The sequence below is a fragment of the Aeromonas sp. Lyrl_2 genome (assembly GCF_051948815.1).
Classification (GTDB): domain Bacteria; phylum Pseudomonadota; class Gammaproteobacteria; order Enterobacterales; family Aeromonadaceae; genus Aeromonas; species Aeromonas veronii.
In genome coordinates, this window is the sequence record NZ_JAYJLJ010000016.1 from 1 (window position 1) to 56,256 (window position 56,256).

At 58.7% G+C, this 56,256-nt stretch carries 56 protein-coding genes (1 of these 56 only partly in view); 18 read left to right on the forward strand and 38 right to left on the reverse strand.

Features of this window, described 5'->3' with window-relative positions; translation table 11 throughout:
• Positions 1-135: 135 nt before the first annotated feature.
• From VF684_RS14400 to VF684_RS14425, 6 genes are read right to left on the reverse strand one after another with little or no spacing between them, the layout of a single operon-like run.
• On the reverse strand, positions 136-1,314 hold the full coding sequence (locus tag VF684_RS14400) for a hypothetical protein (protein WP_139440404.1): 1,179 nt from the start codon (positions 1,312-1,314) through the stop codon (positions 136-138).
• Between the two features lie 2 nt (positions 1,315-1,316).
• Positions 1,317-1,979 (reverse strand): energy transducer TonB, encoded by a 663-nt coding sequence (locus tag VF684_RS14405; protein WP_139440403.1) that lies wholly within the window; start codon positions 1,977-1,979, stop codon positions 1,317-1,319.
• Positions 1,976-2,377 (reverse strand): ExbD/TolR family protein, encoded by a 402-nt coding sequence (locus VF684_RS14410; RefSeq protein ID WP_005339369.1) that lies wholly within the window; start codon positions 2,375-2,377, stop codon positions 1,976-1,978. Before VF684_RS14410 ends, VF684_RS14405 begins: the two co-directional genes overlap by 4 nt.
• Positions 2,374-2,904 carry a MotA/TolQ/ExbB proton channel family protein gene (locus VF684_RS14415; RefSeq protein ID WP_005339367.1) on the reverse strand — a complete coding sequence of 177 codons (531 nt, stop codon included), beginning with the start codon at positions 2,902-2,904 and terminating at the stop codon, positions 2,374-2,376. Before VF684_RS14415 ends, VF684_RS14410 begins: the two co-directional genes overlap by 4 nt.
• Positions 2,901-4,205, reverse strand: coding sequence for a MotA/TolQ/ExbB proton channel family protein (locus VF684_RS14420; RefSeq protein ID WP_139440402.1), 1,305 nt, complete (start codon positions 4,203-4,205; stop codon positions 2,901-2,903). Before VF684_RS14420 ends, VF684_RS14415 begins: the two co-directional genes overlap by 4 nt.
• Complete coding sequence (locus VF684_RS14425) at positions 4,202-4,963, reverse strand: DUF3450 domain-containing protein (RefSeq protein ID WP_162516110.1); 762 nt, start codon at positions 4,961-4,963, stop codon at positions 4,202-4,204. The genes VF684_RS14420 and VF684_RS14425 overlap by 4 nt, the downstream gene beginning before the upstream one ends.
• 210 nt (positions 4,964-5,173) lie before the next feature.
• On the opposite strand from VF684_RS14425, the gene VF684_RS14430 reads away from it, so the two are divergent.
• Positions 5,174-5,950, forward strand: coding sequence for a helix-turn-helix transcriptional regulator (locus VF684_RS14430; protein WP_005357256.1), 777 nt, complete (start codon positions 5,174-5,176; stop codon positions 5,948-5,950).
• Between the two features lie 59 nt (positions 5,951-6,009).
• On the opposite strand, the gene glmS is transcribed toward VF684_RS14430, so the two are convergent.
• Both glmS and VF684_RS14440 read right to left on the reverse strand, forming a co-directional pair.
• Positions 6,010-7,842 (reverse strand): glutamine--fructose-6-phosphate transaminase (isomerizing), encoded by a 1,833-nt coding sequence (gene glmS / locus VF684_RS14435; protein WP_139440401.1) that lies wholly within the window; start codon positions 7,840-7,842, stop codon positions 6,010-6,012.
• A gap of 56 nt (positions 7,843-7,898) precedes the next feature.
• Positions 7,899-8,672, reverse strand: coding sequence for a DeoR/GlpR family DNA-binding transcription regulator (locus tag VF684_RS14440; RefSeq protein WP_005339356.1), 774 nt, complete (start codon positions 8,670-8,672; stop codon positions 7,899-7,901).
• 122 nt (positions 8,673-8,794) lie between these two features.
• Here VF684_RS14440 and blrA point away from each other — a divergent pair, with 122 nt between their 5' ends.
• The 5 genes from blrA to creD all read left to right on the forward strand — a co-directional run bounded on the left by blrA (position 8,795) and on the right by creD (position 13,819).
• On the forward strand, positions 8,795-9,469 hold the full coding sequence (blrA, locus tag VF684_RS14445; protein WP_013724228.1) for a beta-lactam response regulator transcription factor BlrA: 675 nt from the start codon (positions 8,795-8,797) through the stop codon (positions 9,467-9,469).
• On the forward strand, positions 9,466-10,887 hold the full coding sequence (blrB, locus tag VF684_RS14450; protein ID WP_139440400.1) for a beta-lactam sensor histidine kinase BlrB: 1,422 nt from the start codon (positions 9,466-9,468) through the stop codon (positions 10,885-10,887). The genes blrA and blrB overlap by 4 nt, the downstream gene beginning before the upstream one ends.
• An 80-nt stretch (positions 10,888-10,967) precedes the next feature.
• Entirely contained in the window at positions 10,968-11,762 is a 795-nt protein-coding gene (blaOXA, locus tag VF684_RS14455; protein ID WP_139440399.1) for an OXA-12 family class D beta-lactamase, read from the forward strand.
• 83 nt (positions 11,763-11,845) lie between these two features.
• Positions 11,846-12,325 (forward strand): DUF1566 domain-containing protein, encoded by a 480-nt coding sequence (locus VF684_RS14460; RefSeq protein WP_440174318.1) that lies wholly within the window; start codon positions 11,846-11,848, stop codon positions 12,323-12,325.
• Positions 12,326-12,442: 117 nt separating this feature from the next.
• Positions 12,443-13,819 carry a cell envelope integrity protein CreD gene (creD, locus tag VF684_RS14465; protein ID WP_139440397.1) on the forward strand — a complete coding sequence of 459 codons (1,377 nt, stop codon included), beginning with the start codon at positions 12,443-12,445 and terminating at the stop codon, positions 13,817-13,819.
• Between the two features lie 52 nt (positions 13,820-13,871).
• Here creD and glmU read toward each other — a convergent pair whose 3' ends face one another.
• The 15 genes from glmU to mioC form a co-directional block, all read right to left on the reverse strand.
• Positions 13,872-15,233 carry a bifunctional UDP-N-acetylglucosamine diphosphorylase/glucosamine-1-phosphate N-acetyltransferase GlmU gene (glmU, locus tag VF684_RS14470; RefSeq protein WP_106844466.1) on the reverse strand — a complete coding sequence of 454 codons (1,362 nt, stop codon included), beginning with the start codon at positions 15,231-15,233 and terminating at the stop codon, positions 13,872-13,874.
• A 95-nt stretch (positions 15,234-15,328) separates the two neighbouring features.
• A complete protein-coding gene (locus VF684_RS14475; RefSeq protein WP_005339345.1) occupies positions 15,329-15,757 on the reverse strand; it encodes a F0F1 ATP synthase subunit epsilon in 429 nt (142 codons plus the stop codon).
• Positions 15,758-15,775: 18 nt separating this feature from the next.
• Entirely contained in the window at positions 15,776-17,164 is a 1,389-nt protein-coding gene (atpD, locus tag VF684_RS14480) for a F0F1 ATP synthase subunit beta (protein ID WP_005339344.1), read from the reverse strand.
• A gap of 33 nt (positions 17,165-17,197) precedes the next feature.
• Positions 17,198-18,064 (reverse strand): F0F1 ATP synthase subunit gamma, encoded by an 867-nt coding sequence (gene atpG, locus VF684_RS14485; RefSeq protein WP_005339343.1) that lies wholly within the window; start codon positions 18,062-18,064, stop codon positions 17,198-17,200.
• 43 nt (positions 18,065-18,107) lie between these two features.
• Positions 18,108-19,649 carry a F0F1 ATP synthase subunit alpha gene (gene atpA, locus VF684_RS14490; RefSeq protein WP_005339342.1) on the reverse strand — a complete coding sequence of 514 codons (1,542 nt, stop codon included), beginning with the start codon at positions 19,647-19,649 and terminating at the stop codon, positions 18,108-18,110.
• 15 nt (positions 19,650-19,664) lie between these two features.
• The gene (gene atpH / locus VF684_RS14495) at positions 19,665-20,198 is read right to left on the reverse strand and encodes a F0F1 ATP synthase subunit delta (RefSeq protein WP_005339341.1); all 534 of its coding nucleotides are present in this window, start codon (positions 20,196-20,198) and stop codon (positions 19,665-19,667) included.
• Positions 20,199-20,211: 13 nt separating this feature from the next.
• The gene (gene atpF / locus VF684_RS14500; RefSeq protein ID WP_005339336.1) at positions 20,212-20,682 is read right to left on the reverse strand and encodes a F0F1 ATP synthase subunit B; all 471 of its coding nucleotides are present in this window, start codon (positions 20,680-20,682) and stop codon (positions 20,212-20,214) included.
• Positions 20,683-20,736: 54 nt separating this feature from the next.
• Complete coding sequence (gene atpE / locus VF684_RS14505; RefSeq protein ID WP_005307205.1) at positions 20,737-20,979, reverse strand: F0F1 ATP synthase subunit C; 243 nt, start codon at positions 20,977-20,979, stop codon at positions 20,737-20,739.
• Positions 20,980-21,037: 58 nt separating this feature from the next.
• Positions 21,038-21,820, reverse strand: a complete 783-nt coding sequence (gene atpB / locus VF684_RS14510) for a F0F1 ATP synthase subunit A (RefSeq protein ID WP_005339335.1) — start codon at positions 21,818-21,820, stop codon at positions 21,038-21,040.
• A gap of 8 nt (positions 21,821-21,828) precedes the next feature.
• A complete protein-coding gene (locus tag VF684_RS14515; RefSeq protein ID WP_162516111.1) occupies positions 21,829-22,239 on the reverse strand; it encodes an ATP synthase subunit I in 411 nt (136 codons plus the stop codon).
• Positions 22,240-22,429: 190 nt separating this feature from the next.
• Positions 22,430-23,338, reverse strand: a complete 909-nt coding sequence (locus VF684_RS14520; RefSeq protein ID WP_201998717.1) for a ParB/RepB/Spo0J family partition protein — start codon at positions 23,336-23,338, stop codon at positions 22,430-22,432.
• The gene (locus VF684_RS14525; protein WP_201915015.1) at positions 23,335-24,138 is read right to left on the reverse strand and encodes a ParA family protein; all 804 of its coding nucleotides are present in this window, start codon (positions 24,136-24,138) and stop codon (positions 23,335-23,337) included. The genes VF684_RS14520 and VF684_RS14525 overlap by 4 nt, the downstream gene beginning before the upstream one ends.
• Before the next feature lie 26 nt (positions 24,139-24,164).
• Complete coding sequence (gene rsmG / locus VF684_RS14530; protein ID WP_440174319.1) at positions 24,165-24,791, reverse strand: 16S rRNA (guanine(527)-N(7))-methyltransferase RsmG; 627 nt, start codon at positions 24,789-24,791, stop codon at positions 24,165-24,167.
• Between the two features lie 21 nt (positions 24,792-24,812).
• Complete coding sequence (gene mnmG / locus VF684_RS14535; protein WP_042063321.1) at positions 24,813-26,702, reverse strand: tRNA uridine-5-carboxymethylaminomethyl(34) synthesis enzyme MnmG; 1,890 nt, start codon at positions 26,700-26,702, stop codon at positions 24,813-24,815.
• Between the two features lie 507 nt (positions 26,703-27,209).
• Positions 27,210-27,659 carry an FMN-binding protein MioC gene (gene mioC, locus VF684_RS14540; protein WP_201915017.1) on the reverse strand — a complete coding sequence of 150 codons (450 nt, stop codon included), beginning with the start codon at positions 27,657-27,659 and terminating at the stop codon, positions 27,210-27,212.
• Between the two features lie 396 nt (positions 27,660-28,055).
• On the opposite strand from mioC, the gene VF684_RS14545 reads away from it, so the two are divergent.
• From VF684_RS14545 to fhuB, 5 genes are all read left to right on the forward strand, one after another.
• Positions 28,056-30,152, forward strand: a complete 2,097-nt coding sequence (locus VF684_RS14545; RefSeq protein ID WP_139440393.1) for a TonB-dependent siderophore receptor — start codon at positions 28,056-28,058, stop codon at positions 30,150-30,152.
• 79 nt (positions 30,153-30,231) lie between these two features.
• A complete protein-coding gene (locus VF684_RS14550; RefSeq protein ID WP_440174320.1) occupies positions 30,232-31,878 on the forward strand; it encodes a multidrug ABC transporter permease/ATP-binding protein in 1,647 nt (548 codons plus the stop codon).
• Positions 31,879-31,924: 46 nt separating this feature from the next.
• Positions 31,925-32,689, forward strand: coding sequence for an ATP-binding cassette domain-containing protein (locus tag VF684_RS14555; protein ID WP_139440391.1), 765 nt, complete (start codon positions 31,925-31,927; stop codon positions 32,687-32,689).
• A gap of 34 nt (positions 32,690-32,723) precedes the next feature.
• Positions 32,724-33,608, forward strand: coding sequence for an ABC transporter substrate-binding protein (locus VF684_RS14560; protein ID WP_139440409.1), 885 nt, complete (start codon positions 32,724-32,726; stop codon positions 33,606-33,608).
• Positions 33,605-35,587 (forward strand): Fe(3+)-hydroxamate ABC transporter permease FhuB, encoded by a 1,983-nt coding sequence (fhuB, locus tag VF684_RS14565; RefSeq protein ID WP_139440390.1) that lies wholly within the window; start codon positions 33,605-33,607, stop codon positions 35,585-35,587. Before VF684_RS14560 ends, fhuB begins: the two co-directional genes overlap by 4 nt.
• A 73-nt stretch (positions 35,588-35,660) precedes the next feature.
• Here fhuB and mnmE read toward each other — a convergent pair whose 3' ends face one another.
• From mnmE to VF684_RS14605, 8 genes are all read right to left on the reverse strand, one after another.
• Positions 35,661-37,022 carry a tRNA uridine-5-carboxymethylaminomethyl(34) synthesis GTPase MnmE gene (gene mnmE / locus VF684_RS14570; protein ID WP_019445516.1) on the reverse strand — a complete coding sequence of 454 codons (1,362 nt, stop codon included), beginning with the start codon at positions 37,020-37,022 and terminating at the stop codon, positions 35,661-35,663.
• A gap of 99 nt (positions 37,023-37,121) precedes the next feature.
• Positions 37,122-38,768 (reverse strand): membrane protein insertase YidC, encoded by a 1,647-nt coding sequence (gene yidC / locus VF684_RS14575; RefSeq protein ID WP_201998719.1) that lies wholly within the window; start codon positions 38,766-38,768, stop codon positions 37,122-37,124.
• Positions 38,769-38,773: 5 nt separating this feature from the next.
• Complete coding sequence (gene yidD / locus VF684_RS14580) at positions 38,774-39,022, reverse strand: membrane protein insertion efficiency factor YidD (RefSeq protein WP_010672280.1); 249 nt, start codon at positions 39,020-39,022, stop codon at positions 38,774-38,776.
• Positions 38,989-39,348 (reverse strand): ribonuclease P protein component, encoded by a 360-nt coding sequence (gene rnpA, locus VF684_RS14585; protein WP_005339313.1) that lies wholly within the window; start codon positions 39,346-39,348, stop codon positions 38,989-38,991. The genes yidD and rnpA overlap by 34 nt, the downstream gene beginning before the upstream one ends.
• Positions 39,348-39,482, reverse strand: coding sequence for a 50S ribosomal protein L34 (rpmH, locus tag VF684_RS14590; protein WP_005307156.1), 135 nt, complete (start codon positions 39,480-39,482; stop codon positions 39,348-39,350). The genes rnpA and rpmH overlap by 1 nt, the downstream gene beginning before the upstream one ends.
• A gap of 270 nt (positions 39,483-39,752) precedes the next feature.
• Complete coding sequence (locus VF684_RS14595) at positions 39,753-40,487, reverse strand: amino acid ABC transporter ATP-binding protein (protein WP_040068428.1); 735 nt, start codon at positions 40,485-40,487, stop codon at positions 39,753-39,755.
• Positions 40,488-40,499: 12 nt separating this feature from the next.
• Positions 40,500-41,168: an amino acid ABC transporter permease gene (locus tag VF684_RS14600; protein WP_019445518.1), complete on the reverse strand. Its 669-nt coding sequence runs from the start codon at positions 41,166-41,168 to the stop codon at positions 40,500-40,502.
• The gene (locus VF684_RS14605) at positions 41,169-41,927 is read right to left on the reverse strand and encodes an amino acid ABC transporter substrate-binding protein (protein ID WP_019445519.1); all 759 of its coding nucleotides are present in this window, start codon (positions 41,925-41,927) and stop codon (positions 41,169-41,171) included.
• A 311-nt stretch (positions 41,928-42,238) separates the two neighbouring features.
• On the opposite strand from VF684_RS14605, the gene dnaA reads away from it, so the two are divergent.
• The 4 genes from dnaA (at position 42,239) to gyrB (ending at position 48,310) form a co-directional block, all read left to right on the forward strand.
• Positions 42,239-43,609, forward strand: coding sequence for a chromosomal replication initiator protein DnaA (gene dnaA / locus VF684_RS14610; RefSeq protein ID WP_005339307.1), 1,371 nt, complete (start codon positions 42,239-42,241; stop codon positions 43,607-43,609).
• 83 nt (positions 43,610-43,692) lie between these two features.
• Positions 43,693-44,796 (forward strand): DNA polymerase III subunit beta, encoded by a 1,104-nt coding sequence (dnaN, locus tag VF684_RS14615; RefSeq protein WP_005339306.1) that lies wholly within the window; start codon positions 43,693-43,695, stop codon positions 44,794-44,796.
• Positions 44,797-44,798: 2 nt separating this feature from the next.
• On the forward strand, positions 44,799-45,902 hold the full coding sequence (recF, locus tag VF684_RS14620; protein ID WP_005339305.1) for a DNA replication/repair protein RecF: 1,104 nt from the start codon (positions 44,799-44,801) through the stop codon (positions 45,900-45,902).
• Entirely contained in the window at positions 45,899-48,310 is a 2,412-nt protein-coding gene (gene gyrB, locus VF684_RS14625) for a DNA topoisomerase (ATP-hydrolyzing) subunit B (protein WP_005357188.1), read from the forward strand. The genes recF and gyrB overlap by 4 nt, the downstream gene beginning before the upstream one ends.
• A gap of 67 nt (positions 48,311-48,377) precedes the next feature.
• On the opposite strand, the gene VF684_RS14630 is transcribed toward gyrB, so the two are convergent.
• The 5 genes from VF684_RS14630 to VF684_RS14650 all read right to left on the reverse strand — a co-directional run bounded on the left by VF684_RS14630 (position 48,378) and on the right by VF684_RS14650 (position 52,801).
• A complete protein-coding gene (locus VF684_RS14630) occupies positions 48,378-49,142 on the reverse strand; it encodes a GNAT family N-acetyltransferase (protein ID WP_440174321.1) in 765 nt (254 codons plus the stop codon).
• Between the two features lie 204 nt (positions 49,143-49,346).
• Positions 49,347-50,120, reverse strand: a complete 774-nt coding sequence (locus VF684_RS14635; protein ID WP_043820704.1) for an alpha/beta fold hydrolase — start codon at positions 50,118-50,120, stop codon at positions 49,347-49,349.
• A gap of 89 nt (positions 50,121-50,209) precedes the next feature.
• The gene (locus VF684_RS14640) at positions 50,210-50,914 is read right to left on the reverse strand and encodes a helix-turn-helix transcriptional regulator (RefSeq protein ID WP_149151851.1); all 705 of its coding nucleotides are present in this window, start codon (positions 50,912-50,914) and stop codon (positions 50,210-50,212) included.
• A 65-nt stretch (positions 50,915-50,979) separates the two neighbouring features.
• The gene (locus tag VF684_RS14645) at positions 50,980-51,939 is read right to left on the reverse strand and encodes a helix-turn-helix domain-containing protein (RefSeq protein ID WP_201998721.1); all 960 of its coding nucleotides are present in this window, start codon (positions 51,937-51,939) and stop codon (positions 50,980-50,982) included.
• A gap of 91 nt (positions 51,940-52,030) precedes the next feature.
• Positions 52,031-52,801, reverse strand: a complete 771-nt coding sequence (locus tag VF684_RS14650; RefSeq protein WP_128834586.1) for an MBL fold metallo-hydrolase — start codon at positions 52,799-52,801, stop codon at positions 52,031-52,033.
• A gap of 280 nt (positions 52,802-53,081) precedes the next feature.
• Between VF684_RS14650 and VF684_RS14655 the strand changes: the two genes are divergently transcribed.
• Positions 53,082-53,495 (forward strand): Hsp20 family protein, encoded by a 414-nt coding sequence (locus VF684_RS14655; RefSeq protein ID WP_005339298.1) that lies wholly within the window; start codon positions 53,082-53,084, stop codon positions 53,493-53,495.
• 92 nt (positions 53,496-53,587) lie between these two features.
• Positions 53,588-54,028 carry an Hsp20 family protein gene (locus VF684_RS14660; protein ID WP_021230448.1) on the forward strand — a complete coding sequence of 147 codons (441 nt, stop codon included), beginning with the start codon at positions 53,588-53,590 and terminating at the stop codon, positions 54,026-54,028.
• Positions 54,029-54,100: 72 nt separating this feature from the next.
• On the opposite strand, the gene VF684_RS14665 is transcribed toward VF684_RS14660, so the two are convergent.
• The gene (locus tag VF684_RS14665; RefSeq protein ID WP_440174322.1) at positions 54,101-55,351 is read right to left on the reverse strand and encodes a valine--pyruvate transaminase; all 1,251 of its coding nucleotides are present in this window, start codon (positions 55,349-55,351) and stop codon (positions 54,101-54,103) included.
• Between the two features lie 293 nt (positions 55,352-55,644).
• Here VF684_RS14665 and VF684_RS14670 point away from each other — a divergent pair, with 293 nt between their 5' ends.
• Positions 55,645-55,878, forward strand: coding sequence for a hypothetical protein (locus tag VF684_RS14670; protein ID WP_005355777.1), 234 nt, complete (start codon positions 55,645-55,647; stop codon positions 55,876-55,878).
• Here VF684_RS14670 and VF684_RS14675 read toward each other — a convergent pair.
• Positions 55,808-56,256 carry the 3' portion of an AraC family transcriptional regulator gene (locus VF684_RS14675; protein ID WP_149151854.1) on the reverse strand. It continues 376 nt past the right edge of the window, so the window shows 449 of its 825 coding nt (coding positions 377-825); its start codon lies beyond the right edge, outside the window; it ends in the stop codon at positions 55,808-55,810. The two genes, VF684_RS14670 and VF684_RS14675, sit on opposite strands and share 71 nt — an antisense overlap.

The window sequence follows — 56,256 nt, forward strand, 5'->3', positions numbered from 1 at the left end:
GTTGGCGTGTTCCGCCGTGCTGGTAGGGGCGCATTATAGGGAGCCGCGCCGGGATGACAAGGGCTTTTTGCAAAAATGCATTCATTTGCTGAAAAAGTGAACTGAACGCCCCAAAACAGCCCCTTGGCACCTCTTTTACGCCGCTTTTTTGCTCAACTCTTCGCTTTGTGCCCGGATATAGTTGACCCAGCTGGTTGCCTTCTGCTGCCAGTTATCCTGTTGCTGCAGCTCACGGGCCAGTTCCAGCGCCTGGGCATACTGCTCCTTATTAAGGTGTGCCTGCACCAGCAGCGCTTTGGCACGATTGCCTTGCTCGCCTTTTACCGACTTGATGGCGGCGAGCTGGGTCATGGCAGCATCCGTCTTGCCCTGTTGCAGCAGCAGTTCGGCGGCGCGCATGGCGGCTTTGGGCTGACCGTGCTGGTTGGCGAGCAACTGCCAGCTATCGACCGCTTGTGACCACTCCCGGGCACCTTCCCACAATTGGGCCAGCAGTTGGTGGTTTTCAGCACTTTGCTTCATCTGTCCCTTGGCCATGGCCGCTTCCAGCAGACGGGCACCACGATAAGGCAGCCCTTGCCAGGCATAGAGGCGGATCAGCTGATTGCGGGCAGACGCATCATCCATCAGTTTTCTGTCGATAGCTGTTTGCAGCAGCGCCAACGCCTGATCCCCACGTTTGGCGGAGAGGTTGAGCGATACCGCCTGCTGCCACCATTTGCTCTCTTTGGGTTCGTGGCTGATCAACTCGGCCGCCTGATCGGCAGCCATGCCATAACGTTGCTGAGCGGTGAGAGCAGAGAGACGAATAATGGCGGCCTGCTTCTGCCAACCCTTCTTCAACAACTGTTCGCTCTGACTGGCGGCGTCACCGTACTGCTTGTTGTGGTAATAGAGGCCAGCCAGACGCAGGCGCAGTGCATCGTCTTGCTTCAGCGCCAGCGCCGCCTTGTAGCTGGCGATGGCACCAGACCAGTTGGATTGCTGGGCCTGAATATCGCCGCGCAGTCGCAGCAGCTGGAGCTGTTGCTGCTCGGGCCACTCTTTATAGGCAAGGGCCTGTTCGACGTAGCGGCTCGCCTGGGCGGTCTGTTGCAGGTTGGCCGCCAGCGAGGCTTGCAGCTGCGCCAGCCAGGCACGCTCGGCATCGCTATTTGGCTTGAGGCCGGACGCCTTGCTCTGGGCTTGTTGCCACTGACCGGACTGATAGAGCTTCATCACGGGTTCAAGCTGACGGGAGAAGTGAGGGCTGACCTCCATCGCCAGACAGGCTTGGCCGACCAGGGCAAGCAGACAGATCCAGATCCGCAACATAGTTATGACTCCAGTTTGAATTTGAGCGTGATGACTTGCACCAGCTTGTCGGTAGCGCCCGGTCTCGGCTGATAGCGCCACTTGTTGATCGCCTGAATGGCCGCCCGCTCGAACTGACGCTTGGGCTTGGCCTCGACCACTTCCACATCCTGCACGCCACCTTCAGCATTCACGCTAAAGCGCAGGGTGACGAATCCTTCGATCCCTGACTGCTGGGCACGATAGGGGTAGACCGGCTCGCTCCGTTGCAGCGGCATCAGCATGTCACCGGCACCGATACCCGCCCCCTGCTGCTGGCCGTGATAGTTGCCACTCAATACCGGTGCGGTACTGGTCGCCACTCCGGGGGCATAGACCTGCACCGCGCTGAGGCTGGAAACCAGATCCAGACTCGGCTCAACGGCCGACAACGGGGCAGCTGCGGGCATCGGCAGCGGTGTCGAGGCCAATGCCGCGGGAGGCTCTGGCAGAGGTTCAGGCTCCTGCGGTACCGGACGCTCACGCACCTGCACCTCGGTCACCTCGTTCTGCATATTGATGACGATGGGCTTCTGTTCGCTCGCCACCTTCTCGCCCCGGGGCGGTTCAACCAGCGTGGCCATAAACAGCAGGATGCCCAGACTGAGGGCGATCCCCAGCCCCAGGCTCATCAACTTGTATTTCATTTCGGCGCCACCGCCACGGCGATATTGGCGATACCCGCCGCCTTGGCCTCATCCATCACCCGCACCACCTTGCCGTGGGGCACCCTCTCGTCGGCCTGGATCACCAGGCTGGCATCAGGTTGCTCCGCCAGTAGACGGGCGATGGTGGCCTGTACCCGCTCCACATCGATCTGCTTGCGGTCGAGGAAGATCTGACCCTGAGCCCCGATCGCCAGCATGATGCTGGAGGATTTCTGCGCCTTGGCCTGACTGGCCTGGGGCCGGTGCACCTCGAGCCCGGCTTCGCGCACGAAGGAGGTGGTGACAATAAAGAAGATCAGCATGATGAACACGATATCCAGCATGGGGGTCATGTCGATCTGCACTTCGTCACGCTGGCGTTTGGATTGCCGTCTCATTGCATTACCTTCTCTTCTCGCAGGCCGTCCCGGGTCTTGGCCAGCGCACGCTTGGCTTGACTCTCGAGCCGACTGAGTAACAACACGCCGGAGAGCGCCACCACCATGCCTGCCATGGTGGGGATGGTGGCGCGGGAGATCCCGCCAGCCATGCTCTCCGGGTTAAAACGGTTGGCCGCGGCCAACGCATCGAATACGCCGATCATGCCGGTCACAGTGCCCAGCAACCCCAGCATGGGGCAGAGCACCACCAGGGTGCGGATGAAGATCAGATGACGGTTCAGTTCCAGCTCCGCCTGCGCCAGCCAGCGGCTGCGGATCGCCCGGGCGTGCCAGCTGTGGCGCTCGCTGCGGGCCTGCCAGCGGCCGAGCAGCTGTTGCTGCAAGGGGCCAAAACCCAGATTGAGGTAGAGCAGCCGCTCGATCATCAAAATCCACATCAGCACCAGCAGGGCCAGAATGACCCAGAGCACAGGGCCGCCACGGCCCATGAAACTCTGCAGCTGTTGCCAGATGTCGAGCATCATGCTGCTCGCTCCATCCCGCCGTTATTGCTCTCGGCGCGCTCGGCCAGAATGCCGGCTACCTGCTGCTCCAGCACATTGGAGAGCTCGGTGAAGCGCGATTGCAGCAGGCTGTGGGCCAGGATCAGCGGAATGGCCGCAACCAGACCCTGTACCGTGGTAACCAGCGCCATGGAGATGCCACCCGCCATGATCTTGGGATCGCCGGTGCCAAACTGGGTGATGGCCTGGAAGGTACCGATCATCCCGGTCACGGTACCGAGCAGGCCCAACATGGGGGCTATGGCCGCGATCACCTTGACCATTCCGATGCCGCGCTCCATACGAGGAGTCTCCTGCAGGATCGCCTCATCAAGACGCAGTTCGAGGGTCTCCATGCTCAGCTCGGGGTGTTTGTCTGCCACCGTCAGCACCCGGCCAAGGGCGTTATCAGCGTGATACTCGCCGCTCTTGAGCTGGCGACGAACCCGACCCAGCTCACGAGAGAGACTCCACAGCCGTACCGCAGCAATTCCCAGACCGATAGCGGCCAGCAGCACGATAATGGCGCCGACCTGACCACCTTGCTGTACCTGCTGCCAGAAGGTGGGTGCCTGTGCCAGCATCGCCAGCAGAGTGCCATGAGAAGGATCCAGCGGCAGCGCTTCCCCTTCCTGACCCTGATAAGCCGCAACGGCAGAGAGCACGCTACCGGGCAGACCCAGTACCGGGCTCAAGCCTTCGGCGGTCGGTTGCAGGAAGCCTTCGCTCCCCAGCAGGGCAAAACTGCCAACCCGGGTCAGCGACTGCTCGCTGGCAGCCCCCTGGGCATCGAGCACCTTGCCGTTGAACTGAGCAATCCGGCCAGATTCGCGGATCTCCTGCAGCAGCGTGGCGGGCAGCAGGGCGAGGGCGGCGCGATCCGGCACCTGTTTATCCTGTGCCATGGCTTTCAGCGGGGCGAGACGTTCCGGGTACTGGCCCTCGACGGCGGATTCGCTCAGCAGCTTGACCGCATCGCTGGCGCCCTGACGGGTGACCGCGAAGATCTCGTTCATATCACCGGAGGCTTGCTCCCACTGGGCGTTAAGCTCGACCAGCTGCTTCTCGTTGCTGGCGAACTTGCCGGCCAGCTCCTTGCTCAGGCGCTGGGCCTCAGCCAGTCTGGCGCGGGCAGTGCCGAGCTCCTTGGTAACGGTCGCCAGATCTTGCTGAGCCTGCTGTTCACGAGCCTGTTCCTGCTGCTGCCACTCATCAGCGACAGCGGCATTGGCACCGCAGGAGAGGGCAATAAGGAGGGGGAACCACTTCATGGTGACTCTCATGATTGGGCCTCCTGACTGCGGCTGACAGAGAGGGGGACATTGAGCAACTGGGGAACTTTCTTGTCGGCGGCCACATCCATCGCCTCGGCGATAGGGGAGAGCCACTGGCTGTCGAGGGCTTGCCACTGCTTCGCCTCGGCAGACCAGCGCCATGCCTGACTGCGATCGGCCGTCATCGCCAGCAGGGAGACCCGACCCAGCGCCAGCACATCGACCCGACGCGGAGCACCATCCAGCTCCAGCTCGGCGGAATAGCTGTCCATCCGGCTGCCGTACTCGGCTTCAATCTGATAGGCCTGCAGCAGCTGACGGAATTTCTCTGCCTCGCTAACGTCTGCGCGGGCCAGGGTCGCTTTCAACTGTTCAACCCGCGCCAGCCGATCTTCCTTGCGCAGCGGGATGTCGTTTTGCACCAGCTGTTCCAGATCTGCCTGCATCTGCAACATCAGCGGGATCAAGCCCTGACGGGTCTCTTGCACCGCTTCCAGCTGCTGGCTCAATTTACCCAGCTCATTTTGCTGATCGGCCACCAGAGATTGCATGTAACGGTTGTAGGCTTCGAGGTCACGCAGTTGCAGCTGGGCGTTTTGCAGCTCCAGTCGTGCGGCAACAGCGGCATCGGCGGCTTTTTCCACCCGCTGCTGGGAGGCTTTCCCGGCAGCTATGCTGTTCTTGAGGGCGGGAGCAACCAGCTCATCCCCGACGGCAGCAAAGTGGACTGACAGTGGCAGCAGGGCCACACCCCATAATTTGTTCATTGAAATACATCTTACTAATGATAACTATTATCATTATCTCAAATGCAGGGCGGACTGGCAACGAGAGGATTTTCTTGGCCTTTATGCACAAAAACAGGATAATTTTTAAGCACGCACGGAATAAGTGGCGCCAATAGCCACCGCACAAATATAAATAACGATAAAAAATCTTTTCGATCAGTGTGATAGAGATCGAAAAAGGAGAAAGTAATGCTCAACGATGCGATCTGGGAACATATCGACAAGTTCACCAAGGCAACAAAAACCAGCGATATCCAGCAACTGCTGGAGCGCTTCAGTCATCAAATGGGCTTTGATTACTTTCGGCTGCTGATTATTTTCCCCATCAGCATGCAAAAATCCCACGTGGCACTGTTCAACAACTGTCCGACCACCTGGTTTGACGCCTACAGCGAAAACCAGTATCTGACCCAGGATCCGGTGGTCTATCTGGGGCTGAAACAGACCCAGCCGATCTTCTGGAACAAGCTCGACTGCGACTCGCCCTGGCTGCCCAGCGCCAGCCGCGATGTGATGAACCTGGCGGCTGATTTCGGGGTACGCAATGGCGTCTCCTTTCCGCTGCACACCCCGCAGGGGGAGCACGGCATCCTCTCATTCATCACCAAGGAGAAATCCAACTCCGATCTGATGTTTGAAAATGTTCCGCTGCTGTCATTCTGCGCCAGCTACATCTTCAACTCCGCACTGCAACTGATCAAAAGCAGACCGGATATGATGAAATACCTGACCGAACTGTCGGATCGGGAGAAGGAGTGCCTGTTCTGGGCCAGCGAGGGCAAGACCTCCTGGGAGATCGCCACCATCCTCGGCATCAGTGAGCGGACGGTCAACTTCCACCTGACCCAGGTGACCAACAAGACCGACTCGAAGAATCGCAGTCAGGCCATCGCCAAAGGGATCACCAGCGGCATCATAGTGCCCTCCCTCGACGAGGTCACCATCACCAACCTGCGGCTGTCGTAACCCCTCAGCCGAAACAAAAAGAGCCGCAATTGCGGCTCTTTTTCATTTGAGAGAGTGACTTACTCAACGGTCACTGATTTTGCCAGGTTGCGCGGCTGGTCGACGTCGGTGCCCTTGATCAGGGCAACGTGATAGGAGAGCAGCTGCAGCGGCACGGTATAGACGATGGGGGCGATCACCTCTTCCACATGGTTGAGGTTCATGACCCGCATGGTCTCGTCGCTCTTGAAGCCGGTATCGGCATCGGCGAACACGTAGAGGATACCGCCACGGGCGCGCACCTCTTCCACGTTGGACTTGAGCTTCTCCAGCAGATCGTTGTTCGGCGCCACCACAATGATGGGCATCTCGGCATCGATCAGCGCCAGCGGGCCGTGCTTCAGTTCGCCAGCGGCGTAAGCTTCGGCGTGGATGTAGGAGATCTCTTTGAGCTTGAGCGCCCCCTCCATGGCGATGGGGTACTGGCTGCCACGGCCGAGGAACAGGCTATGCTGCTTGTCGGCAAACTCTTCGGCCAGGGTTTCGATATCCTTGGCCAGCGCCAGACTCTCTTTAATACGCAGCGGCAGGGCTTGCAGCGCCTTGACCAGTTCGGCTTCGGCGGCGGCGCTCAGGTGGCCACGACAGTGACCGACCGAGGCCACCAGCATCAACAGGCCAGCCAGCTGGGTGGTGAACGCCTTGGTGGAGGCTACGCCGATCTCGGCACCGGCACGGGTCATAAAGGCCAGATCCGATTCACGCACCAGCGAGGAGCCCGGCACGTTGCAAATAGCCAGCGAGCTCATGTAGCCGGATTCCTTGGCCAGACGCAGCGCCGCCAGGGTATCGGCGGTCTCGCCACTCTGGGAGAGGGTCACCAGCAGGCTGTTGGGACGCACTACCGATTTGCGATAGCGGAACTCGGAGGCGATCTCCACATCGCAGGAGACGCCAGCGATCTCTTCGAACCAGTAGCGAGCCACCATGCCGGAGTGATAGGAGGTGCCGCAGGCGACGATCTGCACGTGCTCGACCTTGTCAAAGATGGAGCGAGCGCCGTTGCCGAACGATTCGACCACCACGTGATCGCTGCCCAGACGCCCTTCCAGGGTGTTGGTGATCGCTTTGGGTTGCTCGTGGATCTCTTTGAGCATGTAGTGACGGTATTCACCCTTGTCACCGGCATCGTGGGAGAGTTCGGACTCCTGCTCTTCGCGCACCACGGCGTTGCCGTTGTTATCGAAGATATGCACGTCACGGCGGGTCACTTCGGCCACATCACCCTCTTCCAGGAAGATGAAACGACGGGTCACCGGCAGCAGCGCCATCTGGTCGGAGGCGATAAAGTTCTCGCCGATACCGCGGCCGATCACCAGCGGTGAACCGGAGCGGGCCACCACCACGCGGCTGTCGTCGCGGCTGTCCATCACCACGGTACCGTAGGCACCGCGCAGCTGCTTCACCGCAGTCTGCATGGCGGCCAACAGGCTGCCAGCGCTCTTCAGCTCATGATGGACCAGATGGGCAATCACCTCGGTATCGGTGTCTGAGCTGAACACATAACCCAGCGCCTTCAACTCTTCCCGCAGTTCTTCGTGGTTCTCGATGATGCCGTTGTGCACCACCACGATATGCTCGGAAACGTGGGGGTGGGCGTTGCGTTCGGAGGGCTCGCCGTGAGTGGCCCAGCGGGTATGGGCGATGCCGGTACCGCCGTGGACGGACTGCTCGTCGAGCGCCTTGGCCAGCTCGGCCACCTTGCCCAGACGGCGAACCCGCTGCAACGGCTGGTTGGCGCTGAACACGGCCACACCGGCTGAGTCATAACCGCGGTACTCCAGACGGCGCAGGCCCTCTACCAGAATTTCAGCCACATCACGTTGGGCAACAGCCCCGACGATGCCACACATACACTTCTCCTTGAGATGCAAATCGTAAAGTCAGTTGGATGGTTCAGAGCTCGATGTCAGCAAGTGACCGGGGCGCAGATAAGCGTCACCCCCTGGGCTTGAATCTGTTCTCTGGCCTCGCTGGCCAGCCCCTCGTCGGTCACCAGGGTATGGATGCTCGACCAGGGAAGTTCGAGATTGGGGATCTTGCGGCCGATCTTTTCCGATTCGACCATGACAATAACCTCCCGCGACACCTCGGCCATGACGCGCGACAACCCCACCAGCTCGTTGAAGGTGGTGGTGCCACGCTCCGGGTCGATACCGTCGGCACCGATAAATAGCTGGTCGAAGTCGTAGGATCGCAACACCTGTTCCGCCACCTGCCCCTGGAAGGATTCGGAGTGAGGGTCCCAAGTGCCACCGGTCATCAGCAGGGTAGGCTCATTTTCCAGCTCGCGCAGGGCACCGGCCACATTGAGGGAGTTGGTCATCACGATGAGGCCGCGCTTGTTGCCCAGCATGGGGATCATGGCGCTGGTGGTGCTGCCACTGTCGATGATGACGCGGTTGTGATCACGCAGCCGCTCGGCCGCCGCACGGGCAATCGCCAACTTTCGGTTCGAAACTTGTTCAGGATTGGCCTCGACCACCATCTCGCTCGGCAAAGGGACAGCGCCACCGTAACGGCGCAGCAGCAGACCACCGGTCTCCAACACGGCCAGATCTTTACGGATGGTCACTTCGGAGGTAGAAAAGTGTTTGGCGAGGGCGTCGACACTCACTTCACCCTGCTCTTGTACCAGGGTCACTATGGTGTGGCGGCGTTGTTGAGTATTACGTTTGGTCATTTTTAAGTTTCGATTCGAAAGAACATCGAAATATTAGCCCCTTTTTCGGAAAAATAAAACAGCAAATAGGATCCGATTTGGTTCGATGCCAGAATGGGGTGCCAATTTGCGACGAGGATGCCATGCAAAAGAGAGTCATCTGGCTGGTGGAGGATGAGGCCAGCATCGCCGACACCCTGATTTACGCCCTGCAGACCGACGGGTTCGAGGTGGAGTGGTTCATGCTGGGCCAACAGTTGCTGACACGACTGGAACAGACGCGACCCGACTTCCTGATCCTCGATGTGGGGCTGCCCGACATCAGCGGCTTCGAACTCTGCAAGCAGGTGAGGGCGCTGACCGATATTCCCCTGATGTTCCTCACCGCCCGCAGCGAGGAGATAGACCGGCTGATCGGGCTGGAGATCGGTGCCGACGACTATGTGGCCAAACCCTTCTCGCCACGGGAAGTGTGTGCCCGGGTGCGGGTCATCCTGCGCCGCAGCCAGCCCGTCGCCCCCCAGCCCAGCGCCCTGCTGGTACTGGATGAGGAGCGGGCCCGCATTCACTTTCGCGGCCAGCCGCTGGCCCTCACCCGCTACGAATATCTGCTGCTCAAGACCCTGATGCTGGCGCCGGGGCGGGTCTACTCCCGCCAGCAGCTGATGGATCTGGTGTGGCAGGATGCGGAGGAGAGTCTGGATCGCACCGTCGATACCCACATCAAGACCATCCGCGCCAAGCTGCGCGAACATGATCCAGAAGCCAACCTGATCCTCACCCATCGCGGGCTGGGCTACAGCCTGGAGCTGGCATGAGGCTCGGACTGCAACTGCTGTGCGGCCTGCTGCTGATCTTCGCGCTGGCCGCCTGGTTCGTGCTGGAAATCTTCGTCGAGGAGATCAAACCCGGGGTGCGCAGCGCCACCGAGGATACTCTGGTAGACATGACCCAGCTGCTGGCACCGCTCGCGCTCGATGATCTGAAAGAGGGCAATATGATGAACGGGCGGTTGGCCAGCGCCTTCGCCCGCCTCAACCAGAATCCCATCAATGCGATGATCGACGGCCACCTCAAGCAGCAGGCGGAATACCGCATCTATGTCACTGACCAGAAGGGTATGGTGATTTACGACTCCGACGGCACGGATCTGGGCAAGGATTATTCCCGCTGGAACGATGTCTACCGCACCCTGCGCGGCCAATATGGCGCCCGCAGCACCCGCACCGATCCCGACGATGCCGCCAGCTCGACCATGTATGTGGCGGCGCCGCTGCGGGAAGGGGCCGAGATCATCGGCTCCCTCACCGTCGCCAAACCCAATCGCACCCTGATGCCCGCCATCGAGCGCGGGGAACAGGAGCTGCTGCGGGCCGGCGGCCAGATGCTGCTCATCTCGCTGCTGATCGGCAGCCTGCTGGTGTGGTGGCTCAACCGCGCCATCGGCAAGCTGGTGCACTATGCCGACTCGGTCAGCAAGGGGGAGGCGGCACCGCTGCCACGGCTGCACACCGTCGAGCTGGATCGGCTCGGCCGCTCACTGGAGACCATGCGCCACCAGCTCGATGGCAAAAGCTACATCGAAGCCTATGTGCACAGCCTGACCCACGAGCTGAAGAGCCCGCTGGCCGCCATTCGCGGGGCAGGGGAAATTTTGGCCGAAACGCCGCCCCCCGAAGTTGCCAAACGGTTTATCGGCAACATCAATCTGGAAACCGCGCGCATGCAGCAGCTGATCGAGCGAATGCTGCAACTGGCGCGGCTGGAGTCGGGGCAGGGGCTGGATCGCCAGTCGGTGGAACCGGCAAAACTGGGCAAGCGCACCCTCGACGCCCGCCAGATCATCGCCCTGCGCCGTCAGGTGGTGCTGGTAGCCGAGCTGGCCAGCGCGCCGAAACAGAAGTGGGATCCGCTGCTGGTGGAGCAGGCCATCGGCAACCTGTTGGATAACGCCATCGACTTCTCTCCCGCCAACGGGCAGGTCACCCTGAGCGGCAGCCAGCAGGAGGAGGGCTACTGTTTTCGGGTCACCGACAGCGGCCCCGGCATTCCCGACTACGCCCTGCCGCGCATCTTCGAGCGCTTCTACTCCCTGCCGCGCCCGGACAAGGGCAAGAGCAGCGGTCTGGGGCTCAGCTTCGCCCATGAGGTGGCCCACCAGCATGGCGGTCGTCTGACCCTGAGCAACCGGCCAAAGGGAGGCGCGTTGGCGGAACTCTGGCTGCCATTCACCTAGTCCCCCCGCAACTTCACATTCCCCACACAAAGCGGCATTAGACTGCCGCTTTCTCTCATCCATTTGCTCAAGGAAATGCTATGTCCCGCCTGCTTCTCTCCAGCCTGCTGGCTGCCAGTCTGCTCGCAGCCCTGCCTGCCTCCGCCGCCAGCGGCTGCTTTCTCTATGCTGACGGCAACGGCCAGACCCTCTCCAGCGAAGGGGACTGCTCCAGCCAGCTACCGCCCGCGTCCACCTTCAAGATCCCGCTGGCGCTGATGGGTTACGACAGCGGCTATCTGGTGGATGAAGAGCATCCGGCACTGCCTTACAAACCGAGCTATGATGGCTGGCTGCCCGCCTGGCGCGAAACCACTACCCCGCGCCGCTGGGAAACCTACTCGGTGGTCTGGTTCTCCCAGCAGCTCACCGAATGGCTGGGGATGGAGCGCTTCCAGCAATATGTCGACCGCTTCGACTACGGCAATCGGGATCTCTCAGGCAATCCGGGCAAGCATGACGGCCTGACCCAGGCCTGGCTCAGCTCCAGCCTCGCCATCAGTCCGGAGGAGCAGGCCCGCTTCCTCGGCAAGATGCTGAGCGGCAAGCTTCCTGTCTCGGCGCAGACCCTGCAGTACACCGCCAATATCCTCAAGGTGAGCGAGATCGACGGCTGGCAGATCCACGGCAAAACCGGCATGGGCTACCCGAAGAAGCTGGATGGCAGCCTCAACCGCGATCAGCAGATCGGCTGGTTCGTCGGCTGGGCCAGCAAACCGGGCAAACAGCTGATCTTCGTCCATACCGTGGTGCAAAAGCCCGGCAAGCAGTTCGCCTCCCTCAAGGCGAAAGAAGAGGTGCTGGCCGCCCTGCCTGCACAACTTAAAAAGCAATGATCTCGCTTCCCCCCAGATAAACCCCGATAACCACGGTCAGCCCACCAGCGACGGGCTGACCGCCATTCGTAAACGAGACAAACATGAAATTATTTCTATTGCTGCTCTGGCTTCCGGCCAGCATGGCGCTGGCTGCCTGTGATCTCTCCGACCGCCTGACGCGGCAGGGAGAAGTCATCCATGATCGGCTAAACCACCTCGAATGGCAGGCGTGCAGCCTCGGCAGCCAGTGGCAGGAGGGGAAAGGGTGCGTGGGCACACCGGCCCTGCTGACGCTGCTTGAAGCCAAAGATGAAGCTGCCCGCCTTGGCGAGGGGTGGCGACTCCCCACCATCGAGGAGCTCTTCACCCTGCTCGACGAAGATTGCCGGACGCCGATGACAGACCCGCGTTTCTTCTCCGATATCCATGACAACGGGGAAAATGCAGCCCCCTACTGGACCTCCAGCGCCATTGAGGAGATGCCTGAACTGGTCTACTACATCGACTTTATGCACGGGCTGATCGACGGCCACACCGATCGTTTTGCACAAGCCGCCCGACTGGTGCGCTCCCGCCCCTGAACAATCCCACGGCGCCTGATGGCGCCGTTTTTCAACAGTTCACCGCCACTTCACACAAGCCCATCACCACTTCACGCCGGACTGACAGACTCGCTCCATCCAACAAGGAGACGTGTCATGGTCAAACAGATATTCACCCACAAGATCTTTCTGCTGCTGTTGCTCAGCCTGCTGTTGATGGTGCCGGTGCAATCCATCATGGAGCTCAACCTGGAGCGTCAGGCTTACCGCAGTCAGGCCATTCACAGCATCATGGCCAGCAGCAGCGGCCCGCAGCGACTGATGGGGCCCATTATCGTACAGCCCTATACCCGTTCGGTGACGGTCGAGCAGGAGGGCAAGCGCTTCGTCCGTCAGGAGCAGATCTACCGCTACCTGCTGCCGGAGCAACTGGATATCAGGGCCAACATGGAGGTGACCCCGCGCAAGCTGGGCATCTATCAGGCGCAGGTCTACCAGACCCGCCTCACCCTATCCGGCCGCCTGCCCACCCGGCAGAGTTTGCTGAATGACGCGACCTCACCGCTCGGTGAAACCGCCGAGCTGGTGGCGGGCAAACCCTACCTGAGCCTGTTGCTCTCCGATGCCCGCGGCATCAACAGCGTCCCCGAACTGCAACTCGGCACACAGCGGATCCCGTTTGCCCCCGGCGCCCGCCTCGGTGATGCGCTCGCGGGTATCCATGCCCCGATCGACAGCCTGCCGCAGCAGGATGGCACCTTCCATCTGGAGCTCAATCTACAGGGGATGAACGCCCTCGACATAGTGCCGCTGGGCAAGGAGAGCACCCTGCAGCTGGCGGGCAACTGGCCCCATCCCAACTTTATCGGTGACTTTCTGCCGGGTAGTCGCACCCTGAGCCCACAAGGGTTTGAGGCCAACTGGCAAACCAGTTGGTTCGCCAGCGACATGGAGACCCGCTTCAACCGGATGATGAACGGGGGCGATAGCAATCTCTCCACCTTCAGCGTCAGTCTGGTGCAGCCGGTGGATCACTATCAGCTCAACGAACGGGCGGCCAAATATGCCCTGCTGTTTATCGGCCTCACCTTTATCAGCTTCTTCATGTTCGAGCTGCTCAAGGGGCTGAGGGTCCACCCGATCCAGTACGCGCTGGTGGGCATGGGGCTGGCTATCTTCTACCTGGTACTGCTGGCGCTGACCGAGCACCTCGGCTTTGGCTGGGCCTATCTGGTGGCCGCACTGGCCAGCGTACTGCTCAACGGTTTCTACCTCAGTCATGTGCTGGGTGGCCCGAAGCAGGGGATCGGCTTCGCGGCGCTGCTCGGGCTGGTCTATGCCATCCTCTACAGCCTGCTGCAGGCCGAAGAGATCGCCCTGCTGCTCGGCGCCCTGCTCTTGTTCGCCACTCTGGCACTGATCATGATGCTGACCCGCAAGCTCGACTGGTATCAGGTGATGGACTATAGCGCCCCCGCGACCACATGGGCGGCCCCCCAGTCATCGACCAGTGACACCAACCATCAGTCATAAGCCAAAAAAAACCGGCGCCTGATGGCGCCGGTTCTATTTTATTGATCGGGCATCACTTCTTCTTGACCGGACGAGCCCAGTTCTTGATGTGGCGCTGGGGCACCCGGGTGATCACCAGCTCATTCTCGGCCACATCCTTGGTGATGGTGGAACCTGCCCCCAGGGTAGCACCCTTGCCGATACGCACCGGCGCTACCAGCTGGGTATCGGAACCGACGAACACATCATCCTCGATGATGGTCTGGAACTTGTTCACGCCGTCGTAATTGCAGGTGATGGTACCGGCACCGATATTCACTTTGGCACCCACCTCGGCATCCCCCAGATAGGTGAGATGGCCACACTTGGAACCAACCCCCAGACGAGCCTTCTTCATCTCGACGAAGTTGCCGACGTGGGCATCCTGCTCCAGCACGGCACCCGGGCGCAGACGGGCAAACGGGCCGACCGAGCACTGATCCGCCACCTGAGCCCCTTCGACGATGGAGTAAGGCTTCACCTCGGTGTGATCACCAATGACACAATCCTTCAGCACGGCACCGGCACCGATACGTACGTGGTTGCCGAGGGTTACCTTGCCTTCGATGATGACGTTGACATCGATCACCACCTCTTCACCGATCTCGAGGGTTCCGCGCAGATCGAAGCGGGCCGGGTCGATCAGGGTAGCACCGGCGATCATCAGCTTCTCGGCCTGCATCTGCTGGTAGCTGCGCTCAAGGGCAGCCAGCTGCACCCGGTTGTTGGCCCCTTCCACCTCGGCGGCACGCTCCGGATGGACCGCTGCGATCGGGCAGCCATCGCCGTGCGCCATGGCGATCACATCCGTCAGATAGAACTCACCCTGGGCATTCTTGTTGTCGAGACGAGACAACCATTGACGCAACTGGCCCCCATTGGCCACCAGCACGCCGGTATTCACCTCACGGATCGCCAGCTGTTCGGCATTGGCATCCTTCTGCTCGACGATACCGACTACCTGACCATTTTCACGGACGATACGGCCATAGCCGGTAGGATTGTCCAGTACCACGGTCAGCAGTGCCATCCCGTTTTCAGCCTTGGCAGCCAGCAGTCGCTGCAGGGTCTCTGGCTGGATCAGCGGGGTATCGCCGTAGAGCACCAGCACATCGTCTTCATCCTTCCAGAACGGGATGGCCTGGGCGACGGCGTGACCTGTCCCCAACTGCTGGGCTTGCAGCACCCAGTTCACACCGGCCGCCACGATCCGCTCTTTCAGCAGCTCGGCACCGTGACCATAGACCAGATGCAGCTGCTCGGCGCCGACCTGACGGGCAGTATCGATCACATGGGAGACCATGGGTTTATTGGCTACCGGGTGCAGTACCTTGGGCAGAGCGGAACGCATGCGGGTACCTTTACCCGCCGCCAGGATCACGACGTTGAGAGACATGACTTCGACCTTGAACTTGTGTGGAAATACTCGGCGGAGTCTATCCAACGGGTAAAAAAAAAGCGACCCGAAGGTCGCTTTTTACATCACCGTTATTAGCGGTAATTCTTTTTGACGATATCGATAACTCGCAGTTGAGCCATCGCCTTGGCCAGCTCGGTGGCGGCCTGGGCGTAGTCGATATCACCATGGGAGCTGTGGATCCGCTCTTCTGCTGCGCGCTTGGCTTCCTGGGCTTTCGCCTCATCCAAGTCGTCAGCACGAATCGCGGTGTCCGCCAGCACGGTCACGGATTCAGGTTGTACTTCCAGCATACCGCCGGAGATGTACAGCACCTCTTCAGTTCCGTTCTGCTTCACCAAGCGGACCAGGCCCGGCTTGATGGCAGTCAGCAACGGAGCATGACCGTGGCGGAGACCCAACTCACCTTCGGAGCCTGATACCTGAGCGGATTGCACGCGACCGGAAAACAGTTTTCCTTCGGCGCTCACCACGTCCAGGTGAAAGGAGATCATCTCTGCCATGGGCCCTCCTGTCGAGGCTTACAGTTTTTTGGATTTCTCGACGACTTCGTCGATACCGCCAACCATGTAGAACGCCTGCTCGGGCAGATCGTCATACTCGCCTTTCAGGATGCCCTGGAAACCACGAATGGTCTCTTTCAGCGGCACGTATTTACCCGGAGAACCGGTAAACACTTCTGCTACGAAGAACGGCTGGGACAGGAAACGCTCGATCTTACGGGCACGGGCTACGGTCAGTTTGTCTTCTTCTGACAGTTCATCCATACCCAGGATGGCGATGATGTCCTTCAGCTCTTTGTAGCGCTGCAGTACGGTTTGAACGCCACGAGCAGTCTCGTAGTGCTCTTTGCCAACAACCAGCGGATCCAGCTGACGAGAGGTAGAGTCCAGCGGGTCAACGGCCGGGTAGATACCCAGTGCCGCGATTTGACGGGACAGTACGACAGTCGCATCCAGGTGGGCGAAGGTGGTCGCCGGAGACGGGTCAGTCAAGTCATCCGCAGGCACGTAAACGGCCTGTACGGAGGTGATGGAACCGGTCTTGGTGGAGGTGATACGTTCTTGCAGAACCCCCATCTCCTCGGCCAGGGTCGGCTGGTAACCTACTGCGGAAGGCATACGGCCCAGCAGTGCGGATACTTCGGTACCGGCCAGGGTGTAACGGTAGATGTTGTCCACGAAGAACAGCACGTCACGACCCTCGTCACGGAACTTCTCGGCCATGGTCAGGCCGGTCAGCGCAACGCGCAGACGGTTTCCGGGCGGCTCGTTCATCTGACCGTAAACCAGAGATACTTTGTCCAGTACGTTGGACTCCATCATCTCGTGGTAGAAGTCGTTACCCTCACGGGTACGCTCACCTACACCGGCAAACACAGAGTAACCACTGTGTTCGATCGCGATGTTACGGATCAGCTCCATCATGTTTACGGTTTTGCCTACACCGGCACCACCGAACAGACCAACCTTACCACCCTTGGCGAACGGGCATACCAGGTCGATAACCTTGATGCCGGTCTCCAGCAGATCGTTGCTGTTGGACTGATCTTCGTAGCTGGGGGCTGCGCGGTGGATAGACCAGCACTCTTCTTCACCGATCGGACCTTTTTCGTCGATTGGCTCGCCCAGTACGTTCATGATCCGACCCAGAGTCGCAGTACCGACCGGAACCTGGATGGATTTACCGCTATTCACTACTTCCAACCCACGACGCAGACCGTCGGAGGAGCCCATGGTGATGCAACGAACGACGCCGCCACCGATCTGTTGCTGAACTTCCAGCACCAGACCCTGGCCTTGACCTTCGCTAACGACCTTCAGTGCATCGTACACCTGGGGCACGGCATTCTGCGGGAACTCGATGTCCACCACAGCGCCGATGATTTGGACGATGAAACCGTTACTCATGTCAAATCCTCTAAACCTTTGATAACCCTTGCCTTACACCGCAGCAGCACCGGATACGATCTCTGTCAGCTCCTGGGTAATACTGGCCTGACGGGCCTTGTTGTATACCAGTTGCAGATCGTTAATCAGGTTACCGGCGTTGTCAGTCGCGGCTTGCATGGCAACCATTCGGGCTGCCTGTTCACTTGCCAAGTTTTCCACTACACCCTGGTAAACCTGAGATTCGACATAGCGAACCAGCAGGGTATCCAGCAGCTTCTTGGGATCCGGCTCATAGAGGTAATCCCAGTGGTGTTTCTTGGCGAGCTTGCTGTCTTCAGTTACGGGCAAAGGCAGCAGTTGATCGACCCGTGGTTGCTGCACCATGGTGTTGACGAACTTGTTGTACACCAGATACAGCTTGTCAATCTCACCGTTGTCGTAAGCCTTCAGCATGACCTTGACTGAACCAATCAGGTCATTGACGCTCGGACTATCGCCCAGTCCTGCGACATGAGCTTTAACCTTGGCGCCGTGCCGTTCAAAGAAGTTGGAGGCCTTGTTACCGATCAGTGCCAGGTCAACCTTGGCACCTTTCGCGCTCCATTGCTTCATATCATTGAGGGCAGCCTTGAACAGGTTGATGTTCAGACCACCACACAGGCCACGGTCGGTGGAGACGACGATGTAACCCACTCGCTTGACCTCACGTTCGATGAGGTAGGGGTGCTTGTATTCCAAGTTCCCCTGAGCGATATGGCCGATCACCTTGCGCATGGTTTCAGCGTACGGACGGCTGGCAGACATGCGTTCCTGCGCACGGCGCATTTTGCTTGCTGCCACCATTTCCATAGCGCCGGTGATCTTCTGAGTGTTTTTCACACTCCCGATCTTGTTACGTATCTCTTTTGCGCCGGCCATCTCTTACTCTCCATCAAGTGGCAGCTCACGCTGCCACACACGCTTACCAGGTCTGGGTTGCTTTGAAGCTATCCAGCAACGCAGTCAGCTTGCCAACGATCGCGTCGTTGTAGTCGGCTTTGGCATTGATTTCAGCCATCAGCTCGGCATGCTGGGTATTGGCGTAAGAGAGCAGAGCGGCTTCGAAGTCGACGATTTTGTTCAGCTCGACATCGGAGAGATAGCCTTTCTCGGCGGCGAACAGCACCAGAGACTGGTGAGCCACGCTCAGCGGAGAGTACTGCTTCTGCTTCATCAGCTCGGTCACTTTCACACCGTGATCCAGCTGCTTGCGAGTCGCCTCGTCCAGATCGGAAGAGAACTGGGCGAATGCCGCCAGTTCGCGATACTGGGCCAGCGCGGTACGGATACCACCAGACAGCTTCTTGACGATCTTGGTCTGAGCAGCGCCACCTACACGGGATACAGAGATACCCGGGTCAACCGCCGGACGAATACCGGAGTTGAACAGCTGTGAAGTCAGGAAGATCTGACCATCGGTGATGGAGATCACGTTGGTCGGAACGAACGCAGATACGTCACCCGCCTGGGTTTCGATGATCGGCAGAGCGGTCAAAGAACCGGTCTTGCCTTTCACTTCACCCTTGGTGAACTTCTCTACGTACTCGGCGTTAACGCGAGCAGCACGCTCCAGCAGACGGGAGTGCAGATAGAAAACGTCACCCGGGTAGGCTTCACGTCCTGGCGGACGGCGCAGCAGCAGGGAGATCTGGCGATAAGCTACGGCCTGCTTGGACAGGTCATCATAGATGATCAGCGCGTCTTCACCGCGGTCACGGAAGTACTCACCCATGGAGCAACCGGCATACGGAGCCAGGTACTGCAGAGCAGCCGCTTCGGAGGCAGAGGCAACCACCACGATGGTGTTGGCCAGGGCACCGTGCTCTTCCAGCTTGCGCACCACGTTGGCGATGGTGGAGGCCTTCTGGCCAATCGCAACGTAGACACACTTAATGCCGGAATCTTTCTGGTTGATGATGGTGTCGATCGCGATGGCGGTCTTACCAACCTGACGGTCACCGATGATCAGCTCACGCTGGCCACGACCGATAGGGATCATGGCATCGATGGCTTTCAGACCGGTCTGGACCGGCTGGTCAACAGACTTACGCTCGATAACGCCCGGTGCGATCACTTCGATCGGCGAGAAGCCGTCGTTGTCGATCGGACCTTTACCGTCGATCGGCTGACCCAGGGTGTTCAACACCCGGCCCAACAGACCACGACCTACCGGCACTTCCAGAATACGGCCAGTACCTTTTACTTTCATTCCTTCTGACAGACCGTCATAGGAACCCATAATCACCGCACCGACGGAGTCACGCTCCAGGTTCAATGCCAGAGCGTAGCGGTTGCCCGGCAGCTCGATCATCTCACCTTGCATGGCATCAGCCAGGCCGTGAATACGAATGATACCGTCGCTCACAGAGACGATAGTACCTTCGTTACGCGCTTCGCTCTTTACATCAAACTGCGCAATGCGCTGCTTGATCAGCTCGGCGATTTCAGTGGAATTCAGTTGCATGCTCTAATACCCCAATCAAGATTGCAGCGCGTCAGCCATGCGATCCAGCTTACCGCGGACTGTGCCGTCGATTACCAGATCACCGGCCTTGATGAGCACCCCGGCCATCAAGGACGCATCGATGCTGCAATTCAGCTTCACTTTGCGCGCGAGACGTTGTTCCAGAGAAGCCTGAATATTGGCTTTCTGCTGGTCGGTCAGTTCGATCGCCGAAATCACGTCAGCCTGAACCTCTTTATCCAGTTCAGCTTTGAACGCTACAAATTCAGCAACGACCGCCGGCAGCACACCCAAGCGACCATTCTCGGCCATCACCCGGATCAGGTTCTGGCCATGCACGTCGAGTTGCTCACCGCAGACACCGACAAACAGCGTTGCCAGCTCTTCGGCGGCCACAGAGCCGTTTACCAGGTTGTGCATGGTCTCGTTTTCCACTACTTGCGCAGCGAAACCGAGCATACCCAGCCACTGGTCAACCGCCTTGTGCTCAACGGCAAACTCGAAAGCAGCCTTGGCGTAGGGGCGAGCGATTGTAGTCAGTTCAGACATAGCCCCGTTCCCGTTACAGTTCTGCTACCAGTTTGTCGACGATGTCGCTGTTGGCAGCCTGGTCGATTTGACGCGCCAGGATCTTCTCTGCACCAGCAATGGCAAGAGCAGCAACCTGCTTACGCAGTTCTTCTTTGGCACGATGACGTTCAGCTTCGATCTCGGCACGGCCCTGAGCCAGGATTTTTTCCCGCTCAGACTGGGCACCAGCGGCAGCTTCATCAATGATCTGGGCTTTACGTTTGTTAGCCTGCTCAATGATTTCAGCAGCCTGCAGCTTGGCTTCTTTCAGCTGATCGGTGGCGTTGGCCTTGGCCAAATCCAGATCTTTCTTGGCACGTTCGGCAGAAGAGAGACCGTCAGCAATAGCTTTCTGACGGGCTTCGATGGCTGCAATCAGCGGCGGCCATACGTACTTCATGCAAAACACTACGAAGAAGAAAAAAGCAATTGCTTGGCCGAGGAGGGTGGCATTGATATTCACAGCCGATGTCCTCTTAAGTTAGTTAATGGGTTATGCCTGGAGAGTCGTAACGACTTAGCCAGCAACCGCAAACATCACGTACAGACCCAGACCAACGGCGATCATCGGGATCGCATCCACCAGACCCATTACGATGAAGAACTGGGTACGCAGAACAGGGATCAGATCCGGTTGACGAGCAGCACCTTCCAGGAACTTGCCACCCAGGATACCGATACCGATGGAAGCGCCGATAGCAGCCAGACCCATCATCATTGCAGCAGCGATGTACAGCAGGTCCATGTTCAAGTTTTCCATGAGGATCTCCAGTTATTTAGATGTAATTGATTGTATAAAAAGGATTATTTGAGTTGCATCAACCATGGTCTTCCTGCGCCATCGACAGATAGACGATGGTCAGAACCATGAAAATGAATGCCTGCAAAGTGATGATCAGGATGTGGAAAATTGCCCAAGGCACGGACAGGATCCACTGTGACCACCAGGGTAACAAACCAGCAATCAGGATAAAGATCAGCTCGCCAGCATACATGTTGCCGAACAGTCGAAGACCCAGAGAAACAGGTTTGGAAATCAGCGTAACAGTTTCCAGGATGAGGTTAACCGGGATGGCCGCCGGGTGGTTGAAAGGCTGAAGCGTCAGCTCTTTCACAAACCCGCCGATACCCTTGACCTTGATGCTGTAATACAGGATCAAGAAGAACACGCCCAAAGCCATGGACATGGTGATGTTAACGTCAGCAGAGGGAACCACACGCAGATAGGGAATACCCATCAATTGTGCAGCGTGAGGGATAAAGTCAACGGGGATCAGATCCATGAAGTTCATCAGGAAGATCCACACAAACACCGTCAGCCCCAAAGGTGCGATGACCTTGTTGCGACCGTGAAAGATGTCTTTGACGTTACCATTCACAAACTCGACCAGCATCTCCACAAAGCACTGCAGCTTACCCGGCACCCCGCTGGTAGCGTTAACGGCTACTTTGCGGAACAGCAGGATAAACAGGGCGCCTAGCACGACGGAAAATACCATTGAGTCGATATTGACCGTCCAGAACCCGGACCCGACTTGAAGGTGGGTCAGGTGGTGGGAGATATATCCCTGAGGAGTCAGGACTTCTCCGGTTGCAGACATGAGTTTTCCTAATAGTGGTTGTTAAGCGTGAATGAAACCATCCACTGTACAACGAGGGCGAGGATATAAGTGGCGAAAAACGAGACGGTAACGACCTCGACTCCCGCACCAAACATCAGGGCGAATAGACCTGTTGTAGAAACGAGCTTAATCCCTGCCCCACCATAAAAGTCCCGCAAAACCAGGCCCACACTCTCGGTTGTCACCTTGCGGCGCAGCACCCAGACAGTAAACAAGGCTTGAGGAACCCAGTACATCCCCCCTCCGTAGAGGGCGGAATAACCGGCGCTGGCACCAGTCAGGTAAAACCAGACGGCACTCATCGCCAGGATCAGGATGAGCTGACAAACGAGCATAACCAAGGCCAGTGTCAAACCTTCCAAGGCTATTTTCTGCTTCACCAACCTACCCCTGAACATTACAGAACTGTAAAAAATCGGGATCCGAAGACCCCATGTTAACAGCTCTTAAAGCCGGTCAAATTATACCCTTGAGGGCAGCTATTGCAATATGACAAAAATCCTTAATTTTTGCGGCTTTCCGCGGCAAATCAGGGTTATGGTCATATCAAAAGGAATGGATGTTTTATTACTACAAAAAGCGTAAAAATCACGATTCCGACACGCCAAAATAGCCCAATATACGGTCCAAATCGGACAAATTCTCGTAACTTATTACTAACTTCCCGCTATCCCGCTTGCCAGGCTGAAGTTGCACCTGATTGCCAATTTTTTCTGCCAGTTGGCGCTCCAGGTAGCCGATCTGCGGATCACGGGCCGGTTCGACCTTGGCTTTTGCCGGTTCGAGCGCTTTTTGCACCAGCTTCTCGGTATCGCGTACGGTCAGCCCTTTCTGGGCAACCAGCTTGGCCAGTTCAGACTGGGCCTGGCCGCTCAGGGCCAGCAGGGCACGGGCATGGCCCATGTCGAGGTCGCCATGCTCGACGAAACGCTTCACATCGTCGTTGAGCTGGTTGAGACGCAACAGGTTGGTCACCGCGGTGCGGGACTTGCCCACCGCCTCGGCCACCTGCTGGTGGGTGAGTTCGAATTCGGTCAGCAGTCTTTGTAAAGCGACCGCCTCTTCGATGGCATTGAGGTCTTCCCGCTGAATATTCTCAATCAGCGCGATGGCGACGGCAGCCTCGTCGGGTACATCCTTGACGATGCAGGGCACCACCTCGAGCCGCGCCAGCTGGGACGCGCGCCAGCGCCGTTCACCGGCGATGATTTCGAAGGATTGTTCGCCGAGAGGGCGTACCACGATGGGCTGGATCACCCCCTGGGCGCGGATGGAGTTGGCAAGCTCTTCCAGTGCATCCTGGGACATATCCTTGCGGGGCTGGTACTTGCCGGACTGCAACCACTCCACCGGCAGCTTGCGCAGCTCGCCCTGATTGGTGGGGGCCATGGCCTCTTCAGTACGTTGATCGCTCATCACCTGTTTCTGGCGGGCAGCCGTGCTGGTACTGAGCAGGGCATCCAGCCCCTTGCCCAGTCCACGTTTTTTCGGAGTCATATGCTCTCTCGGTCTGCGATGGTCGCCTGACGTTCCTGCTCCTGGCGGCGCAGGATCTCGCCAGCCAGTGCCAGGTAGGCCTTGGCGCCCACCGATGATTTGTCATAGTGCATGGCCGGGGCACCGAAACTCGGGGCCTCAGCCAGTCTAACGTTGCGGGGAATGATGGTGCGGTAGACTTTGTCGCCAAAGTGCTGTTTTAGCTGATCGGACACATCATTGGCCAGCCGGTTGCGGTGATCGAACATGGTGCGCAGCACCCCTTCGATTTTGAGATCCGGATTGACCACGGCGGCCAGCTTGCTGATGGTGTCGACCAGGGCGGTGAGCCCTTCCAAAGCGTAATATTCGCACTGCATGGGCACCAGCACGGAGTCGGCGGCAGCCATAGCGTTCACGGTCAGCATGTTGAGAGAGGGCGGGCAGTCGATGAAAATGTAGTCGTATTTGTCCCGCACCGAGGCCAGCGCATTGCGCAAGCGGATTTCGCGGGCAAAAAATTCCATCAGACGAATTTCGGCCGCGGTCACGTCGGCGTTGGCGGCGATCAGGTGATAGCCCCCGGTGGTTTCGGGGATGATCACTTCGCTGATGGGGGCATCCTCGATCAGCAGCTCATAGGCGGTGCGCTCGACGTCATACTTGTCGACACCGCTGCCCATGGTGGCATTGCCCTGCGGATCCAGATCGATCACCAGCACCTTGCGCCGGGTGGCAGCCATGGAGGCGGCCAGATTCACACAGGTGGTGGTTTTACCCACTCCACCCTTCTGGTTGGCTATGGCGATGACTTTTCCCACACGATCCCCTAAATGAAACTGCGACCCTATTCGGGCTGGATATGTTTGAATTCCAGCAGATGACGCTCGCCTTCCAGCTCTGGCACCCGCAACTCATGACAGGCTACCAGACGGATATTGGCAGACAACTGGGCCAGCTCCTGCTCGGGATATTGTCCCTTGAGCGCCAGGAAGCAGCCCTGTTCTGACGGCAGGTGGTGACACCAGCTCAGCATGTCCTCCAGCGAGGCAAATGCCCGACTCAGTACACCATCAAATCCCACGTCAGGTTGATACTCTTCAACCCGGGATTTGATCGGCGTCACATTGGTCAGACCCAGCTCCTGGATCACCTGACGGATGAAGTTGATCCGCTTGCCCAGACTGTCGAGCAGGACGAACTGCTTGTCCGGATTGATGATCGCCAGCGGCAATCCCGGCAGGCCGGGACCGGTCCCCACGTCGATGAAGCGCTCACCGTGCAAGTGGGGGCTTACCACCAGGCTATCGAGGATATGCTTGACCAGCATGGCGTCCGGATCTCGCACCGAGGTGAGATTGTAAGCCTTGTTCCACTTGTGCAGCAACTCGACCAGCTGCACCAGTTGGCTCTTTTGGGTATCGGTGATAACAATTTCGGCCTGCTTGAGCAGGCCGTTCAATCTTTCCAGCATATTTTCCAACGGTGACAATCCTCAGGCGGTTTTACGCAGCAGGCCGTGTTTTTTCAGGTGAACCAGCAGGATGGAGATGGCAGCCGGGGTGATGCCGGAGATGCGGGAAGCCTGACCAATGGTCTGCGGCTTGGCATCGTTCAACTTGGCTTTCACCTCGTTGGAGAGGCCGTTCACCTCGCGATAGTCCAGATCCAGCGGCAGCAGGGTGTTCTCGTTGCGCAGCTGTTTTTCCACTTCATCGTGCTGACGCTCGATGTAACCGGCGTACTTGATCTGGATCTCAACCTGTTCGGCCGCGGCAGGATCGGTCACGGAAGGGCCGACTCCTTCGATGGCCATCAGCGCATCGTAGGTCACCTCGGGGCGACGCAACAACTCTTCCAGACTCTGTTCGCGGGTCAGCGGGGTGTTGACCAGGGCATTGACCGCCTCCAGTGACGGGTGTTGCGGGTGGATCCATGTCGAACGCATGCGCTGACGCTCCAGCTCGACCTGTTCCATCTTGGCGTTGAATTTGCTCCAGCGCTCGTCATCCACCAGACCCAGCTCGCGACCGATGGCGGTCAGGCGGATATCGGCGTTGTCTTCACGCAGCAGCAGGCGATATTCGGCACGGCTGGTGAACATGCGATAGGGCTCGCGGGTCCCCAGGGTGGAGAGATCGTCCATCATCACGCCCATGTAGGCCTGATCCCGACGAGGGTTCCAGGGATCCTTGTCCTGGGCACGCAGGGCGGCGTTCAGACCGGCCATCAGGCCTTGTGCCGCCGCCTCTTCGTAACCGGTCGTGCCGTTGATCTGGCCAGCGAAGAACAGGTTTGGAATGCACTTGCTCTCCATGTTGGCCTTGAGATCCCGCGGATCGAAGAAATCGTACTCGATGGCATAACCCGGGCGGGTGATGTGGGCGTTCTCGAAGCCGCGCACAGAACGGACGATCTGCACCTGCACGTCAAACGGCAGGCTGGTGGAGATCCCGTTCGGGTAGAGTTCGTGGGTGGTCAGACCTTCTGGCTCGACGAAGATCTGGTGCGCTGTCTTGTCGGCGAAACGGGTGATCTTGTCTTCGATCGACGGGCAGTAGCGCGGGCCGATCCCCTCGATCACCCCGGCGTACATGGGGCTGCGATCCAGGTTATTGCGGATCACCTCGTGGGTACGCTCGTTGGTGTGGGTGACGTAGCAGGGCACCTGACGCGGGTGCTGGCTGGCATCACCGATAAACGAGAAGACCGGACGCGGATCATCGCCGTGCTGGGCCTGCATCACAGAGAAATCGACGCTGCGGGCATCGATGCGCGGCGGCGTACCGGTCTTGAGACGATCGATGCGCAGCGGCAGTTCACGCAGGCGCTGGGCCAGCGCGATCGAGGGAGGATCCCCGGCGCGGCCGCCCTTGTAGTTTTCCATCCCGATGTGGATCAAACCGTTCAGGAAGGTACCGACCGTCAGCACCACAGTCTTGCCGCTGATGCGGATCCCGCTCTGGGTGACCACACCGGCAACACGATCCCCGTCCATGATCAGATCGTCACAGGCCTGCTGGAAGATCTTCAGGTTGGGGTAGTTCTCCAACATCTGGCGAACGACGGCCTTGTAGAGCAGGCGATCCGCCTGGGCACGAGTGGCTCGAACTGCCGGGCCCTTGGAGGAGTTGAGGGTGCGAAACTGGATCCCGCCAAGATCGATGGCACGCGCCATGATCCCGCCGAGTGCGTCAACTTCCCTGACCAGGTGTCCCTTGCCGATCCCGCCGATCGCCGGATTACAGGACATGTGTCCCAGCGTATCGATATTGTGGGTCAGCAACAGGGTGTTCATGCCCATACGGGCTGCCGCTGTTGCTGCTTCGGTTCCGGCATGACCGCCACCGACGACGATCACATCAAATTGTTCATGGTATTGCATTGGGATCACCTTGATCTGCACGCCTGAAGATCTTTATTTGCCTGGGCTAAAGGGCGGAACATTCTATCTGTTTCGCGTCCTGAGGGGAACGTCTACTTAACGTTCAGTATGAAGGGAGGATCCACTAATTAGATCTTAAGGATCTTTAGATCGATCTTTTACTGGATCTCTTATTAGGATCCGCCCTTTCTGTTGATAAGCACTTTTTGATCATAAAGATCATTAATTTAAGGACGATCCTAGCTTGTGGAAAAGCTTGGATCCTAGCCCTGTGAACGAGGGGATAACCAGGACTTTTATACACAGAGGTCTGTCGGTCTGGATCTAATACATGGATAACTATAGGTTTTGCAGAGCTTTACACCGTAGTTATGCACATTACCCCTGGGCGTTGTGGGTAACCTTGTAGAACAACTCCCCCGGATCAATCTGTTAATAACATGGTGGATAGTCGATCTGGGGATAAGTGGGGAGATCAAGCTTTTTTTCAGGATCTCCCGCCGCTGATCAGGCGATCATCGTCATCCAGTCGCGGATCCACACTTCTGCGGCATCTTCGGGGATCTCGTGTTGGGTCACATCAATGTCGAGCCGCTCGCCGATCCGGCTGGCACCGCACTCGGCCAGCAGCCGATCCAGCGTCTTGCCACCCTGGCAAAAGGTGTCATAACTGCTGTCACCAAGGGCGATCACGCCATATTTCAATGAATTAAGATCCGGATGCTGCTCGGCAAGAGCCTTGGCGAAGGGTTGCAGGTTGTCGGGTACATCACCGGCACCGTGGGTCGAGGTGACCACCAGCAGGATGGATCCCGCATCATCCAGTACCTCTGCCAGCTTGGCCGGGTTGTGGATCCGGGTCTGGTGGCCAGCCTGTTCCAGCAGGTTGGCGACGTGGTCTGCGACATATTCGGCGGCGCCCAGCATGGAGCCGACGACGAGATTGAGTTTGGCCATGGAATGGATCCTGATTTCAGACAAAGAAACGGAAAGCCGGATTCTACCGCCAAAGGGTGTGGATAAATATGGATAAAGCTTGGGGATAATGGATCCAGTCAGATAATGCCACCGGATCCATCCTGCCGATCTTTTTTCTGCTTCTTTATATTCCTCTCCATTTTATTCTCCGCTAATAGCTCTCCTGATGGCTCCCATCTCCCGCGAAATCCTGCCAACGATGCAGCTAGATAACAATGTAGATGCAAATGATTAGCAATTATTGAATCGATTCGATCACGGCTCCTGTAGTAGGATTGCGCTGCTTTATTCGCCCATGGAACAGGGTGATGTCGTGACAAACGACCACAAATAACAATTAAAACAACATAACTCATTGATAAACGAGACTTTAATATGATTGCGCAAAAATACACAACAGGACCCGGCAAGAAGGGCGCCTTCGGCGTGCTTTCGCTCTCCGGTTTGCTCGTCTCCCTGCCGCTGATGGCCGAACAAACCACCGCTGAACTGCCCAAAGCCAGCGAAACCATGGTAGTGACCGGTACGGCCATGAAGGTGGAAGTGCCGATGGCCGAGACCCCTCGCGCCGTTTCCGTAGTTAATCGCGAGGAACTGGATCAGCACGCCGTGTTGCAGCTGGATGAAGCGATTCGCTACCGTTCCGGCGTATTGACCGGTCTCTATGGTTCCGACAACAACACCGACTGGTTCAAGGTGCGTGGCTTCGATGCCGCCTCTTATCTGGATGGCAACCGGTTGTTTGGCACCGGCTATTACGTCTGGACGCCGGAACCGTTCGGTCTGGAGAGTGTGGAAGTGCTGAAGGGGCCAGCCTCGATCCTTTACGGTGAGGCGCCTCCGGGCGGGGTGATCAATGCCATCAGCAAGCGACCGACCGCCACGCCGCAAGGGCAGGTAGATCTGCAGCTTGGCAGCCGGGATCATCGTCAGGTCGGGGTGGATGTCTCTGACGCGCTCTCCGACAACAGCCGCTACCGCATGGTTGCTCTTTATAAAGAGCGTGATGGGGTGCTTACCGGCACCTACAACGATCGGGTTTATCTGGCGCCGAGCGTCACCTTCGATCTTTCGGATCGTACCAGCCTGACCCTGCTGGCCAGCTTCCTGCACGACGAAGGGGTCCCGACCAACGGCTTCTTCCCGGTCTATGGCACCCTGAATACGTCAGGTGGTCAGATTGATCCCTCCACCAACTTGAGCCAGCCGGATTACGATCGCAACCGCAATACCCAGATCTCCACCGGTTATGAGCTGGCCCACCAGCTCAACCAGACCTGGGAGTTCAAGCAGAACGTCCGCTTCAACTACAACGATCTGCTGCTGCGCCAGACCTATATCTTCCCGACCTATGAAGGCACAACCGCCAGTCGTGGCCTGGTTTACCGTGATGGCAATACCAAGAGTGCCACCATGGATAACCAGATGGTGGGCTACTGGAACACCGACAGCACCGAGCAGACCTTGCTGCTGGGGGGGGATCTGCAGCGTCACGTCAATGAAGGGGTCGAGGCCGACAACTACGCCATGGGCTCCATCAATACCATGAACCCGGATTACAGCGGCTTCCCCGGTTTTGATGAGTCGACCGCTACTCACCAGAAGAGCACCAAAGGTCAGAGCGGCCTCTATGCCCAGCACCAGATCCGCTGGGACGATCGCTGGTTGCTGACAGCCGGTGGCCGTTTCGACTATGTGGAGACCCACAACACCAATGCCAGCAAGGACGAGCGCCAGTACGATCACGAGCTCTCCCTCTCGGGCAGCCTGATGTATCTGGCTGACAACGGCCTCTCTCCCTACTTTGCCTATGCCGAGTCGTTCGAGGTGCTGCCGGGGATCGATCCTAACACCCGAAACTCCTACAAGCCGCTCAAGGGCAAGCTCTACGAGACCGGCGTGAAGTATGCGCCTGCCTTCCTCGACGGTTACATCAATCTGGCGCTGTTCGATCTGGCTCAGACCAACTCGCTGGTCTCTACAGGTTCCGGCCAGCAGACCCAGGCGGGTGAAGTGACCTCTCAGGGGATTGAGCTGGAAGGGAGCGTGCAGGTGACCGATGCGCTGCGTCTGACCGCTGCTTATACCTACACCGATGCCAAAACCAACGACACCGGCAAGGGCGATCGCCGTGCCAGCCTGATCCCGCGCCACATCGCCTCCTTCTGGAGCAACTACAAGGTGCAACAAGGGGTGGCCTCGGGTCTGGAGCTGGGGACTGGTGTGCGTTATATCGGTTCCAGCGTGGGTATTGGCGCCGTGAATGCGGACTACACCCCCATCTATGGATCTGCCGAGGTGCCGGCTCATACCGTCTGGGATGCGATGATCGGGTATGACTTTGCCAAGAACTGGCGTGCCCAGCTCAACGTCAACAACCTGCTGGGTGAAACCTACGTGGCCAGTTGTGACTACTACTGCTACTACGGCGAACCTCGCAGTGTAGTGGGCAGCATCAACTACCGCTGGTAATCGAAGTAGGGCGGGAACCGGATTCCCGCCCTACTTTTCACCCGCAGTTGTTCTGATCTCTCTGGAATACCGGCCCGTTATGGAACTCTTGTCTCTGGTTTATCGCCAATATCGTTGGCCCTTTATCGCCATTACCCTGCTCAGTCTGCTCAGTGCCGTCAGCGGGATTGGTGTCATTGCCTTTATCAATCAGTCTCTTATCGAATCCATCGGCGATCCGCTGCCGATCCTCGGCCAGCTGGTCGGCCTGATTGTGCTGCTGCTGGTGATCACGCTCGGCTCTCAGCTGGCCCTGACCACTCTCGGTCACCATTTTGTCTACCGGTTGCGTGGCCGTCTGCTCAAGCAACTGCTGGATACCGATGTCGCCCGCATCCGCCAGATTGGTCAGGGGCCACTGCTGGCATCTCTCTCCAGCGATATCGGCCAGATCACCATCGCCTTCGTGCGCCTGCCTGAGCTGGTGCAGGGGCTGGTGCTCACGCTGGGTTCTGCCCTCTACCTCGGCTGGCTCTCTCCGGCCCTGCTCGGGGTGACCGCGCTCTGGGTCACCGCCACCATGGTGGTGGGCTGGCTGCTGGTGAACCGTGTTTATCGCCATCTCTCCCATATGCGTCAGGCCGAAGATCGGCTCTATCAGAACTATCAGGCCATCATCGCTGGCAGCAAGGAGTTGGCGCTCAACCGCGAGCGGGCTCACTTCGTTTACCACCAGCTCTATGAGCAGAATGCCCGTGACTACCGCCAGCAGATCATCCGCGCCGACACCTATCACCTGAGCGCGGTGAACTGGTCGAATATCATGATGCTGGGGGCCATCGGTCTGGTCTTCTTTCTGGCCAACGGCCTTGGCTGGGCCAACACCAATGTGGCGGCTACCTTTGCGCTGACCTTGCTGTTCCTGCGCACCCCGCTGTTGCAGGGGATTGGCGCCCTGCCGACCCTGCTTGCCGCTCAGGTGGCGTTCGACAAGATAGCCGCCCTCAATCTGGGCGAGCCGGATGCGGACTTCCCGCTGCCGCCCGCCATCCGCCCCTGGCAGCGTATCGAGTTGGAGCAGGTGAGCTTTCACTATCAGGGGGAGGGCGGTTTTGCCGTTGGCCCCATCGATCTGGTCATCGAAAAGGGGGAGCAGATCTTCATCATCGGCGGCAACGGATCCGGCAAGTCGACGCTGGCCATGCTGCTGACCGGCCTCTACCAACCGGTATCGGGCCGGATCCTGCTGGATGGTGAGCCGATCACCGATCGCAACGGCTATTTGGCGCTCTTCTCCGCCATCTTCACCGACTATCACCTGTTCCAGCACCTGCTGGGGCCGGAACCCAAGGATGAGCTGGTGGTCGAGTGGCTGGAGCGGTTGCAGATGGGCAGCAAGCTCACCATCGAGGATGGCTTTATTGCCGATATCGATCTCTCTCAAGGGCAGCGCAAGCGGGTCGCCCTGCTGCTGGCGCTGGCCGAGCAGCGCGAGGTGATGCTGTTTGACGAGTGGGCTGCGGATCAGGATCCCCAGTTCCGCCGCATCTTCTATCAGGTGCTGCTGCCTCGCCTCAAGGAGATGGGCAAGACCGTGATCGCTATCAGTCACGATGATCACTATTTCCCGCTGGCCGATCGCCTGCTGGAGATGCGTCAGGGCCAGCTCACTGAACTGACCGGCGCGCGCCGTGCCGCAGTGAGCCGCGATGCGATCGCCCATCTGGATTACGAGGTGCTGGTTTGATGCCTGCACCGATCAGACTGGCGGCAAGCCAGCACAGGAATTGCTTATGTTCGAGATGAAATCAGCCAGCTTCACGGTCAATGACCGCACGCTGCTGCACCCCACCGACCTGCGTTTCGAGCAGGGACAGGTCTATGGCCTCATCGGCCACAATGGGTCGGGCAAATCGACCCTGCTCAAGCTGCTGGCACGCCAGCAACCCCTCAGCGACGGCGAGATCCTGTTCGATGGCAAGCCGCTGCCCGACTGGGGCAATCGGGAGTTTGCCCGTCAGGTGGCCTATCTGCCCCAGCATTTGCCGAGCGCCGAGAATCTGCTCGGGCGGGAGCTGGTGGAGATGGGCCGCTATCCCTGGCGCGGCCTGCTGGGCCGGATGGGGGCGGAGGATCACTGTCAGGTCGAGCGGGCCATCGCCCTTACCCATACCGAACGCTTTGCCGATCGGCTGGTGGATACCCTCTCCGGCGGCGAGCGGGGGCGGGTCTGGCTGGCGATGCTGCTGGCTCAGGAGAGCCGCTTCATCCTGCTGGACGAGCCGCTGGCTGCGCTGGATGTGGCCCATCAGGTGGAGGTGCTGACGCTGGTCAAGCAGTTGAGCCGTCAGCTCAACCTTGGGGTCATCATCGTCATTCACGACATCAATATGGCCTCCCGCTTCTGTGATCGGTTGGTGGCGCTCCACTCCGGCCGCCTGCTTACCCACGGCGAACCTGAGGGGCTCATGACCAGTGAGACCCTGCACGCCATCTATGGCATTCCGATGGAGGTCATTCGCCACCCGGCTCATGCTCATCCCATCGCCATCGTCTGACCGGGGGGCTCTCTTGAACCGTTTATTGAAGAAGATGGCACCCTGCCTTATTAGCCTGCTGCTGCCACTTGCGGCGCAGGCCGAAACATCCCCGATCGCCTCTGCACCGCTACCCCGTATCGCCACTGTCGACTGGACCATTGCCGAAACCTTGCTGGCGCTCGGGGTGACGCCGCTGGCGGTGGGGGATGCAGGCCCCTATCAGGCATGGGTCGGCGAGCCACGGCTACCCGCCGAGGTGGTGGATATCGGCCTGCGCACCCAACCCAACCGCGAGCTGCTGGTGGAGCTCAAACCCGATCGCATCCTCATCTCGCCGCTGGCGGCTCCGCTGGCACCAACTCTTTCCCGCATCGCGCCGGTGAGCACCATTGCCCTCTATGATGGGCAAACCGATCTGTGGCAGAGACTGCACGAGGTGACCCTGACCCTCGCCCGTATGGTGGGCAAAACCGCCGAGGGCGAACGGCTGCTGGCCGGGCTGGATCAGGAACTGGCCAGTATGCAGGCCAGATTGCCTGCGGATCTGCCGCCCCTGCTGGTGGTGCAGTTTATCGATGAGCGCCATGTGCGGGTGTTTGGTCGCCACAGCCTGTTCGATGCGGTGATGACGCGGCTCGGCCTGCGCAATGGCTGGCAGGAGCAGACCAATGACTGGGGGTTCTCGGTGGTCAGCATCGAGCAGTTCATGACCTTGCCAACCGCGCGGCTGGTGGTGGTCGATCCCATCCCGGTAGGGGTGAGCGAACGGCTGCAGGAGCCTGGGCTGTGGCAGCATCTGCCGCTGGTACGGCAGGCGCCCGTGCTGCATCTGCCTGCGGTCTGGAGTTTTGGCGGCGTACTTGCCGCCCGCCGTTTCGCCGGTCTGCTCAGCGATGCATTGCTGCAAGATGCCCAGCGTATGGAGGCGAGCCGATGAAGCGACTGCTCACATCGCCGCTGCTGCGGCCGGTCTCGATCCTGCTGGGGTTGACCCTCTCGCTCGCGTATTGGGAGCTGGCTCGCCAGCTGCCCGGTGCGCTCTGGTGGCAGAGCCTCTTCGCCCCCAATCTTAATGACGTCAGCCAAGCAGTGGTGCATTTCAGCTGGCTGCCCAGCTTGGCTGTCACCCTGCTGGCCGGGGCGGCGCTCGGGCTGGCGGGCACCCTGATGCAGCAGGTGCTGCGCAACCCGCTCGCGTCACCGACCACCTTGGGGGTGGCCTCCGGTGCCCAACTGGCGTTGATGATGGTGACCCTGTTTGCCCCCTCCTGGTTGCTGTTGGGGTGGGAGTGGATCGCCATGGCCGGTGGCAGCCTCGCGATGGCACTGGTGTTTGCCCTGGCCTGGCGTCGCCAGCTCAATCCGGTGGTCATCGTCTTTGCCGGGCTGGTGATCAACCTCTATCTGGCGGCCATCAGCATGGGGCTCTTGCTGTTCTTTCAGGAGGAGCTGAAAGGCTTGCTGGTGTGGGGCAGTGGCTCGCTAGTGCAGAACAGCTGGAGCGGGGTGAGTTACCTGTTACCCCGCCTGCTGGCAGCTGCGGTGCTGGCCGCTGTGCTGGTGCGCCCGCTGGCAGTGCTGGAGTTGGATGATGCCAGCGCCCGCAGTCTTGGGGTCTCCCTCCAACACTTGCGACTGGCGGGGCTTGGCTTGGCGGTATTTGTCACTGCTTGCGTGGTGAGCGTGGTGGGGCTGATCGGCTTTATCGGGCTGGCCGCACCGGCCATGGTGCGGCTGCTCGGGATCCGCCAGCTTGGCCAGCGGCTGCTGTGGGCACCGATCCTCGGCGCCCTGCTGTTGGCGGCCACCGATCTGCTGCTGCAGAGCCTGAGCCGCTTCTGGCCAGTCTTGATCCCCACCGGTGCCATGACCGCCCTGCTGGGGGCGCCGCTGCTGCTCTGGCTGATCCCGCGCCTGGGTATCAAGTCGGGTACGCCGAAGGCTAACGCCGGCCTGCTGGTGGCTCGCCATCCGGCTCCGGCTCGCCTTATTGGCCTGTTGCTGGTCGGGCTGCTGCTGGCCATGGTCGCCTCCCTGCTGTTTGGTCAGGGAGTGACGGGCTGGAGCTGGCCAAGCTGGCTCCGCTGGCAGGCCCAGCTGGAGTGGCGGCTGCCGCGCACTCTGGCGGCGGGGGCGGCTGGCGTACTATTGGCGCTGGCGGGCACTCTGTTGCAGCGGGTCAGCAACAATCCTATGGCGAGTCCGGAGCTGCTGGGGGTGAGCGGCGGCACCTTTATGGGGGTGATAGCGACGGCGCTGTTGCTGCCTGCATTGCCCCTGCCGCTGATGCTGGTCGGTGGCCTGCTCGGTGCCTTCGGCTGCCTGTTGCTGCTGGTGGTGGTCAATCGCAAGCACGGCTTCCAGCCGGAGCGGATCCTGCTCTCAGGTATCGCCATCACGGCGTTGTTTGAGCCGCTGCAGGCCATCGCGCTAGCCAACGGCGACATGCGGGTGCAGCAACTGCTTTCCTGGATGTCCGGCTCCACCTACTACGTCACCCTGCCGGTGGCCTATGGGCTGGTGGGGCTGGCGCTGTTGATGCTGGCCGCCTGCCTGCTGGTGAGCCGCTGGCTCGATCTGCTGCCAATGGGGAGTGCGGTGGCGACCGCGCTGGGCATTCGCCTCAACCGTGCCCAGCTCGCCATCCTGCTGCTGGTGGCCGTGCTCACCGCCAGTGCCACCCTGGTGGTCGGGCCGCTCTCGTTCGTCGGTCTGTTGGCACCGCATATGGCCAAGCTGATGGGGCTGGTGCGGGCTCGCTGGCACCTGCTTGGGGCCGCCGCTTCCGGCGCCCTGTTGATGGTGTCGGCGGACTGGGTCGGCCAGCAGATCCTCTTCCCGCAGGAGGTGCCGGTCGGGCTGGTCTCCACCCTGTTAGGGGGCGCTTACTTCATGTGGTGCCTGCGTCGCCTCTAGGTTTGCGGACAAAAAACGCACAACAAAAAGCCCGGGATGAACCCGGGCTTTTTGTTGCCTGCTGTGCGGAGAGTTACTTGCCGATGCAGAAGCTGGAGAAGATACGGCCCAGCAGATCGTCGGAGCTGAATTCGCCGGTGATCTCGGAGAGGGACTCCTGCGCTAGGCGCAACTCTTCGGCCACCAGCTCACCGGCCACGAACACTTCCAGCTGCTCCTTGGCCACCAGCAGGCGCTCGGCGGCGCGCTCCAGCGCATCCAGATGGCGGCGACGGGCCATAAAGCCCCCTTCGGTGTTGCCCTGGAAGCCCATGCAGGCTTTCAGGTGCTCGCGCAGGGCGGGCAGCCCCAGCTCGGTCTTGGCGGAGATGCGGTAGACGGCATGGCCCTGCTCCTGACTCGGTGCCAGATCCTCGCCGGTCAGGTCGGCCTTGTTGCGAATGACGGTGAGGCCGATGTTTTTTGGCAACCGATCAACAAATTCCGGCCAGATCTCCCGCGGGTCAACCGCATCTGTGGTGGTGCCATCCACCATAAACAGCACCCGGTCGGCCTGTTCGATCTCGGCCCAGGCGCGTTCGATACCGATCTGCTCCACCTTGTCCTGAGTGTCGCGCAGACCGGCTGTGTCGATGATGTGCAGCGGCATGCCATCGAGATGGATGTGCTCGCGCAGCACGTCGCGGGTGGTACCGGCAATCTCGGTGACGATGGCTGACTCGCGCCCTGCCAAAGCGTTGAGCAGGCTCGATTTGCCGGCGTTGGGACGACCGGCGATCACCACCTTCATCCCTTCCCGCAGCAGCGCGCCCTGTTTGGCTTCCCCGCGCACGTCGTCCAGCTCGGACATGATGGCGTAGAGGTCGCCCGCCACCTTGCCGTCGGAGAGGAAGTCGATCTCCTCGTCCGGGAAGTCGATGGCCGCTTCCACGTAGATGCGCAGCCGGATCAGGCTCTCCACCAGTTGCTGGATTTTGCTGGAGAACTGCCCCTGCAGGGAGTGCATGGCGCTGCGGGCGGCCTGTTCGCTGGAGGCTTCAATAAGGTCAGCGATAGCTTCGGCCTGGGCCAGATCCAGCTTGTCGTTGATGAAGGCGCGCTCGCTGAACTCGCCGGGGCGGGCAGGGCGGATGCCATCGATTTTCAGAATGCGGCGGATCAGCATGTCCATGATGACGGGGCCGCCGTGGCCCTGCAGCTCCAGCACATCCTCGCCGGTGAAGCTGTTGGGGGCTTTGAACAGCAGGGCTATGCCCTGATCCAGTACCTGGCCTTGCTCATCCTTGAACGGCAGATATTCGGCGTAGCGCACCCGCGGGAGCTTGCCGAGCACTATCCCGGCGACCTGTTCGGCGGCGGGGCCGGAGACCCGGACTATGCCGACGCCACCACGGCCTGGCGCGGTGGCCTGGGCCACGATCGTATCTGTTGTCATCTTGCTTGGCTCGTTTGTTCGCTGATAGGAAAACGTAGTGGGAGACATTGTAATAAAAAAGGCGGCCCGAAGGCCGCCTCTTTTGTCATCACGGGAAGATTAGCTGCGTGAATGCAGTCCTTTCTTCTCCAGCTGACGATAGATGATGGTCTGCTGGATGATGGAGATGACGTTGCTCACCAGCCAGTAGAGAGTCAGGCCAGCCGGGAACCAGAGGAACATGAAAGTGAAGATGATCGGCATGAACTGCATCACTTTCTGCTGCATCGGGTCGGTTACGGTGGTCGGGCTCATCTTCTGCAGATACCACATGGAGGCACCCATGAGGATTGGCAGCACGAAGAAGGGGTCCTTCACTGACAGGTCAGTGATCCACAGGGCAAACGGCGCGTGACGCAGTTCAACGGATTCCATCAGTGCCCAGTAGAGGGCGATGAAGATCGGCATCTGAACCAGGATCGGCAGGCAGCCACCCAGCGGGTTGACCTTCTCCTTCTTGTACAGCTCCATCATGCCCTGAGACATCTTCTGGCGGTCATCGCCGAAGCGCTCACGCAGGGCCGCAATCTTGGGTTGCAGCATGCGCATCTTGGCCATGGAGGTGTACTGGGCCTTGGTCAGCGGGAACATGATGCCGCGTACCAGCAGGGTCAGCATGATGATGGCCAGACCCCAGTTCTGGACGAAACCGTGGAACACGGTCAGCAGCCAGTGCAGCGGTTGGGCGATGAACCACAGCCAGCCGTAGTCGACGGTCAGGTCGAGGTGGTTAGCCACCTTGGCCATCTGGTCTTGCAGCTTGGGACCGACCCACAGCTTGCTGGTCACTTCGGCCTGTTGGCCGGCAGCCACGTCAACCTGCGGCGCCTTGTAACCGATGATGGCCTGGCCTTTGCCCGGGATCACGCGGCTGTAGAAGCTGTTGGTATCGTCGGCATTCGGAGCCCAGGCAGAGACGAAGTAGTGTTGCAGCATGGCGACCCAACCACCCTTGGTGGTCTTGTTCAGGTCGGCATCCTTCATCTCGTCGAAGGTGTACTTCTTGTAGCGGGTATCTTCAGTGGAGAAGGCACCACCACGGTAAGCGCTGGCTACCATGGCATGACCTTCCTGATCCTTCGGTGTGGCTACGGTCTGCTTCAGCTGACCATAGAACTGCACCTGAACCGGCTCGGCAGATTTGTTGTCGATCTTGTAATCAACGCCAACGGCATAGTCGCCACGCTTGAGGATGAACTCCTTGGTGAAGACCACGCCCTTGCTGTCGGTCCAGGTCATCGGAACGACGACTTGATCCTGACCATCGGCCAGCTGATAGCTGGTCTGGGCGGCTTCATAGGTAGGACGACCTTCGGCCTGACTGTCCGGACCGTTGCGACCCACCAGACCGCTCTGGGCGATATAGAGGTGCTCAGGCTTGCTGGTCAGCAGCACGAACGGTTGGTCCTTGCCCTCTTCCAGTTTGTGAGACAGCAGTTCAGCAGACACGACGTCACCACCCTGGGTATCCAGGGTCAGCTTGAGCACGTCAGAGGAGACGGTGATCAGCTTGCGTGCAGCAGTCGCGTTGGCTTGCTCGGAAACCTGAGGAATATCACCGGTCTGACCGGCTTCAGGTACGAAATGTTCGGTTTGGGCCACGGTAGTCGGGGCCGGCTTCGGAGCCTTGTCGGACTCCCACTGTTGCCAGAGCAGAAAGCTCACGAACAGCAAACCGATCAGGAGTAGATTGCGTTGTGATTCCATAGTCTTCAGTTTCTTCGCTTTGGTTGCGGAACCGGGTCATAACCACCCTCGGATAAGGGATGGCATTTTAATAGACGTTTGCTAGCTAACCAAACGCCTTTTATGAAACCGTGAAGTCGGATGGCTTCTATCGCAAATTGGGAACAAGTTGGAGTAAAACGGCAGCGCGGCCCGAGCAGAGGGCTAATGATTAGCTGATACAGGCGTATCAGTTTGATAGCTACCCATTGCAACGGCGTGACAGAGTGCGCCATAGCTTTTCCAGTAACTTGAACAGTTCCTCGTTATCCATCTCTTTCACACCGGCCTTGGCGATCACCACGATGTCGATAGCGGGCAGCTGATGTTGTTTGAGGCGGAAACTTTCCCGGACCACCCGTTTGACACGGTTACGCCAGACGGCACGCTTGAGTGCTTTTTTAGGCACAGCGAGACCAAGACGAGAGTGTTCGAGTGAATTGGGGCAGGCGAGAAGCGTAATTTGCGGGGAAGCAGCCCGGACAGGCTCGGCGAAAACGCGTTTGAAGTGTTCGGGAGTTAACAGACGTAACTCCCGAGAGAAGGTGTGCTGGGTAGGCATTAAACTACCAGACGGGCACGACCCTTGGCACGACGAGCGGCCAGAACTTTACGACCGTTGGCAGTTGCCATGCGGGCGCGGAAACCGTGAGAGCGCTTGCGCTTCAGGTTGGACGGTTGAAAAGTACGTTTCATGATTCGATTCCGTATTTCTGTACAGTTTTGATTGTCACACTTAGCCGACGCGCCAGCTATAGCGTGTGACGACTAGCAAAAGAGGCCGAATTCTAAACAGAGTTCGGCTTTTAGTCAATCCGCCGTTCCTTCTCATCCTGCCGTGGTCTTGAAAAGGCCGCTGCCGAGCGTGAGGATCCAGAGGATCAAGGGCTCCGGATTATACTGGCAACCCGGGGTTAAACAAGGGATCCCTCAATAAAAAAGGCGGCCAGGCCGCCAAAGAGAGAGCTATTTAAGGACTTTCCGCAAGAACTCCCGGGTACGGGGATCCTTGGGATCGACCAATATCTGATCCGGCGGGCCCTGCTCGACGATCCGCCCTCCTTCCATGAAGATCACCCGATCGGCAACATCACGAGCAAATTCAATCTCATGAGTCACCACCACCATAGTCTGGTGCTGGCGGGCCAACTCCTTCATCAACCCCAAAACCTCGTCGACCCACTCGGGATCGAGGGCCGAGGTGGGCTCATCAAACAGGATCACCTTGGAGTGGGCCGCCATGGCGCGGCCAATGCCGACTCGTTGTTGTTGGCCGCCGGAGAGGGAGGCCGGATAGGCATCCTGCTTGTCGGCGAGGCCAATGTCCTTGAGGATGCCGAGCGCTGTGGCGCGGGCCTCCGCTTTTGGCTGCTTCCAGACGGTGATCAGCCCTTCGGCGATGTTGTCGAGCGCCGTCTTGTTGGCAAACAGGGCATAATTCTGGAACACGAAGGAGGCCCGTTTGCGCAGCTCGATCGCCTGCTGTTCGCTGGCCTTGGCCAGATTCAGCTTGAGATCGTCGATGGCAAGGGTGCCCGCATCCGGGGTCTCCAGCAGGTTCAGGCAGCGCAACAGGGTCGATTTGCCGGTGCCGGAGGGGCCGATGATGACGACAATTTCCCCCTTTTTTACTTCCAGATCGATACCGTTGAGCACCTGATTGCCGTGATATGCCTTGGAGAGGCCGGTTAGCTTGATCATGAACGCCCTCCTTTAATAGGCACGGTTGAGACGGACTTCCAGCAGATGCTGCAAGCGGGTAAAGAAGATCACCACCACCCAGTAGATCAGCGCCACCGCCATAAAGCTCTCGAAGAACTTGAAGGAGGAGGAGGCTTCCATCTGCGCTTTGCCCATGATCTCGGCCACTCCCAGGGTGAACGCCAGCGAGGTGCTCTTGATCATGTCGATGAAGTAGTTCATCAGCGACGGGGTGGCGATGCGGGCCGCCTGCGGCAGGATGATCCGCTGCATCGCCTGATAACGGCTCATGCCGATACTGAGCGCCGCTTCCATCTGGCTTTTGTGAATGCCGAGGATGGCTGCGCGGATCGACTCAGCCATATAGGCGGCGAAGTGCAGGGTCAGACCGACGATGGCGGCGGTAAAGGCATCCATTCCCACGAAGATCGGGAACAGTTGCGGCAATCCGTAGTAGAGCAGGAACAGCTGAACGAGTAGCGGTGTACCCCGAAAGAACGAGATATAGAGCATCGCCAGCCAGTGAATCGCAGGGACGCGAAACACCCGTACTATCGCCAGGGCCAGCGAGAGTACGAGTGCCAGCACGAATCCCCACAGGGCCATTTCCATCGTGGTGCCCAGGTATTTGAGCAGGATGGGAAACAGCCCCAGCGTGTATTCGAGGTCAAATTCCATCATTTATTTGTCGGTGATGTCGGAAGCGAACCATTTCTCGGAGATCTGACGCAGGGAGCCATCCTTGCGCATGGCAGTCAGGGCCTCGTCGACCTTCTTCAGCAGCGCCTGTTTCTCCGGGGTCTTCAGGAAGGGCAGGGCGTTCTCGATAGTCTCGAACGGTGCGCCAGCCTGTTGCAGCGGCAGCTTGGACTCTTTGATCAGCTGGGCGGTGGAGACGCGGTCCATCACGAAGGCATCGATGCGACCCAGGGCAACATCCTGCTCGAAGGCGGAGTCATAGGTGCGGATATCGATCTTCTTGTTCGGGTCGTTCTTGCGCAGCAGCTCTTCGAAGTTGGAACCCAGGTTCACGGCAACGCTCTTGCCTTCCAGATCCTTGATACCGTGGATGGTGCTGTTGCCCTTGCGTACCACGATCTGGGCGCCGTCATAGACGTAAGGCTGGGAGAAGTCGTACTTCGCCTTGCGCTCGTCGGTGATGGTGATCTGGTTGGAGATGGTGTCGATGCGGCCGGTTTCCAGCATGCCAAACAGGCCGGAGAAGCTGGCGGTCACGAATTCGACCTTGTAGCCGGTGCGCTCTCCGATCTGGTTCCACATATCCACTTCAAAGCCCTGCAGCTTGTCCTGCTTGACGAAGGTGAACGGGAAATATTTGCCAGACATGCCGACCTTGATGGTCTCCTGGGCGATGGCCTGACCGGACAGGGTGGCGAGCAGGATGGCTGCGCCGGAAATCAGTTTGATGGATGTTTTCATGGTGTTTCTCTCTCTCAATGTCTTGTATTTGTAGTTGTAATAACTGGTTTGGCCCTGATGTTATTGGAATAAAATTTAAAAAATAAATGACATTTGGTTATATGAAATAACAGGAGAGAAGCACGGGATCGACCAATCCGGACGGTGGATCAAGCTGTGGGTAACTTTGGGGATGAAATCCGATCCAAAGGCGCTGGATCCTTGAAAGTCAAGGATCTTATTTGCTGGATCCACCGGGCGATGGCTGGAGATCCGGCGGCTAAAAACGTAGAATAGCCGGTCTTTAGTTAATCAATCGACAGGAGTTTAGAGTGACTGCTTCGCTATGGCAGCAGTGCCTTAACCGGCTGCAAGATGAGTTGCCCTCGGCAGAATTCAGCATGTGGATCCGGCCGCTTCAAGCGGAGTTGAGTGACAATACTCTGACCCTGTATGCACCGAATCGCTTTGTTCTGGACTGGGTACGAGACAAGTATCTCATCCGGGTTAACGGCATCATCAACGAACTCTGCGGGGTCGACGGCCCTGCCCTGCGTTTTGATATAGGCAATCGTCCCCATCCTGTTGCTGTCGCCAGAGCGCCGGTACAGGGTGCCGCGCCTGTGAATAACTTGCAGAAGAGCTGGGAAAGCAAGGCTGAAGCCAAGCCCGAGCCGAACCACAAGAGCAATACCAACGTGAACTATACCTTCGAGAATTTCGTCGAGGGTAAGTCCAACCAGTTGGCGCGTGCGGCTGCCCGTCAGGTAGCTGACAATCCGGGTGGTGCTTACAACCCGCTGTTCCTCTATGGCGGCACTGGCCTTGGTAAAACCCACCTGCTGCACGCCGTTGGCAATGCCATCAAGGAGAGTAAAAAAGATGCCAAAGTCATCTATATGCACTCCGAGCGGTTTGTTCAGGACATGGTGAAAGCGCTGCAAAATAACGCCATTGAAGAGTTCAAGCGTTACTACCGCAGCGTCGATGCCCTGCTCATCGATGACATCCAGTTCTTCGCCAACAAGGAGCGCTCCCAAGAGGAGTTCTTCCATACCTTCAATGCCTTGCTGGAAGGTAACCAGCAGATCATTCTGACCTCGGATCGCTATCCGAAGGAGATCAACGGTGTCGAGGATCGCCTCAAGTCCCGCTTCGGCTGGGGCCTGACCGTGGCGATCGAACCGCCGGAGCTGGAGACCCGCGTCGCGATCCTGATGCGCAAGGCAGACGAGAACCAGATCCATCTGCCGGACGAAGTGGCCTTCTTCATTGCCAAGCGTCTGCGATCCAACGTCCGTGAACTGGAAGGCGCCCTCAACCGGGTGATCGCCAACGCCAACTTCACCGGCCGTGCCATCAACATCGATTTCGTGCGCGAAGCGCTGCGCGACCTGTTGGCACTGCAGGAGAAGCTGGTCACCATCGACAATATCCAGAAGACGGTGGCGGAGTACTACAAGATCAAGCTGGCGGATCTGCTCTCCAAGCGTCGTTCCCGCTCCGTTGCCCGTCCGCGCCAGTTGGCGATGGCGTTGGCCAAGGAGCTGACCAACCACAGTTTGCCGGAGATAGGTGATGCCTTTGGTGGCCGTGACCACACTACCGTTCTTCATGCTTGCCGAAAAATCGAGCAGCTGAAGGAGGAGAGTCATGACATCAAGGAGGACTATTCCAACCTGATCCGTACCCTTTCTTCCTGATAACGGAATCGAGTGGACAGATGCAGCGCGAATATTCCAACCTGATCCGAATCTTTTCCTCCTAATCACAACGGAGAGCACAGATGCAGCTCGAAATTAGCCGTGAGGCCCTGTTACGTCCTCTGCAACTGGTGTCCGGCGCCCTCGGCGGCCGACCGACCCTGCCGATCCTCGGCAACGTGCTGCTTGATGTCAGCAACGGTCTGCTGTCACTGACCGGTACCGATCTCGAAGTAGAGATGATCGGTCAGGTCTATCTGAACGGGGCCAGCGAAGATGGCCGCACCACAGTACCGGCGCGCAAGCTGCTGGATATCTGCCGTGGTCTGCCGGAAGGCGCCGAGATCCGTCTCAATACCGAAGGCGAGCGCCTGATCATCCGCTCCGGTCGTTCCCGCTTCAACCTCTCGACCCTGCCGGCGACCGAGTATCCGAACATCGAGGATTGGGAATCCGTGCTCGAGTTCGATATCAGCCAGCTGGAGCTGAAGAAGCTGATCGATGCGACCCAGTTCTCCATGGCCAGCCAGGATGTTCGTTACTACCTGAACGGTATGCTGTTCGAGAGCGAAGGTCACGGTCTGCGCACCGTGGCGACCGACGGCCACCGTCTGGCTACCTGCCGCCGCGAGGTAGTTGGGGAATCGCTGCCCGATCATCAGGTTATCCTGCCGCGCAAAGGGGTACTGGAGCTGGTGCGTCTGCTGGAAGCGGAAGACAAGCCGGTACGTCTGCAGATCGGTCGCAGCAACCTGCGGGCTGCGCTGGACGGCTTCATCTTCACCTCCAAGCTGGTGGATGGCCGCTTCCCGGACTGGCGCCGCGTCATTCCGCGCAACAGCGACAAGGCGCTGATCGCCGGCCGTGAGGATCTGCGTCAGGCGTTTGCCCGTGCCGCCATCCTCTCCAACGAGAAATTCCGTGGGGTGCGTCTCAATCTGCAGGAAAACCTGCTGCGCATCACCGCCAACAACCCGGAACAGGAAGAAGCCGAAGAGCTGCTTGACGTACAATATGCCGCTGGCGAGATGGAGATCGGCTTTAACGTCTCTTATGTGCTCGACGTGCTGAATACGTTAAAATGTGACCAAATTCGGATTAGCCTGAGCGATTCCATCAGCAGTGCCATTATTGAGGATTTTGAACATCAGGATGCTCAGTACGTGGTGATGCCGATGCGGATCTAGTCGTGTCCCTGGTCAAACTCCAGCTCAGCGACTTTCGCAATATCCAGCAAGCCAGTCTCAAGCTGTCGCCCGGCCTCAACATTCTGGTCGGGTGCAATGGCAGCGGCAAGACCAGCGTGCTGGAAGCCATTCACTACCTTGGTCTGGGGCGCTCCTTTCGCACTCATTTGACCGGGCGGGTCATCCGCCAGGGGGAGAGGGCGTTTACCCTGTTTGCCCAGTGTGAACTGGAGGGGCGTCAGGTACCGATCGGTCTTGCCAAAGACAAGAGTGGCGAGACCCAGCTCAAGATTGCCGGGGCGCAGGCCCAGCGGCTGGCCGATTTGGCGGAGCTGTTGCCGGTGCAGTTGATCCATCCCGATGGCTTCAACCTGCTGACGGGCGGGCCTCAGGCTCGCCGCGCTTGGCTCGATTGGGGTGTCTTCCATCAGGAGCCGACCTTCTTTGCCCTGTGGGGGCGAGTGCGTCGGCTGCTGAAACAGCGCAATGCGCTATTGCGCCAGAGCACCCAGTACCGCCAGCTGGCATTCTGGGATCAGGAATTGGTGCGGCTGGGGGGTGAGCTGGCCGAGTTTCGCGCCAGTTATTGTCAGGCCATTACGCCCCTGATCAAGGAGATGACGGCGGATTTTCTGCCGGAATTTGATATCAGTCTCGGCTTTTACCGGGGCTGGGAGAAAGATACTCCCCTCGGCGATCTGCTGGAGGCGGGGTTTGAGCGGGATCGGGCGCTGGGCTATACCGGTGTCGGTCCACAGAAAGCCGATGTGCGCCTCAAGGCGAACGGGGTACCCGCTCAGGATATTTTGTCCCGGGGTCAGCTGAAGTTGCTGGTCTGCGCCATGCGACTGGCCCAAGGGCTCTATTTGAATCAACATAGCAGCCGTGGCTGTATTTTTTTAATTGACGATTTTGCCTCTGAACTGGATGTCGACAAGCGCCGCTTGCTGGCCGCAAGGCTGAAGCAGTGTGCGTCCCAGGTGTTTATCACCGCCATCGACACCGGTCAGCTCGCAGACATGATGGATGCGAATGACTGTAAGTTGTTCCACGTGGAACAGGGTAAAATCTCCGAAACGTTAGAGAAGGCAGAGAGTAAGCTATGAGTGAAAATACTTACGACTCCTCGAATATCAAGGTGCTGAAGGGCCTGGATGCGGTCCGCAAGCGCCCGGGGATGTATATCGGCGATACGGATGATGGCTCGGGTCTGCACCACATGGTGTTCGAGGTCGTCGATAACTCCATTGACGAGGCGCTTGCTGGCTACTGCTCCGATATTCTGGTCAAGATCCATTCCGACGGTTCTGTCTCTGTGCGTGACAATGGTCGGGGTATCCCGGTAGACATGCACGAGGAGGAGGGCCGCTCCGCCGCAGAGGTCATCATGACCGTGCTGCACGCTGGCGGTAAGTTCGATGACAACTCCTACAAGGTATCCGGCGGCCTGCACGGCGTGGGTGTCTCCGTCGTTAACGCCCTCTCTGACAAGCTGTTGCTGACCATTCGTCGTAACGGCCACGTCTACGAGCAGACCTATCATCTGGGTGAGCCGCAGGCGCCGCTCAAGCAGATTGGCGACAGCACCGGCACCGGTACCGAAGTTCGCTTCTGGCCGAGCCCTGCCATTTTCAGCGATACCCTGTTCCATTACGAGATCCTGGCCAAGCGCCTGCGCGAGCTCTCCTTCCTCAACTCCGGTGTCTCCATCCGTCTGCAAGACGAGCGTGATGGCCGCGAGGCGCATTTCTGCTACGAGGGTGGCATCAAGGCATTCGTTGAGTACCTGAACCAGAACAAGACCCCGATCCACCCGAAGGTGTTCCATTTCACCACCGAGCAGGATGGTATTGGCGTTGAAGTGGCGATGCAGTGGAACGACGCTTATCAGGAAGGGGTCTACTGCTTCACCAACAACATCCCGCAGCGGGATGGTGGTACTCACCTCGTTGGCTTCCGTACCGCGCTGACCCGTACTCTGAACTCCTATATGGACAAAGAGGACTACAGCAAGAAGGCCAAGTCTGCCGCCAGTGGCGACGACGTGCGTGAAGGTCTGATTGCCGTTATCTCCGTCAAGGTGCCGGATCCCAAGTTCTCCTCCCAGACCAAGGACAAGCTGGTCTCTTCCGAAGTGAAGACCGCCGTTGAACAGGCGATGGGTGAGAAGCTGGCCGACTTCCTGCTGGAAAACCCGGGCGATGCCAAGATCGTGGTCAACAAGATCATCGATGCGGCCCGTGCCCGTGAAGCGGCCCGCAAAGCTCGCGAACTGACTCGCCGCAAAGGCGCGCTGGATATCGCCGGTCTGCCCGGCAAGCTGGCTGACTGTCAGGAAAAAGACCCGGCTCTCTCCGAACTCTACATAGTGGAAGGGGACTCTGCTGGCGGTTCCGCCAAGCAGGGTCGCAACCGTAAGAACCAGGCCATCCTGCCGCTCAAGGGCAAGATCCTGAACGTAGAGAAGGCCCGTTTCGACAAGATGATCTCCTCGCAAGAGGTGGGCACCCTGATCACCGCACTGGGCTGCGGTATCGGTCGCGACGAGTACAACCCGGACAAGCTGCGTTATCACAACATCATCATCATGACCGATGCGGACGTCGATGGTGCGCACATCCGAACTCTGCTGCTGACCTTCTTCTATCGTCAGATGCCGGAAATCATCGAACGTGGCTACGTCTACATCGCCCAGCCGCCGCTCTATAAAGTGAAGAAGGGCAAGCAGGAGCAGTACCTGAAAGACGAAGACGCGCTGCTGCAGTACCAGACCGCCATGGCGCTGGATGGTGCTACCCTGCACGTCAACGAGTCTGCTCCGGCCATCGGTGGCGAGGCGCTGGAGCGTCTGGTCAACCAGCACCGCTCGGTGACTCACCTGATCACCCGCATGTCTCGTCGTGCGCCGGAAGCCGTGCTGACCCAGCTGATCTATCAGCCGGAGTTGAACGAAGCACTGCTGAACAGCGAGAGCGATCTGCTGGCCTGGTGTCAGGGTATGGAAGCCGTGCTCAACGAGAGCAACCACGGTATCCAGTACCAGATCCAGGTTCGTCGTGACGAAGAGCGCAGCCTGTACGTGCCGCACGCCGTTGTGCGTCAGCACGGGGTCGATCGCGAATACCCGCTCAGCTACGACTTCCTGCAATCCGGTGAGTACCGTCAGTTGGTTTCGCTGGGCAAGGAGATCGCCAACCTGATCGAGGAAGGTGGTTTCATCAAGCGTGGCGAGAAGGTCAAACCGGTTGCCAACTTCGTGGAAGCCGTCGAGTGGCTGATGGGCGAAGGCAAGCGCGGCATCTACATCCAGCGCTATAAAGGGCTGGGTGAGATGAACCCGGACCAGCTGTGGGAAACCACCATGGATCCGGAAGCCCGCCGCATGCTGCGCGTCACCATCGACGACGCCGTCGGCGCTGACCAGCTCTTCTCCACCCTGATGGGTGATGCCGTTGAGCCCCGTCGTGACTTTATCGAGACCAACGCCCTTCGCGTGGCCAACCTCGACGTCTAATCGGCGCAGTCAGACAGCAAAAAGCCGCTCCTTGTGAGCGGCTTTTTTACATTTGTAGTCTGCTTTATCAGAGCATTTTGCTCATGATGACCAGGTTGTGAGGTAGCACAGTGCCATCGCTAGCCGTGCGATGACGCAACGCTGGCACTATGTGGTGGATGACACTGAACCCCAGCTTGGTATAGAAAGGCTCGGCGGTCTGGGTACCGAGATTGACCTCGTAAACCCCTTGCTGCGTCAGGTACTCCAGCACGGTATTGGCGAGCAGGGTGCCGGTTCCTGCGGGTTGCCCAGGTTGCACCACCACAGTGCCAATATAGGCGTAACGCCGCTCATCCTGAGTCCAGATTGATCCGGACATGCCGCCCTGCAGCTCACCATGCTCATCGCGCAACATCAACACAAAGGTCGGCCAGATCTTGGTGTCCTGCTCATTGACGGCCTCGATATAGAGGGTTTTGCCTGCCGGATTAGCACCATAATCCAATCTGAAGATTGCCGTGTGATCCGGACCTGCGGGCATATGAACCGCTTCATGCAGATAGTCACGCTCGACCAGTGGGATGTGCACCTGAGGGTAAGTGGTGAGTATCACCACCTCATTGATGAGGTGACCCTGTTGCTGCTGTTCCAGGATCAGCAGATCCAGATAATCGAGCGGAGCGGTGAGAAAGCTCGCTTCCGGGTAGTGGACGATTACGTTCTGGTTGAAGCCAAACTCCTGCTCACGCTGTTGTAGTAGGGCAAATAGCATCAGCTGTCGTTCGCTCAGTTTATCGGGGGAGCTGTTGTCCGGCTGGTACAGTTCGAGCGGATTATGTCGAGTGGTCATTGTTTCTCCAGAGAGTAAGGATCGGGGATGATAGCACAGACGGCCCAGCCGGATGCCGCCCGACGTTCCACGTGAAACACTGGCAGTTGAAAGGATGGGCGATCGGGCTGAGATAAAGAAAATGCCGAATTTGATGTTCGGCATTTTGATGATGAGTTCACTTGCACAGAGCTGATTCTTTATATTCAGTGTGCTATGGAAGAGTTAATAGTTTTTATGCTGTGACATGAACTGTTGAAGCATTTTACCTACCAGTTCAGGCGATTCTTGATGAGCTGAGTGAGCCGCGAGTGGAATATTGGCAAAACTGGAATCTGCGATTTTTGCTTTTAAAGCCACAGACTCCTCAAGCGAAAAAATGACATCGTTATCACCCCTCATGATTAATGTCGGACAACGAATTTTTTCAACCAGGTTACTCGGGTAGCCAGATGGTGTTGTATCAAGCCAAACAGCCTTTACAGCATCGACCAGTTTTGGGAAATCAGGCTCGGGATTTGACACCTTATATAGCGCGACATCATCGGCAAACTTTGAAATCCAAAAGTCTGCTGTTAAGCCGCTTAGCAACCCGAGTGATGGATCATCAGGCTCTAATCGCCACGTTGCGCCAAGTGTAACCAAACAAGAAACGCTATCGGGTTCTTGTACGGCTAGTCGATAACCTACGATACCACCATCACTAAAGCCAAATATTGAATATTTATCAACGCCCAGATAGTCGAGGAGTGTTTGGATATCTTGCTGATACTGCAAGTAACTCAGTGGCTTACTACCTAGAGGGGATTTTCCATGGCCACGGAAATCTACACTGATCAACTGATAATCCATGGCAACATATCTTTGAATGGGTATTAGTTCATTAAGGGAACCAAGGCCACCATGAAGCATCAATAAAGGCTCACCATCAGGATTACCCGAAAGTTCGTAATACAACTCACCACCGTTGACGCCGATATAACCACTTTTATTGTTCATGTTTTTGAGCAACCTCGTTTCGATGTATATGACCTAACAGATGAAATAGCACATCTGCGCCGACCCCCTCAGGATGGCGCTACCTGCTGTCAGTTTCTGTCAGCAATGAATTTCGGCTGCGGGATTTGCTGGGTGGTGCGCCACTCCTTCAGCAGGCTCTCTCTGCTTTTGGGATAGCGGCAATCTTGCGGCTGCATCCGTGTGATGCGATCGACCCGAAAGTGGCGAAAGCCCTGACGCAGTTCGCACCAGGCTACCAGTACCCGCACTTGATCGAAGTAGCCGAGGGCAAAGGGCCAGACGGTACGCTCAGAGGCCTCATCCTTGAGGTCACGATAACTCAGGGTCACCTTGCGTTGCTGGCGGATGGCGCTGCGCAGGGGGGCTTCATCGGTGAGGCTGTCGCTGCGGGAGGTACCGATCAGCAGGGCATTGCTCTGGAGCTGCTGGCGATAGTCGGCGGGCAGCACGGCTTCTATCTTGGCCAGCGCACTGCTGGCCGATGCACTCAAGGCTCCGTCACCGTGGGCGACGACCCAACGCGACCCGAGCACCAGCGCATCCAGCTCCTCTTCACTGAACATCAATGGCGGCAGCATGAAGCCGGGACGCAGCACATAGCCGATCCCGGGTTCGCCCTCGATATGGGCACCTTGCGCCTGCAGAGTGGCGATATCCCGATAGAGGGTGCGCAGGCTGATGCCAAGCTGGCTGGCCAGTTCCGCACCTGTGATGGCGTAGCGGTGGCCGCGCAGCAGCTGGAGCAGGGCCAGCAGGCGTTCGGAACGGGACATGGGATGACTCCTCGGGATTTCTGATTAGCCTGCCATAGTGAGGTGAGCGGGTACAGCGGGCTTCATCAGGAGTTCTGGCCACGAAAAGATCGTCGCCATTCGCTGGGGGAGATGGCAAAGCGGGCGCGGAAGTGGTTGCGCAGGGAGGTGGCACTCTTGAAGCCAACCAGCTCGGCGATGCGATCGATGGAATGGCCGCTTACCTCCAGCAGCTCCTGACTGCGCCTGAGCCGTTCCGCCAGCAGCCATTCACCCACCGAGAGGCCGGTTGCCTGATGAAAACGGCGGGTAAAGGTGCGTCGACTCATCAGGGTATGGTCTGCCAGAGAATCCAGGGTATGGGGGGCGGCCAGATGAGCACGCAGGTGGTCGAGCAACTGGTTCATCCGGACATCGCGGGTGGAGGCGGGCACCGGTTGCTCGATAAACTGGGCCTGCCCCCCTTCCCGGTGAGGCGGGATCACCAGCCGCCGCGCCACCTTGTTGGCGATGGCCGAGCCGTGGTACTGGCGTACCAGATAGAGGCAGCAGTCCAGCCCGGCGGCAGTGCCTGCCGAGGTGACCAGCCCTGCGTCATCCACATAGAGGGCGTTGGTATCGAGTTGCACGCAGGGAAAGCGGTGGCAGAAATCCTGCTCGTACTCCCAGTGGGTCGATGCCTTGCGACCATTGAGCAGCCCGGCGTAGGCGAGCACATAGGTACCGAGGCAGAGCCCGACCAGCCGGGCACCTCTGGCTCTGGCGGCAATCAGGGCATCGAGCAGTGCTGCGGGTGGCCGTGCTGCCGGGTCGTGCCAGAAGGGGATGACGATGATCTCCACCTCGGCCAGCACCTCCAGCCCATGGGGAGCCTGAATGGTGAAGCCTTGCGCCGAGTGTGAATGAGGGTTGCCATCACCGCAGCAGATCTTGAGCTCGAACAGCGGCTGGCCCGGCAGGATATCGCCGAAGATGAGACAGGGGACGGCGCAGTGAAAAGGGCTGAAGTGATCGAAGGTCACCACGGCAACGATCGGGGTGGTCATGGTGTTGGCTCCTCTCTGCGCGCAGACCACTCATCATAAGCGTTTGGCTGTGAAAGCCGAAGGGCCATGTCTGACATGGCTCTCTTGTGGATCATAGCGATATCGCCTCGCCATCTTGCGGCACCCGTACCCGATCCATCATGCCCCGGTCCACCAGATAGTCGCGTAGCTCCTGGCGTGACAGCACGGCGTGGTTGACCGCCTCCATATGACTGGCGATCAGCGTGGCTTGCGGTGCGGCCTGATAAACGGCGGCGACATCCTCCTTGCCCATGATGATGGAACCGAGTCCGGGCACCTGTGCATCACCGCAGTTGAGGATGATGACCTCGGGTTGATGCTGTTGCAGGGCTTGCTCGACCGAGGGATGCCAGATGGTATCACCGGCCAGATAGAGGCTCTGTTCATCGGGATGGGAGAAGAGCACGCCGCATACCTCTCCCATGCGCTCGCCCAGTACCGCCATCAACTGGTCGCTGCCGTGCTGGCCACCGGTCTGCTGCAGGCGAATGCCGGCAAACTCGGGCTGGTCGCTCAGCAGGCGCACATCCTCAAAGCCACTGGCACGAATGGCATCGGCATCCTTCTGATGTTGCACCAAGAGCGGCAGATGCTTGGGGATCAGGGCTCTGGCTGCGTCATCCCAGTGGTCGGGATGGTCGTGGGTGACGATAACGGCGTCCACATCGACCAGATCATCTATCGGCAGCGGCAGCTCGACCAGCGGATTGCGCAGCTGGCTGTTGGCGGTGCCCTCAAAGCCGGGGAAAGCCCCCTTGGCCGAGAGCATGGGGTCGATCAGAAAGCGGGTGCCGGCATAGTCGAGCAGCAAGGTGGCGTTGCGAACTTGGGTAATCTTCATGGGGTGGCTCCATGTTGGCTGGTGGATATGCAACCAATTATGGGGTGCGGAGCGCATTGCCATCAGTGGCCCACGGGTCGATTATCATCACTATCGGGCCAACAGGTTGATGTTCTACAGACCGGCGCGGCCATTTAAAAAATTTGAAAAAATCCCCTTGAAAGAAAAAAGTGAGCCCCTATATAGGTAACAAGGCCGGAACGCTCGACAGAGGTTTCGACCAGGCGCCCGTCCATAAGGAGGGCAAACAATCCGTTATCGCTCATAAGAGGGTAATACTATGCGTTCTATCGACTTTTCTCCGCTCTATCGTTCTGCCATCGGTTTCGATCGTCTGGCCAATCTCATCGAATCTGCGGCCAGCAATGGCAATGCCGGTTATCCCCCCTACAACATCGAGCAGTTGGGTGACAACGACTACCGCATCAGCATGGCGGTGGCGGGCTTTACCCAGGAAGAGCTGGAGTTGAGCTTCCAGGAAAATCTGCTGACGGTGAAGGGCAACAAGCAGGCCGACACCGGGCGCAACTATCTCTATCAGGGGATCGCCGAACGTGGTTTCGAGCGCCGCTTCCAGCTGGCCGACTATGTGCGGGTGAAAGGGGCCGACCTGAAAAACGGCTTGCTGCACATCGAGCTTGTGCGTGAAGTGCCCGAGGCGATGAAGCCGCGCAAGATAGAGATCAACGGCTGATAGCTCGAATTCACTGAAATTTTAAAATTTCCCGGGTGCCGATAACGGGCCTGTGGAGAGTTGAACCTGTTGCTTATTAGAAGGATAGGATTATGCGTAACCTCGATTTTTCTCATCTCTATTCCAACGCCGTCGGCTTCGAGCGGATGGCCCGTGAGCTGGAAGGTCTGTTCGAGCAGAAGACCGCCGCTTACCCTCCGTACAACATTGAAAAGCGCGATCAGGATGGCTATCGCATCACGGTCGCCGTGGCTGGCTTCGAGCGCGAAGAGCTGGAGCTGGAGACCGAAAACGGCACCCTCAAGGTGAAGGGGCGCAAAGGAGCTGCTGCCGGTGAGCGTCAGTTCCTCCATCAGGGGATTGCCGAGCGCGACTTCGAGCTCGCCTTCAAGCTGAGCCAGCACGTGGAAGTGCAGGGCGCCAAGCTGGAGCATGGTTTGCTGACCATCGAGCTGGCGCGCGAACTGCCGGAGGCGCTCAAGCCCAGAGCCATTCCCATCGGTAAACCCGAGCAGCTGGCGTTGCCCGGCTAAGCAAACCGGATCGCGATAAACAATAAAGGCCTGCATTTGCAGGCCTTTCTGTTTTTGTATCGCCGGATTGGATTAACCAGCGTAGAGGGCGTTAATCTCGTCGGCCAGAATGGCGATGCCGCGACGTACCAGCTCCTCGCTCTGGGAGTAGTTGAGGCGGATGCACTCCTGGCTGTGACGCCACTCGGGGTCATCGATGCCGGGGAAGAAGTAGTGACCCGGCACGATCAGCAGGTTCTTCACCTTCAGTCGCTCATAAAGTTCCTGACAGTGGATCGGCAAGCCCTCGAACCAGAGCCAGAGGAAGAGGGCCCCTTCCGGTTTGTGAATGTGGAGGCGCGGGTCGGGGATCGCTTCGCGCAGCAGCTGTACCGCCAGCTCCGCCTTCTGTTGATAGAAGGGTTTTACTACCTGCGCGCTGAGAGTGATGATATCGCCGCTCTCGATCATCGGGATGGTGATGGCGGGCCCCAGACTGCCCGGCGCCAGATTGATGATGCCGCTCAGGTTGGTGATGGCCTGAATGATCTTCTCGTCGGCGATGACGATGCCGCAACGGGTGCCCGGCAAACCCAGCTTGGAGAGGCTCATGCAGAGGATGGTGTTGGCGTTCCAGAACGGCTTGGCTTCGCTGAAGATGATGCCCGGGAAGGGAACGCCGTAGGCGTTGTCGATCAGCAGCGGGATTCCCTTGTCGCGGGCGATCTGGTCGAGGTGTTCGATCTCTTCGTCGGTCAGCACGTTGCCGGTCGGGTTGGTCGGGCGGGAGACGCAGATCACCCCGATATCGTCACCTACCTGCAGGCTCTCGAAATCCACGTGGTATTTGAACTGGCCATCGGGCAGCTTCTCGATGGTGGGCTTGTAGGCCACGAAGTAGTCGTCGGCCAGCGCTGAGTCGGCATAGCCGATGTATTCAGGGGCGAGCGGGAACAGCACCTTCTTCTTGCGGCCATCGGCAAATTCGCCAGCCAGCAGGTTGAACAGGTAGAAGAAGGCATTCTGACTGCCGTTGGTCAGGGCGATATTGCGGGCCGAGATATCCCATCCCAACTCCTTGCTGAGCAGGGCAGCCAGCGCTTTGGTGAACCTGTCTTTGCCCTGTGGGCCGTCGTAGTTGGCCATCGCTTTGACCAGCTCGCCGTTGTCGAGCAGGCTCTTGGCCTCGGCCTGAAAGCGCTCCAGCATGGCGGGGATCGGGGCCGGATTGCCGCCACCCAACATGATGGCGTCCGGATTGGTCAGCCCCTGATTGAGGTCATCCATGAGTTGGGTAATACCGGCGTGGCGAGTGAACTTCTCGCCGAACAAGGAAAATTCCATTCAGTGACAGATCCAGATTTGAGTTACGGGGATGTAGCACCATAGCTCAGTTTAAAAGTGGGTGTCGATCAAAAAGATGGGACGTTCCACGTGGAACATGGTGCAAAAATCAAGCGTGGTTAAAAGCACCAACTGTTGGTTTAAAAATGACCGAGCGGGATGCATTTTGCGACTCAATTTGGTATCGAGATATAGTTAATTTAAACAAAATCATCATGTTATGGATTGCGTGAGGATTGGCACAACTATTGGAATAGCTATCTGGTCATCTCAACCATACCGGAGCAAACCAGATGAAAAGCCTGATCGCTACCCTGATTGTGAGTGCCCTGAGCCTGAACGTGATGGCCAACGAAAACCCGCGGCCCGAGCTGGAGAGTGTCCAGCTGGAGCAGGATGTGCAGAGCGAGTTGCAACAGGCATCCCATGCAGTGGTGCAGGATGCGCTGCACAATCTCAAGCCGCTGGCGCTGGATACCCTGGTGGTGGAAGCGAGCCAGGCTGTGGCGACTCACCCCGAGAGCTGAGGTAGCGCAGGGGGGTCTGTCCTGTATGTTGTTTGAAGAAGCTGATGAAGGCGCTGTCGCTGGAGAACTCCAGCGCAGCGGCAATCCGGCTGATGGACTCGCTTTCTGCCAGCAGCTCCATGGCGCGCAACAGCCGCCACTGCTGACGCCACGCCTGATAGCTCATGCCAGTCTCCCGCATGAAGATGCGGCCAATGGTCTTGTCACTGGCACCCACCCGTTCGGCCAGCCGGTTGAGCCGATCGGGCAGGGCATCTCCTCGTTTTAACTGCTGTAGCCAGTCGCCCAGTCTGGGATCGGTCGGCAGCGGCAACTGCCACGACTCCCGTGGCGCCTGCCCCAACTCCTCCATAAACAGTGCCACCGTCCGTTGTTGCT

What these genes read in the sequence shown, in the direction of transcription:
- VF684_RS14420 (WP_139440402.1), bottom strand. Translation starts at nt 4,205, where the DNA reads ATGAGAGTCACCATGAAGTGGTTCCCCCTCCTTATTGCCCTCTCCTGC.
- VF684_RS14665 (WP_440174322.1), bottom strand. Translation starts at nt 55,351, where the DNA reads ATGGAATTTTCCTTGTTCGGCGAGAAGTTCACTCGCCACGCCGGTATT.
- blrB (WP_139440400.1), top strand. Translation starts at nt 9,466, where the DNA reads ATGAGGCTCGGACTGCAACTGCTGTGCGGCCTGCTGCTGATCTTCGCG.
- blrA (WP_013724228.1), top strand. Translation starts at nt 8,795, where the DNA reads ATGCAAAAGAGAGTCATCTGGCTGGTGGAGGATGAGGCCAGCATCGCC.
- gyrB (WP_005357188.1), top strand. Translation starts at nt 45,899, where the DNA reads ATGAGTGAAAATACTTACGACTCCTCGAATATCAAGGTGCTGAAGGGC.
- VF684_RS14415 (WP_005339367.1), bottom strand. Translation starts at nt 2,904, where the DNA reads ATGATGCTCGACATCTGGCAACAGCTGCAGAGTTTCATGGGCCGTGGC.
- glmS (WP_139440401.1), bottom strand. Translation starts at nt 7,842, where the DNA reads ATGTGTGGCATCGTCGGGGCTGTTGCCCAACGTGATGTGGCTGAAATT.
- VF684_RS14400 (WP_139440404.1), bottom strand. Translation starts at nt 1,314, where the DNA reads ATGTTGCGGATCTGGATCTGTCTGCTTGCCCTGGTCGGCCAAGCCTGT.
- VF684_RS14550 (WP_440174320.1), top strand. Translation starts at nt 30,232, where the DNA reads ATGGAACTCTTGTCTCTGGTTTATCGCCAATATCGTTGGCCCTTTATC.
- atpH (WP_005339341.1), bottom strand. Translation starts at nt 20,198, where the DNA reads ATGTCTGAACTGACTACAATCGCTCGCCCCTACGCCAAGGCTGCTTTC.
- VF684_RS14410 (WP_005339369.1), bottom strand. Translation starts at nt 2,377, where the DNA reads ATGAGACGGCAATCCAAACGCCAGCGTGACGAAGTGCAGATCGACATG.
- VF684_RS14635 (WP_043820704.1), bottom strand. Translation starts at nt 50,120, where the DNA reads ATGAACAATAAAAGTGGTTATATCGGCGTCAACGGTGGTGAGTTGTAT.
- rpmH (WP_005307156.1), bottom strand. Translation starts at nt 39,482, where the DNA reads ATGAAACGTACTTTTCAACCGTCCAACCTGAAGCGCAAGCGCTCTCAC.
- VF684_RS14405 (WP_139440403.1), bottom strand. Translation starts at nt 1,979, where the DNA reads ATGAAATACAAGTTGATGAGCCTGGGGCTGGGGATCGCCCTCAGTCTG.
- atpE (WP_005307205.1), bottom strand. Translation starts at nt 20,979, where the DNA reads ATGGAAAACTTGAACATGGACCTGCTGTACATCGCTGCTGCAATGATG.
- VF684_RS14645 (WP_201998721.1), bottom strand. Translation starts at nt 51,939, where the DNA reads ATGACCACCCCGATCGTTGCCGTGGTGACCTTCGATCACTTCAGCCCT.
- VF684_RS14650 (WP_128834586.1), bottom strand. Translation starts at nt 52,801, where the DNA reads ATGAAGATTACCCAAGTTCGCAACGCCACCTTGCTGCTCGACTATGCC.
- rsmG (WP_440174319.1), bottom strand. Translation starts at nt 24,791, where the DNA reads ATGCTGGAAAGATTGAACGGCCTGCTCAAGCAGGCCGAAATTGTTATC.
- mnmG (WP_042063321.1), bottom strand. Translation starts at nt 26,702, where the DNA reads ATGCAATACCATGAACAATTTGATGTGATCGTCGTCGGTGGCGGTCAT.
- VF684_RS14545 (WP_139440393.1), top strand. Translation starts at nt 28,056, where the DNA reads ATGATTGCGCAAAAATACACAACAGGACCCGGCAAGAAGGGCGCCTTC.
- rnpA (WP_005339313.1), bottom strand. Translation starts at nt 39,348, where the DNA reads ATGCCTACCCAGCACACCTTCTCTCGGGAGTTACGTCTGTTAACTCCC.
- VF684_RS14520 (WP_201998717.1), bottom strand. Translation starts at nt 23,338, where the DNA reads ATGACTCCGAAAAAACGTGGACTGGGCAAGGGGCTGGATGCCCTGCTC.
- VF684_RS14660 (WP_021230448.1), top strand. Translation starts at nt 53,588, where the DNA reads ATGCGTAACCTCGATTTTTCTCATCTCTATTCCAACGCCGTCGGCTTC.
- VF684_RS14605 (WP_019445519.1), bottom strand. Translation starts at nt 41,927, where the DNA reads ATGAAAACATCCATCAAACTGATTTCCGGCGCAGCCATCCTGCTCGCC.
- VF684_RS14630 (WP_440174321.1), bottom strand. Translation starts at nt 49,142, where the DNA reads ATGACCACTCGACATAATCCGCTCGAACTGTACCAGCCGGACAACAGC.
- mnmE (WP_019445516.1), bottom strand. Translation starts at nt 37,022, where the DNA reads ATGACAACAGATACGATCGTGGCCCAGGCCACCGCGCCAGGCCGTGGT.
- yidC (WP_201998719.1), bottom strand. Translation starts at nt 38,768, where the DNA reads ATGGAATCACAACGCAATCTACTCCTGATCGGTTTGCTGTTCGTGAGC.
- VF684_RS14475 (WP_005339345.1), bottom strand. Translation starts at nt 15,757, where the DNA reads ATGGCAGAGATGATCTCCTTTCACCTGGACGTGGTGAGCGCCGAAGGA.
- VF684_RS14670 (WP_005355777.1), top strand. Translation starts at nt 55,645, where the DNA reads ATGAAAAGCCTGATCGCTACCCTGATTGTGAGTGCCCTGAGCCTGAAC.
- atpD (WP_005339344.1), bottom strand. Translation starts at nt 17,164, where the DNA reads ATGAGTAACGGTTTCATCGTCCAAATCATCGGCGCTGTGGTGGACATC.
- atpB (WP_005339335.1), bottom strand. Translation starts at nt 21,820, where the DNA reads ATGTCTGCAACCGGAGAAGTCCTGACTCCTCAGGGATATATCTCCCAC.
- VF684_RS14555 (WP_139440391.1), top strand. Translation starts at nt 31,925, where the DNA reads ATGTTCGAGATGAAATCAGCCAGCTTCACGGTCAATGACCGCACGCTG.
- creD (WP_139440397.1), top strand. Translation starts at nt 12,443, where the DNA reads ATGGTCAAACAGATATTCACCCACAAGATCTTTCTGCTGCTGTTGCTC.
- VF684_RS14515 (WP_162516111.1), bottom strand. Translation starts at nt 22,239, where the DNA reads ATGTTCAGGGGTAGGTTGGTGAAGCAGAAAATAGCCTTGGAAGGTTTG.
- glmU (WP_106844466.1), bottom strand. Translation starts at nt 15,233, where the DNA reads ATGTCTCTCAACGTCGTGATCCTGGCGGCGGGTAAAGGTACCCGCATG.
- VF684_RS14595 (WP_040068428.1), bottom strand. Translation starts at nt 40,487, where the DNA reads ATGATCAAGCTAACCGGCCTCTCCAAGGCATATCACGGCAATCAGGTG.
- VF684_RS14425 (WP_162516110.1), bottom strand. Translation starts at nt 4,963, where the DNA reads ATGAACAAATTATGGGGTGTGGCCCTGCTGCCACTGTCAGTCCACTTT.
- blaOXA (WP_139440399.1), top strand. Translation starts at nt 10,968, where the DNA reads ATGTCCCGCCTGCTTCTCTCCAGCCTGCTGGCTGCCAGTCTGCTCGCA.
- atpG (WP_005339343.1), bottom strand. Translation starts at nt 18,064, where the DNA reads ATGGCCGGCGCAAAAGAGATACGTAACAAGATCGGGAGTGTGAAAAAC.
- VF684_RS14655 (WP_005339298.1), top strand. Translation starts at nt 53,082, where the DNA reads ATGCGTTCTATCGACTTTTCTCCGCTCTATCGTTCTGCCATCGGTTTC.
- VF684_RS14560 (WP_139440409.1), top strand. Translation starts at nt 32,724, where the DNA reads ATGGCACCCTGCCTTATTAGCCTGCTGCTGCCACTTGCGGCGCAGGCC.
- yidD (WP_010672280.1), bottom strand. Translation starts at nt 39,022, where the DNA reads ATGGCGCACTCTGTCACGCCGTTGCAATGGGTAGCTATCAAACTGATA.
- mioC (WP_201915017.1), bottom strand. Translation starts at nt 27,659, where the DNA reads ATGGCCAAACTCAATCTCGTCGTCGGCTCCATGCTGGGCGCCGCCGAA.
- dnaN (WP_005339306.1), top strand. Translation starts at nt 43,693, where the DNA reads ATGCAGCTCGAAATTAGCCGTGAGGCCCTGTTACGTCCTCTGCAACTG.
- VF684_RS14640 (WP_149151851.1), bottom strand. Translation starts at nt 50,914, where the DNA reads ATGTCCCGTTCCGAACGCCTGCTGGCCCTGCTCCAGCTGCTGCGCGGC.
- VF684_RS14460 (WP_440174318.1), top strand. Translation starts at nt 11,846, where the DNA reads ATGAAATTATTTCTATTGCTGCTCTGGCTTCCGGCCAGCATGGCGCTG.
- atpA (WP_005339342.1), bottom strand. Translation starts at nt 19,649, where the DNA reads ATGCAACTGAATTCCACTGAAATCGCCGAGCTGATCAAGCAGCGCATT.
- fhuB (WP_139440390.1), top strand. Translation starts at nt 33,605, where the DNA reads ATGAAGCGACTGCTCACATCGCCGCTGCTGCGGCCGGTCTCGATCCTG.
- VF684_RS14440 (WP_005339356.1), bottom strand. Translation starts at nt 8,672, where the DNA reads ATGACCAAACGTAATACTCAACAACGCCGCCACACCATAGTGACCCTG.
- VF684_RS14600 (WP_019445518.1), bottom strand. Translation starts at nt 41,168, where the DNA reads ATGATGGAATTTGACCTCGAATACACGCTGGGGCTGTTTCCCATCCTG.
- VF684_RS14430 (WP_005357256.1), top strand. Translation starts at nt 5,174, where the DNA reads ATGCTCAACGATGCGATCTGGGAACATATCGACAAGTTCACCAAGGCA.